This window comes from Edaphobacter modestus (genome assembly GCF_004217555.1).
Classification (GTDB): Bacteria; Acidobacteriota; Terriglobia; order Terriglobales; family Acidobacteriaceae; genus Edaphobacter; species Edaphobacter modestus.
The window spans coordinates 4837546-4895216 of sequence record NZ_SHKW01000001.1 but is presented as its reverse complement, the minus strand read 5'-3'; the positions used below and the strand labels follow the sequence as shown (position 1 = coordinate 4895216).

The 57671-nt window shown below is 58.5% G+C and carries 50 protein-coding genes (2 of these 50 only partly in view); 31 read left to right on the top strand and 19 right to left on the bottom strand.

What is annotated here, in order from left to right; genetic code table 11:
• From BDD14_RS20660 to BDD14_RS20575, 19 genes are all read left to right on the top strand, one after another.
• Window positions 1-141, top strand: partial view of an SDR family NAD(P)-dependent oxidoreductase gene (locus BDD14_RS20660; protein ID WP_130420804.1) — the 3' end only. Its footprint begins 636 nt before the window's first position; only the last 141 of its 777 coding nucleotides appear in the window; the start codon falls outside the window, past its left edge; the stop codon is at window positions 139-141.
• A 68-nt stretch (window positions 142-209) separates the two neighbouring features.
• Window positions 210-422, top strand: a complete 213-nt coding sequence (locus tag BDD14_RS20655) for a DNA gyrase inhibitor YacG (protein WP_130420802.1) — start codon at window positions 210-212, stop codon at window positions 420-422.
• Window positions 422-931 carry a phosphatidylglycerophosphatase A family protein gene (locus BDD14_RS20650; protein ID WP_130420800.1) on the top strand — a complete coding sequence of 170 codons (510 nt, stop codon included), beginning with the start codon at window positions 422-424 and terminating at the stop codon, window positions 929-931. The genes BDD14_RS20655 and BDD14_RS20650 overlap by 1 nt, the downstream gene beginning before the upstream one ends.
• 51 nt (window positions 932-982) lie before the next feature.
• Window positions 983-2023, top strand: coding sequence for an NHL repeat-containing protein (locus tag BDD14_RS20645; protein WP_130420798.1), 1041 nt, complete (start codon window positions 983-985; stop codon window positions 2021-2023).
• 237 nt (window positions 2024-2260) lie between these two features.
• Window positions 2261-3580, top strand: a complete 1320-nt coding sequence (locus BDD14_RS20640; protein WP_130420796.1) for a Gfo/Idh/MocA family protein — start codon at window positions 2261-2263, stop codon at window positions 3578-3580.
• 136 nt (window positions 3581-3716) lie between these two features.
• Complete coding sequence (locus tag BDD14_RS20635; RefSeq protein ID WP_130420794.1) at window positions 3717-4424, top strand: 2OG-Fe(II) oxygenase; 708 nt, start codon at window positions 3717-3719, stop codon at window positions 4422-4424.
• Window positions 4414-5076 (top strand): DNA oxidative demethylase AlkB, encoded by a 663-nt coding sequence (gene alkB / locus BDD14_RS20630; protein WP_130420792.1) that lies wholly within the window; start codon window positions 4414-4416, stop codon window positions 5074-5076. The genes BDD14_RS20635 and alkB overlap by 11 nt, the downstream gene beginning before the upstream one ends.
• A gap of 104 nt (window positions 5077-5180) precedes the next feature.
• Entirely contained in the window at window positions 5181-6440 is a 1260-nt protein-coding gene (locus BDD14_RS20625; protein ID WP_130420790.1) for a competence/damage-inducible protein A, read from the top strand.
• 75 nt (window positions 6441-6515) lie between these two features.
• Complete coding sequence (plsY, locus tag BDD14_RS20620) at window positions 6516-7145, top strand: glycerol-3-phosphate 1-O-acyltransferase PlsY (RefSeq protein WP_130420788.1); 630 nt, start codon at window positions 6516-6518, stop codon at window positions 7143-7145.
• Window positions 7142-8140: an NAD(P)H-dependent glycerol-3-phosphate dehydrogenase gene (locus BDD14_RS20615; RefSeq protein ID WP_130420786.1), complete on the top strand. Its 999-nt coding sequence runs from the start codon at window positions 7142-7144 to the stop codon at window positions 8138-8140. The genes plsY and BDD14_RS20615 overlap by 4 nt, the downstream gene beginning before the upstream one ends.
• Before the next feature lie 40 nt (window positions 8141-8180).
• On the top strand, window positions 8181-8447 hold the full coding sequence (locus BDD14_RS20610) for a hypothetical protein (RefSeq protein ID WP_165420180.1): 267 nt from the start codon (window positions 8181-8183) through the stop codon (window positions 8445-8447).
• Window positions 8448-8502: 55 nt separating this feature from the next.
• Entirely contained in the window at window positions 8503-8676 is a 174-nt protein-coding gene (locus BDD14_RS31975; RefSeq protein ID WP_165420179.1) for a hypothetical protein, read from the top strand.
• Between the two features lie 60 nt (window positions 8677-8736).
• Window positions 8737-9726, top strand: a complete 990-nt coding sequence (gene ftsY, locus BDD14_RS20605; protein ID WP_130420782.1) for a signal recognition particle-docking protein FtsY — start codon at window positions 8737-8739, stop codon at window positions 9724-9726.
• A gap of 45 nt (window positions 9727-9771) precedes the next feature.
• Window positions 9772-10920 carry a bifunctional diaminohydroxyphosphoribosylaminopyrimidine deaminase/5-amino-6-(5-phosphoribosylamino)uracil reductase RibD gene (gene ribD / locus BDD14_RS20600; RefSeq protein ID WP_130420780.1) on the top strand — a complete coding sequence of 383 codons (1149 nt, stop codon included), beginning with the start codon at window positions 9772-9774 and terminating at the stop codon, window positions 10918-10920.
• A gap of 47 nt (window positions 10921-10967) precedes the next feature.
• On the top strand, window positions 10968-11267 hold the full coding sequence (locus BDD14_RS20595; RefSeq protein WP_130420778.1) for a GNAT family N-acetyltransferase: 300 nt from the start codon (window positions 10968-10970) through the stop codon (window positions 11265-11267).
• Window positions 11268-11417: 150 nt separating this feature from the next.
• Complete coding sequence (locus tag BDD14_RS20590; protein WP_130420776.1) at window positions 11418-12848, top strand: hypothetical protein; 1431 nt, start codon at window positions 11418-11420, stop codon at window positions 12846-12848.
• A gap of 195 nt (window positions 12849-13043) precedes the next feature.
• Complete coding sequence (locus BDD14_RS20585) at window positions 13044-13706, top strand: riboflavin synthase (RefSeq protein ID WP_130420774.1); 663 nt, start codon at window positions 13044-13046, stop codon at window positions 13704-13706.
• A gap of 25 nt (window positions 13707-13731) precedes the next feature.
• Window positions 13732-14349: a DJ-1/PfpI family protein gene (locus BDD14_RS20580; protein WP_130420772.1), complete on the top strand. Its 618-nt coding sequence runs from the start codon at window positions 13732-13734 to the stop codon at window positions 14347-14349.
• Between the two features lie 234 nt (window positions 14350-14583).
• Window positions 14584-15333 carry an SDR family NAD(P)-dependent oxidoreductase gene (locus BDD14_RS20575; protein WP_130420770.1) on the top strand — a complete coding sequence of 250 codons (750 nt, stop codon included), beginning with the start codon at window positions 14584-14586 and terminating at the stop codon, window positions 15331-15333.
• A 203-nt stretch (window positions 15334-15536) separates the two neighbouring features.
• Here the strand turns inward: BDD14_RS20575 and rho are convergent, their stop codons facing one another.
• The 3 genes from rho to BDD14_RS20560 form a co-directional block, all read right to left on the bottom strand.
• Window positions 15537-16787, bottom strand: coding sequence for a transcription termination factor Rho (gene rho, locus BDD14_RS20570; protein ID WP_130420768.1), 1251 nt, complete (start codon window positions 16785-16787; stop codon window positions 15537-15539).
• Window positions 16788-16945: 158 nt separating this feature from the next.
• Entirely contained in the window at window positions 16946-17164 is a 219-nt protein-coding gene (locus BDD14_RS20565; RefSeq protein ID WP_130423427.1) for a DNA-directed RNA polymerase subunit omega, read from the bottom strand.
• 758 nt (window positions 17165-17922) lie between these two features.
• Window positions 17923-19518 (bottom strand): YifB family Mg chelatase-like AAA ATPase, encoded by a 1596-nt coding sequence (locus tag BDD14_RS20560; protein WP_130420766.1) that lies wholly within the window; start codon window positions 19516-19518, stop codon window positions 17923-17925.
• Between the two features lie 147 nt (window positions 19519-19665).
• Here BDD14_RS20560 and BDD14_RS20555 point away from each other — a divergent pair, with 147 nt between their 5' ends.
• Window positions 19666-21111 (top strand): L-serine ammonia-lyase, encoded by a 1446-nt coding sequence (locus BDD14_RS20555; RefSeq protein ID WP_130420764.1) that lies wholly within the window; start codon window positions 19666-19668, stop codon window positions 21109-21111.
• Between the two features lie 6 nt (window positions 21112-21117).
• Here BDD14_RS20555 and BDD14_RS20550 read toward each other — a convergent pair whose 3' ends face one another.
• The 3 genes from BDD14_RS20550 to BDD14_RS20540 form a co-directional block, all read right to left on the bottom strand.
• Window positions 21118-21882 (bottom strand): class I SAM-dependent methyltransferase, encoded by a 765-nt coding sequence (locus BDD14_RS20550; protein ID WP_130420762.1) that lies wholly within the window; start codon window positions 21880-21882, stop codon window positions 21118-21120.
• A 45-nt stretch (window positions 21883-21927) separates the two neighbouring features.
• On the bottom strand, window positions 21928-23118 hold the full coding sequence (locus BDD14_RS20545) for an acetyl-CoA C-acetyltransferase (RefSeq protein ID WP_130420760.1): 1191 nt from the start codon (window positions 23116-23118) through the stop codon (window positions 21928-21930).
• Window positions 23119-23512: 394 nt separating this feature from the next.
• Window positions 23513-24337, bottom strand: a complete 825-nt coding sequence (locus BDD14_RS20540) for a hypothetical protein (RefSeq protein WP_130420758.1) — start codon at window positions 24335-24337, stop codon at window positions 23513-23515.
• Between the two features lie 132 nt (window positions 24338-24469).
• On the opposite strand from BDD14_RS20540, the gene BDD14_RS20535 reads away from it, so the two are divergent.
• Both BDD14_RS20535 and BDD14_RS20530 read left to right on the top strand, forming a co-directional pair.
• Complete coding sequence (locus BDD14_RS20535; RefSeq protein WP_130420756.1) at window positions 24470-25537, top strand: NAD(P)/FAD-dependent oxidoreductase; 1068 nt, start codon at window positions 24470-24472, stop codon at window positions 25535-25537.
• A gap of 108 nt (window positions 25538-25645) precedes the next feature.
• Window positions 25646-26779, top strand: a complete 1134-nt coding sequence (locus BDD14_RS20530; protein WP_130420754.1) for a citrate synthase — start codon at window positions 25646-25648, stop codon at window positions 26777-26779.
• Between the two features lie 58 nt (window positions 26780-26837).
• Here BDD14_RS20530 and BDD14_RS20525 read toward each other — a convergent pair whose 3' ends face one another.
• A complete protein-coding gene (locus tag BDD14_RS20525; protein WP_130420752.1) occupies window positions 26838-27443 on the bottom strand; it encodes a DinB family protein in 606 nt (201 codons plus the stop codon).
• Between the two features lie 135 nt (window positions 27444-27578).
• Between BDD14_RS20525 and BDD14_RS20520 the strand changes: the two genes are divergently transcribed.
• Genes BDD14_RS20520 through BDD14_RS32490 form a run of 3 tightly spaced genes read left to right on the top strand, consistent with a single transcriptional unit; the run spans window position 27579 to window position 30344 of the window.
• Entirely contained in the window at window positions 27579-28763 is a 1185-nt protein-coding gene (locus BDD14_RS20520) for a cysteine desulfurase family protein (RefSeq protein WP_130420750.1), read from the top strand.
• A gap of 46 nt (window positions 28764-28809) precedes the next feature.
• On the top strand, window positions 28810-30030 hold the full coding sequence (locus BDD14_RS20515) for an alpha-amylase family protein (RefSeq protein ID WP_207231784.1): 1221 nt from the start codon (window positions 28810-28812) through the stop codon (window positions 30028-30030).
• A complete protein-coding gene (locus tag BDD14_RS32490) occupies window positions 29994-30344 on the top strand; it encodes an alpha-amylase C-terminal beta-sheet domain-containing protein (RefSeq protein ID WP_207231783.1) in 351 nt (116 codons plus the stop codon). Before BDD14_RS20515 ends, BDD14_RS32490 begins: the two co-directional genes overlap by 37 nt.
• Here the strand turns inward: BDD14_RS32490 and BDD14_RS20510 are convergent, their stop codons facing one another.
• Window positions 30345-32213: an APC family permease gene (locus tag BDD14_RS20510; RefSeq protein WP_130420748.1), complete on the bottom strand. Its 1869-nt coding sequence runs from the start codon at window positions 32211-32213 to the stop codon at window positions 30345-30347. It lies immediately after the preceding gene.
• 72 nt (window positions 32214-32285) lie between these two features.
• Between BDD14_RS20510 and BDD14_RS20505 the strand changes: the two genes are divergently transcribed.
• A complete protein-coding gene (locus tag BDD14_RS20505; RefSeq protein ID WP_130420746.1) occupies window positions 32286-32852 on the top strand; it encodes a glutathione peroxidase in 567 nt (188 codons plus the stop codon).
• 87 nt (window positions 32853-32939) lie between these two features.
• On the top strand, window positions 32940-34832 hold the full coding sequence (locus BDD14_RS20500; protein WP_130420744.1) for a M61 family metallopeptidase: 1893 nt from the start codon (window positions 32940-32942) through the stop codon (window positions 34830-34832).
• Window positions 34833-34871: 39 nt separating this feature from the next.
• Here the strand turns inward: BDD14_RS20500 and BDD14_RS20495 are convergent, their stop codons facing one another.
• The 6 genes from BDD14_RS20495 to treY form a co-directional block, all read right to left on the bottom strand.
• A complete protein-coding gene (locus tag BDD14_RS20495; protein ID WP_130420742.1) occupies window positions 34872-36884 on the bottom strand; it encodes an alpha-amylase family protein in 2013 nt (670 codons plus the stop codon).
• Window positions 36885-36993: 109 nt separating this feature from the next.
• Window positions 36994-38499, bottom strand: coding sequence for a glycosyltransferase family 39 protein (locus BDD14_RS20490; protein ID WP_130420740.1), 1506 nt, complete (start codon window positions 38497-38499; stop codon window positions 36994-36996).
• Window positions 38500-38621: 122 nt separating this feature from the next.
• Window positions 38622-41570 (bottom strand): TonB-dependent receptor, encoded by a 2949-nt coding sequence (locus BDD14_RS20485; RefSeq protein WP_130420738.1) that lies wholly within the window; start codon window positions 41568-41570, stop codon window positions 38622-38624.
• A 49-nt stretch (window positions 41571-41619) separates the two neighbouring features.
• Entirely contained in the window at window positions 41620-42777 is a 1158-nt protein-coding gene (locus BDD14_RS20480) for a DUF5666 domain-containing protein (protein ID WP_242618089.1), read from the bottom strand.
• A gap of 272 nt (window positions 42778-43049) precedes the next feature.
• Complete coding sequence (treZ, locus tag BDD14_RS20475; RefSeq protein WP_130420736.1) at window positions 43050-44792, bottom strand: malto-oligosyltrehalose trehalohydrolase; 1743 nt, start codon at window positions 44790-44792, stop codon at window positions 43050-43052.
• On the bottom strand, window positions 44785-47481 hold the full coding sequence (gene treY, locus BDD14_RS20470) for a malto-oligosyltrehalose synthase (RefSeq protein WP_130420734.1): 2697 nt from the start codon (window positions 47479-47481) through the stop codon (window positions 44785-44787). The genes treZ and treY overlap by 8 nt, the downstream gene beginning before the upstream one ends.
• A gap of 692 nt (window positions 47482-48173) precedes the next feature.
• Between treY and BDD14_RS20460 the strand changes: the two genes are divergently transcribed.
• Both BDD14_RS20460 and BDD14_RS20455 read left to right on the top strand, forming a co-directional pair.
• On the top strand, window positions 48174-49385 hold the full coding sequence (locus tag BDD14_RS20460) for a hypothetical protein (protein WP_130420732.1): 1212 nt from the start codon (window positions 48174-48176) through the stop codon (window positions 49383-49385).
• A gap of 41 nt (window positions 49386-49426) precedes the next feature.
• Window positions 49427-50158: a mechanosensitive ion channel family protein gene (locus BDD14_RS20455; protein WP_130420730.1), complete on the top strand. Its 732-nt coding sequence runs from the start codon at window positions 49427-49429 to the stop codon at window positions 50156-50158.
• Window positions 50159-50230: 72 nt separating this feature from the next.
• Here the strand turns inward: BDD14_RS20455 and fucP are convergent, their stop codons facing one another.
• Window positions 50231-51562 carry an L-fucose:H+ symporter permease gene (gene fucP / locus BDD14_RS20450; protein ID WP_242618088.1) on the bottom strand — a complete coding sequence of 444 codons (1332 nt, stop codon included), beginning with the start codon at window positions 51560-51562 and terminating at the stop codon, window positions 50231-50233.
• A 90-nt stretch (window positions 51563-51652) separates the two neighbouring features.
• Window positions 51653-52483 (bottom strand): amidohydrolase family protein, encoded by an 831-nt coding sequence (locus BDD14_RS20445; protein WP_130420728.1) that lies wholly within the window; start codon window positions 52481-52483, stop codon window positions 51653-51655.
• Window positions 52484-52657: 174 nt separating this feature from the next.
• Between BDD14_RS20445 and BDD14_RS20440 the strand changes: the two genes are divergently transcribed.
• Together BDD14_RS20440 and BDD14_RS20435 are read left to right on the top strand one after the other, a co-directional pair.
• Window positions 52658-54430, top strand: a complete 1773-nt coding sequence (locus BDD14_RS20440) for a S53 family peptidase (protein ID WP_130420726.1) — start codon at window positions 52658-52660, stop codon at window positions 54428-54430.
• 38 nt (window positions 54431-54468) lie between these two features.
• A complete protein-coding gene (locus BDD14_RS20435) occupies window positions 54469-55437 on the top strand; it encodes an alpha/beta fold hydrolase (RefSeq protein ID WP_130420724.1) in 969 nt (322 codons plus the stop codon).
• Between the two features lie 30 nt (window positions 55438-55467).
• Here BDD14_RS20435 and BDD14_RS20430 read toward each other — a convergent pair whose 3' ends face one another.
• The 3 genes in view from BDD14_RS20430 to BDD14_RS20420 are tightly spaced (at most 47 nt apart) and all read right to left on the bottom strand, a layout consistent with a single transcriptional unit that may run on beyond the window.
• The gene (locus BDD14_RS20430; protein WP_165420178.1) at window positions 55468-56025 is read right to left on the bottom strand and encodes a nucleotidyltransferase family protein; all 558 of its coding nucleotides are present in this window, start codon (window positions 56023-56025) and stop codon (window positions 55468-55470) included.
• Complete coding sequence (locus tag BDD14_RS20425; protein WP_130420720.1) at window positions 56022-57134, bottom strand: XdhC family protein; 1113 nt, start codon at window positions 57132-57134, stop codon at window positions 56022-56024. Before BDD14_RS20425 ends, BDD14_RS20430 begins: the two co-directional genes overlap by 4 nt.
• A gap of 47 nt (window positions 57135-57181) precedes the next feature.
• A protein-coding gene (locus tag BDD14_RS20420; RefSeq protein WP_130420718.1) for a phosphoadenylyl-sulfate reductase crosses the window boundary here: on the bottom strand, window positions 57182-57671 show its 3' portion. The gene runs 206 nt beyond the window's last position; only the last 490 of its 696 coding nucleotides appear in the window; the start codon falls outside the window, past its right edge — the gene reads right to left on this strand; it ends in the stop codon at window positions 57182-57184.

Genomic DNA, 57671 nt, shown 5'->3' with positions numbered 1-57671 from the left:
CGTTCAAGCTCGCTGCTGCAGCGCCTGATCGAGAGCGAGGAGATCGCCAGTCTCGTCGCCTACATCGCCAGTCCGCTCTCTGCGGCCACCAACGGAGCTGCACTACGCGCTGAGGGCGGCCTGCTGCGCTCCATCGTATAAACAGCTTCGCGGACGGCAAGCGCCGCAGATGCAAGTCGTCCGCAACCAGATTTACAATCGAAACTGCCATGGCAAAAGCGCTCTTCTGTCCGACCTGCCGCGACGTTGTCCTGATCGACAACGAGAACTTCCCTTTCTGCAGCGATCGCTGCCGCCTGCTCGACCTGGGCAAGTGGGCCTCAGGCGACTATAAAATTTCGAGTCCCATCCAGGATCCTGACCTGCTCGAAGAACTCTCCCGCTCTCAGCGGAATAAGCCTTCCGACGACGACGTGAACTAGTGGCGAACTCGAGCGAACAGATTCATCCTCCGGCAAAGAAAAAAACACTCTGGGCCTGGGCGCTCGGAACCTTCTTTGGCGCAGGCTTTCTACAGCCAGGTCCCGGGACGTATGGTTCCGTCGCAGCTCTGTTGCTCTGGTATGGCGCTGCCCATGTGTTTGCACCATCGCGGTTGGCGCTTGCGATCGGAACGACGATCGCCGCCATTGTCGTAACCCTGATCGGCATCCGCGCCTCTACCATCGTCGCGCGTGAGTCCGGACGGGAAGATCCCGGCCACGTTGTCATCGACGAGGTTGCGGGGCAGCTCGTTGCGCTGATCGCCATCTCGCCCGACTGGCGTCATGCGGTTATCTCTCTGCTGCTCTTTCGCCTCTTCGACATCCTGAAGCCGCCACCAGTTCGTCAGCTCGAAAGGTTGCCCGAAGGAACGGGAATCATGATGGATGACATCGCCGCCGGCCTGCTCGCTCTTCTCTGCGCTCAACTTATCCGATTGTTTGTCTGACGCTCTTTGTGTCCTTGTGCTGGCTCCGCTGTCGTTCTACCCTTAGAGCGGATGAGCCTCCTTCGCCCCACCTCGCCCGATGCACCCCATCTGAACCGACTTTTGCCTTCTGCAGCCATGCCCGGAGGCGAGATCGAGCTGCAGGGCATTCACCTCGATCCAGCGGGTAGCCGCCTTCCGCATGCCAGTATCGGGGATACTTTTGCTCCTGTTCTGCTGAGTCGCCCTGACCGCGCCACCGTGCTTGTGCCGGAAGGCAGCATCTCGGGAGACCTGGTGCTGCATCGCAATGGTGAAGTGTCCAATCCGCTGACGGTGCGGATCGCCGTGCCCATGGCCGAAAACCTTCATCCGGTAGCCAATCCTGTGGTCGATTCCACCGGGCAGGTCTTCACTACGCTCTCCGGCTCTCGAGGCCAGGCGACACCCGTTTCCATCTTCCGCATCCAGCGGGACTTCCAGATGGTTCCCTTCGTGCGCGACCTGATGAACCCCACAGGCCTCGCGTTTGGCCGTGACGGCTACCTCTACGCAAGCTCCCGTGCGGAGGGCACCGTCTACCGCGTCTCACCCGAGGGTGCGATCTCGACGTATGCCGAAGGCATGGGAGTTGCCACCGGGATCGCCTTCGACCGTGATGGCAACCTATACGTGGGCGACCGCTCCGGAACCATCTTCAAGATCAATCCCGCTCGAGAGATCTTCGTCTTCGCCACGCTCGAGCCTTCGGTCGCCGCCTACCACCTGGCTTTCAACGCCGCCGGCACGCTGCTGGTTACAGGCCCCACCACGTCTTCGAACCAGTCGATCCATGCCATCGATCGCGACGGCAACCTCTCCACCTTCTTCCAGGGACTCGGCAGGGCGCAGGGAATGGCCTTCGACGTCGACGACAACCTCTATGTCGCCGCCAGCCTTCGAGGGCAGCGCGGAATCGTCCGCATCACGCCGGCCCGGGAGGCGTCCTTTGCCATCTCAGGCAATAACCTCGTTGGGCTGACCTTCGTGGAAGATGGGTGCGCCGTGCTGGCCACCCGCGATGCCCTGTACCACGTGGCTCTTGACGTAGAAGGCCGCTCCCTCATCGACTGAACTCACGTCCTCGGAGGGAAGGGTACGAGCGGCCATGTTATTGCAACCACGAGAGTAGCGGAATCGGCTGATCGGCCCAGAAAGTAGGAAGATGGTCTGACTTCCCTACCTTTCGCTTTCCTCTGGCCCATCTTCTATCGGCTCGTGTACATTTGTTCCGCATCGCCTTTGAATCTGCGGGTACCAGTTTGCCCTATTGCTTCAAAGATCGAACTAAGTCCCAAGGAGGAGAGGAAAGTGATCACCCGACGCGAATTTCTCGATACACTCGCCGTTACGGCTGCGGGAGCGGCTGTCAGCAGCAACGCAAAAAGTTATGCCCAGATTGTGGGGGCCAACGACCGCGTCAACTTCGCGGTCATCGGACTAAACAGCCGTGCCTACGCTCACCTTTCCTCGCTGAAAGCCAACGAGAAGAACGCACGCATCACCCATATCTGTGATGTCGACACCACCATCCTCGATAAGTTTTGCGGCAAGGCCGAGGCATCGCTCGGCTACAAACCGGCATCCGGGAAGGATTTCCGCAAGGTTCTCGCATCGAAGGACGTCGATGCCATCACCATCGCGACCCCTGACCACTGGCACGCTCCGATGGCCATCGCCGGTCTCGAGGCCGGCAAGCATGTCTACGTCGAAAAGCCCTGCAGCCACAACCCCGGCGAGGGCGAGATGCTCATCGCCGCCCGCGACAAGTACAAGAAGCTGGTGCAGATGGGAACGCAGCAGCGTTCTTCTCCCCACACCATCGAAGTCGTCGCGAAGATCAGCCAGGGCCTGATCGGCCGTCCTTATTACGCCAAAGCCTGGTACAGCAATACACGCAAGTCCATCGGCGTCGGTAAGCCTGCGGCCGTGCCCGCCACGCTCGACTGGGATCTCTGGCAGGGTCCGGCGCCGCGCAAACCCTACAAAGATAACTACCACCCCTACAACTGGCACTGGTTCAAGCACTGGGGAACCGGCGAGACTCTCAACAACGGCACTCACGAGATCGACGTCTGCCGCTGGGCGCTCGGTGTCGACTTCCCCAAGCACGTCGCTGCCTCCGGCGGACGATATCAGTTCAAGGACGACTGGCAGTTTTACGACACGCTGGTGACCAGCTTCGAGTACGACGACAAGATCATCTCCTGGGAGGGCAAATGCTGCCAGGGCATGAAGTTCTATGACCGTGACCGTGGCTCCGCCATCATGGGAACCACCGGAACCGTCGTCGTCGATCGTGGCGGTTACGAAATCTACGACCTGAAGGGCACCAAGACTGGCGAGGTCAAGGCCGAGAAATCTTCGCAGTCTGCCGATCTCGTAGGCGCCGACTCGATGACCGATCTTCACTTCGCCAACTTCATCGCCGGCATCCAGAAGGGGCAGAAGCTCAATGCTCCCGTCGAGGTCGGAAACGTTGCCGTGACCATGCTGCAACTCTCCAACGTCGCCTGGACACTGAATCGCGGCCTGTCTCTCAACACGGCGAACGGTCGTATCCTCAACGACGGCGAAGCGATGAAGCACTGGGACCGCGAGTATGAAAAGGGCTGGGCTCCAAAAGTCTAAGGTGATTTGAGATCCCTCCTGCGGCAGTCTGCGTTCAGCAGGCTGCCGTCTTCTTTTTTGCCTCACTTCCTTTTTGCCTCACTTCGGCGATACAAAGCGGAGTGTGGCATCTCACGATTCAAGTGAATCTGGAGCGATGAATCTCACGGAAAAAATCGCCTCTCTCGACTGGACCTGTCTCGCAAAAGAACTCGGCGACAGAGGCTACGTCACCACCGGGCCGCTGCTCACTCCTGACGACTGCCACCAGCTCGCCGCCGGGTATGAAGACCACTCGCAGTTTCGCAGCCGCATTGTCATGGCCCGTCACGGCTTCGGACGAGGAGAATACCAGTACTACAGCTATCCCCTCCCCTCGCTCGTTCAAACGCTCCGCGATGCTTTCTATCGACCTCTCTCCTCCGTCGCCAATGAATGGAACCGCGCTCTCGGCAATCCGATGGTCTACCCCTCAGAACACCCCGAATTTCAACAGCTCTGCCACCAAGCCGGACAGACACGACCGACCCCTCTGCTGCTCAAATACCAGCAGGACGACTACAACTGCCTTCACCAGGACCTCTACGGCGAACTGGTCTTCCCCATTCAGGTCGCGTTCCTTCTCAGTAAGCCCGGCCAGGACTTCAGCGGCGGAGAATTCGTCCTCACGGAGCAGCGTCCGCGCATGCAATCCTGTGTCGCTGTCGTGCCGTTGCGTCAGGGCGAGGCCGTTCTCTTCGCGGTGAACCATCGCCCCCAGCACGGCAGCCGCGGCATCTATCGAGTTGCCATGCGCCACGGCGTCAGCGTCGTCCGCTCCGGCCACCGCTTTACTCTTGGAGTGATCTTTCACGATGCACAGTAGCGACAAACTCTGGTCCGAGCCCATAGACCCCACCAAGGAGCACCCTGCCGAAGGTGTCGCGCTTCTTCGCGCCTTCTGCCGCGAGCAGGCCGCGACACTTTATGAGGCGATCCGAAACGTGGAAGCTCATTCCCCTTTTCGCCAGATGGTCGTTCCCGGCGGCCACACCATGTCCGTGGCGATGACCAATACCGGAACCTTTGGCTGGACGACGGACAGAACCGGCTATCGCTATACAACCGACGATCCGGAGACCGGTTCCCCCTGGCCGATTATGGCGGCACCTCTGCTCTCCCTGGCCCGGAGCGCCGCCGCCGAGGGTGGGTTTGCCGACTTTCTTCCCAACAGTTGCCTTATCAATCGCTACTCCGTTGGCGCGCGGCTCTCGCTGCATCAGGACAAGAACGAACAGGACTACACCCATCCCATCGTCTCCGTATCGCTCGGTCTTCCCGCCACCTTCCTGCTAGGAACTCTACGTCGTACGGAGACGCCAAGGCGCATCCGCATCGAGCATGGCGACGTCCTGGTGTGGGGCGGCCCAGCTCGCCTCATCTTTCACGGGGTCGCCCCCATCGCGGCCGGGCATCATCCCCTCACGGGAGCCTTTCGTATCAATCTGACCTTTCGCCGCGTCGCCGTATCCGGCTGACCAACCCTTCGCGATCTAAAACTCTCTATCATGGAGAGCGAGGCCTCTTTCAGCCTTGTGTCCGCCGACAGGCTCGCGGACATGAGAGGACACGAAATTCAACCATGATCGCCGAAATTATCGCAGCGGGCTCCGAGATGCTTACACCGCACCGGCAGGACACCAACTCACTCTTCCTCACCGCACAACTCAACGATCTCGGCGTTGAAGTAGCCTTCAAGACCATCGTGGGCGACAACCTCGAGCACCTTACCGGTGCGGCTCGCACCGCGCTCTCCCGTGCCGATATCGTCATCTTCTCCGGCGGCCTCGGCCCTACCGAAGACGATCTCACGCGCGAAGCGGTTGCCTCTACCCTCGGCATCTCGCTCCGTCGCGATCCTACGATTCTGGCCTCTCTCTACAAGCGCTTCGCCGCACGCCAGATGGTAATGCCGCCCAACAATGCCAAGCAGGCGGATGTCCTTGAAGGCGCTGTGATCCTGACAAATTCCAATGGCAGCGCGCCGGGCCAGATGATCGATACGATTGTCGGGGACTACCGCAAGCTCGTCATCCTTTTGCCGGGCCCCCCTCGCGAGATCAAACCTCTGTTCGAAGAGGTTGTAAAGCCCCTGCTCGAGGCCACCCTTCCATCGCGGAGTCTTGCCCGCCGCATTCTCCGCATGGCGCTCATTCCCGAGTCCCACGTCGATGCGCGCACCTCGCCGATTTACAACGAGTACGCCGACGTCCAGACCACGATTCTCGCCGGGCATGGAGAGATTCAGCTGCACTTCACCTCGGCCAAGGCGACCTTGCTCGAGGCACAGGCCCGCGTCGACGAGCTTGCCGGACGCATCGAAGCCGAGATGGAGGATGCCATCTTCTCTTCGCAGGGCGAGAGCCTCGAAGAGGTCGTGCTGCTGATGCTCGAGATGCGCCATCTCACCCTGTCCGTAGCCGAAAGCTGTACCGGTGGCCTGCTTGCACAGCGTCTGACCGCGGTTCCCAACAGCTCGCGAGCCTTTGTTGGAGGCGCAGTTGTCTACACCCCTGAGCTCAAGATGGTCTTTGCCGACGTACCGCGCGAGATGGTCGAGATGCATGGGGCCGTCAGTCCCGAGGTCGCTCGGGCTCTCGCCGAGGGAATACGAGCACGCACAGGGAGCTCGCTGGGAATCTCCATCACCGGCCTTGCCGGCCCCGGCGGAGGCCCTCCTGGCCCCGATGCCGAAAAACCCGTCGGGCGCGTCTATATCGGCCTGGCAAACGGCCGCGATACGCATATCAAAGAATTGAATCTAACGGGAGACCGTGACTATATCCGTTGGTGGTCCTCCCAGCACGCTCTCGAATTTCTGCGGCTTAATCTTCATCGATGACCAGCTTTTTACAACGCGTAAGCCCTGTAACTACGCGTACATCGCGACAACTTGATAAACTCACACCGTACCACCATGACTCCCTGGCTTATCTCCATTCCGCTCGCTTACCTGCTCGGTTCCATTCCCTTCGGCTATCTTCTGGTCCGTATCTTCCGCCACGAAGATATACGGACAACAGGCAGCGGCAACATCGGCGCTACCAACGTTGCACGCTCCGGGGCAAAGGGACTCGGTGTTCTCACGCTCCTGCTTGATGCACTCAAGGGTTTCTTCGCCGTTCTCCTCGCGCAGCATATCGCCGAAGGGCATGGCTTTCCTCAGGCCTACGACATCGCCGTCGCCGCCGGTCTCGCGGCGGTACTTGGCCACTGCTTTCCCGTCTGGCTTCGCTTCCGCGGAGGAAAGGGCGTGGCCACCGCGCTCGGAGTCTTCTTCGCTCTTGTGCCCCTCACCACTGTCTTTTATCTCCTGGGAGTCTTCCTCATCATCGTCTTCCTCACCCGCTACGTATCGCTGGCATCCGTCATCGCGGCAGCCCTGTTTCCCGTCTTCGCCCTTCCGCATGCACCGGCTCACACCCCCATTCTTGTCGCCGGCTATATCCTCATCCCTCTCATCGTGATCCTTAAGCACTCCCAGAACATTCGCCGCCTTCTCTCGGGGAAAGAGCATCGTTTCGGTTCGCGAAAGGTGGCTGCTTGAGTCGGATTACCGTTCTTGGGGCCGGGGCCTGGGGTACTGCATTAGCCATCTCGCTTGCCCGCCGCGGAGGCCATCGTCTCTGTCTCTGGGCCCACTCGCCCAAACTCGCCGAGCAGCTCCGTGATGGCGGTGAGAATCTCACCTACCTTCCCGGATATATTCTCCCGGTCGACGTCCATGTCACCAACGATCTTCCTGATGCCGTCTTCGAAGCCGACATCATCGTCTGCGTCGTGCCCTCCCAGCATATGCGTGGCATCGTCTCGCATATCGCACCGCTGCTGACTCCCAGCCAGGTCGTCCTCTCCGCTTCCAAAGGCATCGAGGAAAGCTCCTTCCTGCGCATGTCGCAGGTCATCGGGTCCGTCACGTCGAATCCGTGCGCCGTCCTCTCCGGCCCCACCTTCGCTCAGGAGGTCGCCGCCGGCAGCCCCACAGCGATCGTGGCAACCGCGAACAATCTTCGTCTTGCCCAGGCCATCCAGCGCGACTTCGCCTCACCCTCGATGCGCGTCTACACCAACGACGACGTCACCGGCGTCGAGCTCGGCGGTGCGCTCAAGAACGTCATTGCACTAGCTGCAGGGGTCGTCAAGGGGCTCAATCTCGGTCATAACTCCGCCGCCGCTCTCATCACCCGTGGAATTGCAGAGATCACCCGGCTCGCTGTCGCCTGCGGCGGGCGACCCCAGACCGTCGCCGGACTCGCCGGTGTCGGCGACCTGATTCTTACCTGCACCGGCGAGCTCTCCCGCAATCGCTCCGTCGGCATCGAGCTCGGCCGTGGACGAGCTCTCGATGACATTCTCTCCGGCATGGGCGGCAAGGTCGCCGAAGGTGTTCGCTCCACCACCGCAGCCCTCGGTCTCGCCGCCCGCTACGAGGTCGAGATGCCCATTACCGAGCAGGTAGACGCAATCCTGCACCAGAACAAAAAACCCAGCGATGCCATCCGCGATCTGATGTCCCGTCCCGGGCGCAACGAGCTGCAATAACCCAACTTACTCTTCCGCCGCTCTCCGCATCTAACCTTGCATGGCCGATCCGATGGATCCACTCCGCAAGTCCCCGTCGACCTCTACCGAAGAGGAGAAGATTGAACCTACCCGCAACGATCCGACCCCGGAGGAACGAAAAGGCGATTCTCGCTTTCTTCCCGTCGTGATTATTGCGGCCATCGTTCTTATCGTCATTTTGATCGCAGCGGTGGTATTGATCCGGGGTAAGGGTCACAAGATGATCCCGCAGGACCAGGACCGCCCCACGTCGAGCCTCTCGATGCAACTTCCAGCAGCAGGCTAGACGCCGCGATGTACCTCCGGTACTATCGGGCCTCCAGTGGTTTCACTGCGCCGCTATGCCTGAACCTGATCACGGCCACCACCATTCCGAGGGGCACATTCCGCCCCCTGCCCCGCCCCGGCAACGGCGTGTGCTCGGTTTCAGGCCGCTTCACGTCGTCCTCGGGGCTCTCATCCTCGTCCTGATTCTGGTCCTCTATCTGCTTCTGACTGCGCGAGCCGGATACTAATCTCCGGTCCACGCCACGGCTTCAGCCCACCTCCCCCGTGAAGCGATAAACTGGATGCACATGGTCTTCTCTTCGCTCTTCGGCAAACGTCCGACCGAACCTGAATCTCCGGAGCCCGCGGCGCCCGAGCAGCCGAAGCTCAGCCTCTTCGACCGCATGAAGCAGGCGGTCACCCGCACGCGCGAATCTCTCTCGGACTCCATTAGCTCTGTTGTGGCTCTCACCCGCGAGGTGGATCAGGCCTCGCTCGACGAGCTCGAGCCACGCCTGCTGGCCGCCGACATCGGCTCTGCCACAACGGCCATCATCATGGAGAACCTCCGTCAGCGCGCCCTCCGCACCGGCATCGAGAGCGGAGCCCAGCTCAGGCAGATCCTCAAGGTCGAGCTCAAGCAGATCCTCGACGGCGTCTCTCGCCCCATGCAGCATCCCGCCGCTCCTCCTGAAGTCATCCTCATGGTCGGAGTCAACGGAACCGGAAAGACGACCACTACCGGCAAGCTCGCCAATCTCTATCGCACGCAGGGCCGCAGCGTTCTTCTCTGTGCGGCCGACACCTTCCGCGCAGCCGCCATCGAGCAGCTCGAGGTCTGGGCCCAGCGCTCCGATGTGCCTGTCATCAAGACCAAGCAAGGTGGAGATCCCTCGGCAGCCCTCTACGACGCTCTGACTGCCGCCAAGGCGCGAGGCACAGACGTCCTCATCGCCGACACTGCTGGCCGCCTCCACACCAAGACCGACCTGATGAAGGAGCTCGACAAGATGCGCCGCACCGCCGAGAAGCTGGTCCCCGGCGCTCCCCACCAAACCTTCCTCGTTATGGACGCGACCACGGGCCAGAACGGCCTGCAGCAGGCGCGCCTCTTCACCGAAGCCGCCCGCGTCAGCGGAATCGTCCTCACCAAGCTCGACGGCACGGCCAAGGGAGGCATCGTCCTCGCCATCGCCACCGAGCTGAAGCTGCCGGTCCTCTACGCCGGAATCGGCGAAAAGATCGACGACCTGATTCCCTTCGACAGCACCGCCTTCATCGACTCCCTCGTCGGCTAGCCCTCTTGGCCCAGCCATCACGAGCCCGCATTTATCCTCTAGACGATGGCATCCACCGAACAGCTACAACGGGACCGGGAGCACATGCGCCGCGCTCTCGAGCTTGCCTCCGAGACAACCTCCCTCACCAGCCCCAACCCCCAGGTTGGCTGCGTCATCGTTCAAGACGACGTCGTTCTGGGCGAAGGCGCGCATCTCTATGACCGCTACGACCACGCCGAGATCGTGGCCCTCAAGCAGGCCGCAGCCCGCGGCCACTCCGTAAAGGGAGCCACTGCCTACGTCACGCTCGAACCCTGCAGCCATCACGGCCGTACCGGACCCTGCGCCGACGCTCTCGTCGCCGCAGGCATCGCGCGCGCCGTCGTTGCCACCACCGATCCCAATCCGCTTGTCAGCGGCCGGGGTCTCGAAAAACTGCGCGCCGCAGGCATCGAGGTCACCGTCGGAGTCCTGCAACAGGAGGCCCGCGAGCTCAACGAAGGCTTCGCGCACTTCATCCGTGCCCGCACTCCCTTCGTTACCCTGAAGGCGGGGCTCTCCGCGGACGGCAAGCTCGCGCCGCAGGCCTCGCACCGCATCCCCAACCAGCCCTATTGGCTCACCGGCTTTGCCGCAAGGAATCAGGTCCAGGTTCTTCGCCACCAATCAGACGCCGTTCTCACCGGCATCGGCACCGTCCTCGCAGACGACCCGCAGCTCACCGACCGCAGCGGTCTCTCCCGTCGGCGTCCTTTGCTTCGCATCGTGCTCGATACCCATCTCCGCATCTCGCGCTCCTCACAGCTTGTGCGCACCGCCGATCACGATCTGCTCCTTCTCACCGGCGTCTCCGCGCCCGACTCCCGAATTTCCGAACTCGTCCGGGCCGGCGCCCAGGTAGAGACCGTACCGCATCACGCCGGCCTTCTCTCGCTTCCCGCCGTCCTGTCTGCTCTCGCAGAACGAAACATCCTCAGCGTTCTGCTCGAAGGCGGCTCCCACATCAACGGAGCCTTCCTCCAGCAGAAACTCGTCGATAAAGTCGTCCTCTTCTCCTCCAGCATCACGCTGGGCGATCAGGCCGTCCCCTTTGCGACCGGCATCATTTCTCCCTCCGAACTCGAACCCTCCCTTCACCGCATCACTCGCACCGCTTTCGGTGCGGACACCAGCGTCACCGGCTACCTCCGCGATCCCTGGCCGACGGAATAATCTGCGCTCCGCTGCTATCGTTACAGGGAGAAAGGCGAGGAGACGCCATGGCCGATCGCACCCGGGTTACCAGAAGCAGATTCGAGTTCGAGGAAGACGGCAAAATCGCCTATCTCGAGTTCGAGACCGACGACCACGGCTGGCTCACCCTTCTTCACACTGAGGTTCCCCCCGAGCTTCGCGGACGAGGCATCGCCGGCACGCTGGTCCAAACTGCCTTGCAGTATGGCCGCGACAATCGCCTGCGTCTCGATGTCCTCTGCCCACTCGCCGCCGACTACCTTGCCCGCCATCCCGAGCTCAGGCAGACTCCAGACTTCACGCCCTCCGCTGAACCGCCCAAATAGCGTCCGCTCGCACGACCCTTCGATTCGTTGGCCCCATCGCCCCTCCGGCTGCGAAAGTACGATGACAACACCGACCAGAGGTAGAAGGAGCAAGTTGCTGCATTTGTTGTAAGAAAATAAACCTGTAACCAACAGGATCAAATAACCATTATGAAAAAGAAACAACTAGAAATTGCAGCCAGGGCAGCAGATTCATTCCCAATCACCGAAACTATGGAGTCGAACTCTCTCTTCACCCGGCGTGAAATGCTGGGAATAACCGGTTTGGCCGGTTTGGCCGGCTTGACGGCTTTGACGGCTTTGACGGCTTTGACGGCTTTGACGGCTTTGACGGCTTTGACGGCTTTGACCGGTATCGTACCCGATGCTGTTGCGCAGACTGCGCAAAAACGGCCTCGTATCGCCTGTCTCGTCAGCTTTTGGGGTCTCCCGACTTCACATGCGGACTGGATCGTCAACAAGCTATTGGACGGTTATTGGTGGAAGGGCGCCCACACTCCTTCGCGGGTGGACGTGGTGTCCGTTTACATCCATCAGTTCGACACGAGCTTACTGGGTCAGAAAGTATGCAAAGCGAAAAACATTCCGATCTATAAAACAGTAGGTGAAGCCGTCACGCTTGGCGGCAAGGAACTTGCGGTGGATGGTGTTGTCATAGTCGCAGAACATGGGAATTATCCAACCGATCTCAAGGGGCACTGGCTCTTGCCGCGCTGGTGGATTTATCAGCAGGTCATCCGGGTTTTCGAGCAGAGCAAACGCTCGGTGCCCGTGTTTAACGACAAGCACCTCTCCTACAATTGGGACGACGCCAAGTGGATGTTTGACAAATCCCGTGAACTGAACTTTCCCCTGACCGGGGGTTCCTCCATACCGACTTACTTCCGCAAGCCCGAGATAGAACTCGCTACCGATACGCCGATCAAGAACTCGATCGTGGTTGGAAGCTCCCCAGATGAGGGAGCGATTTCCCATTGTGTCGACGTGCTTCAGGCATTTGTAGATCGCCGCAAGGGCGGTGAGACAGGCGTCAAGTCGGTGCAGTCCATTCGCGGGCCTGAAACATGGAAGTGGGTCGAAGGTAATCCCTGGGCCGGTAACCTGCTCGAAGCAGTGCGGAAAAATTTTGACCTGAAGCCGGGACACTTCCAGGAGGGCCGGCGACCGAACGTTTGTATCGTGGAGTACAACGATGGGACCAAAGCGGCGGTCATTTCGGGCGAGGGTGTGGGGTGGACCTATGCCGGCGAAATCGCAGGGCAGAAAGACCCGACGATCGTCTCGATGCTTGGCTGGCCCGGCCCCATCTCGCAATACCACGCTGCGAACGCCCACGAGCACTGGATCACCGAGATGATGCTGACCGGAAAGGAACCGTTCAATGCGGAGCGGCTGCTTCTGTCAACCGGGATTGTGAACCACTACATGGAATCAAACTGGGAGAACGGCCGTTACTCTGCCGTCGGACGCCGCATCGAGACGCCGTTCATGAACATGAAATATCACTCGACACACGGACCGCTCTTTGAAACGGGGCAGCGGCCGCCGAATACCCCCTACATACGGGGTTTTGAATCATAGGCTCTCCGCGAGCTGTGGAGCGCCGAGCCCACTTCGGCGCCCCACAGAGCTGACCAAACCTGCGGTATCCATCGCCTTTTTCGCTTCGCCCCCGAAAAGTCGCTTTTCGGAAACTTCAGTCCTTCTCCAAACTGACCCACTACCGAAAGTCTTCCCCAGTCGCCTCTTCTCCGCGCTTCGCGTTACCCTGTAGATATGTTCACCGGCCTCATCGAAACCACGGGAACCGTCCTCTGCGTAACCCCCAGCGCCGGCGTCACCCGCATCACCATCGGCGCACCCGTAGCCCTCGTCAACCGACTCTCGACAGGTGACTCAGTCGCCGTCGGCGGAGTCTGCCTCACCGCGCTCGACATCGAGCCCAACGCCTTCCCTCCGCGCTTCTCCGCCGATCTCGCCGCCGAGACCATCGCGCGAACCACCCTCTCGCGCCTCAAGCCCGATGCCGTCGTCAACCTCGAGCTCCCCACTCCCGCCGGCTCTCCCCTCGGCGGCCACGTCGTCCAGGGCCATATCGATTCCACGGCAACCCTTCTCGCGCTCGAGCCGATCACCCCCGACACCGAGATCACCGACTATCGTCTCCGCTTCACCATCCCCGACGACCTCATCCGCTACGTCGTCGAAAAGGGATCCATCACCGTAGAGGGAATCTCTCTCACCGTCGCCGCCATTCATGGCAATCAGGTCGAGATCGCCATCATCCCTCACACCTACGCCGCCACCAGTCTTCGCTCGCTCTCGCCCGGAGACGCCCTCAACATCGAGGTTGACGTCCTCGGAAAATATGCCGAGCGTCAGGGCGAAAAGTCCGGCTTCGTCCTCACCGAACAGTACCTCATCGCCAACGGCTACTAGCCCCAAACCTCCCCAAGGAATCAGCATGAGCCCCGTCACCGAACCCTTGCATCGCCCTCCCTTCCAACCAGCAAAGCTCCTCATGCTCGTCGGCGACTTCGTCGAGGACTACGAAGTCATGGTGCCCTTCCAGGCACTCCAGATGGTCGGCCACACCGTACACGCCGTCTGCCCCGGCAAGAGATCCGGCGATCGCGTCCGCACCGCCATTCACGACTTCGAAGGCGATCAGACCTACTCCGAAAAGCCCGGACACAACTTCGTCCTCAACGCCGCCTTCGACGACATCAAGCCCGAAGACTACGATGGTCTCGTCGTCCCCGGAGGCCGCGCCCCGGAGTATCTCCGCCTCAACCAGCGCGTGCTCGAGATCATTCGCTACTTCGACAGCTCCGGGAAACCCATCGCCGCGCTCTGCCATGGCCCCCAGCTCCTTGCCGCCGCTCGCGTCATCGCCGGCAAGCGCCTCAACGCCTACCCGGCCTGCGCCCCCGAAGTCGAGTTGGCAGGCGGAACCTTCGTTCCCCTCGAAGTCACCGAGGCCATCACCGACGGCAACCTCGTCACCGGCCCCGCCTGGCCCGCGCATCCGGCCTGGCTCGCCCAGTACCTTCAGGTTCTCGAAGCCTCTCTCACCAAATAATCGCCAGCACCTTGTCAGGGGCCAGTCTCGGCCGGCCCCCGACCACAAACCCCGCCAGGCGATCCCCCATGATTCCTCGATAAATCCACCTCTCTCCTCACTTAGCGTTAGAGAGGCACAACCCCGATCTTTCCCACACTCCTAAAGAATCTTTTCCCCACGATTCGCCATCAATTAGATGATTATCGAATCATCGTAATCAGAAGGACACCGAGAGAGAAGAGGGTCAGAGAGATGAGCAAGCTTACAGGCAAAGTAGCAATCGTTACAGGAGCCTCCAAGGGCATTGGAGCTGATATCGCCAAAGGTTTGGCTAAGGAAGGAGCATCCGTCGTCGTCAACTATGCCTCCAGCAAGGAAGGCGCGGACAAGGTTGTCGCCGAGATCACCAAGGCTGGCGGCAAGGCCGTAGCCGTTCAGGGCGACGTCGCCAAGGAAGCTGACGTGAACCGCATCTTCGCCGAGACCAAAAAGTCCTTCGGCAAGCTCGACGTACTCGTCAACAACGCAGGTGTCTATCAGTTCGCCCCCATTGAGGAGGTCAGCACCGAACTCTTCAGCCGCCTCTTCAACACCAACGTTCTTGGAACCTTGCTCGCCAGCCGCGAGGCCGTGAAACTCTTCGGCGAAGACGGCGGAAGCATCATCAACATCGGCTCGGCCGCCACCGAGATCAACGTCCCCACCAGTTCCGTCTACACCGCCACCAAAGGCGCCGTAGATTCCATTACCGCCGTCCTCTCCAAGGAGCTCGGCCCAAAGAAGGTGCGCGTCAACTCCATCAATCCCGGCATGGTTGAGACCGAAGGCGTGCATACCGCTGGCTTCATTGGCACTGACTTCCAGAAAAACTTCGAGGCCCAGACTCCGCTCGGCCGCATCGGCCAGGTTGGCGACATCACTCCGCTCGCGGTCTTTCTCGCCTCCAGCGACTCAGGCTGGCTCACCGGTGAGACCCTGGTTGCGTCGGGCGGCCTTCGCTAAACACGACAGCTTCACTCCACGCCGATCGCCGTCTTCCTCGCCTCAGCCGATTCGGCCCGCTCACCTGCGGGATCCTCTTCGCCTCCGGCGGTCTCCGGCAGCCAATATTTGTTCGCACAAACAACAAGGGCAGTCCCAAAAGGACTGCCCTTTCCATCACCGGACCAGCACCACCCGGACCCGGTGACAACTTGCGAGCTCTTTTAGATCGAGCTCATATTGTGCAGGAACTCCTGGTTGTTCCTGGTCTTGGCCAGCTTATCGGTCAGAAGCTCCATCGCCTCCACCGGAGAAAGCGGGTTCAGAACCTTTCGCAGGATCCAGATCCTCTGCAGGTCTTCCTTCGGAATCAGCAACTCTTCCTTACGTGTGCCCGAGCGTTGAATGTCGATCGCCGGGAAGACGCGCTTGTCGACCAGCTTGCGGTCCAGGATCACTTCCATGTTGCCCGTGCCCTTGAACTCTTCGAAGATCACTTCGTCCATCCTCGAACCGGTATCCACCAGGGCCGTCGCAATAATCGTCAAAGACCCGCCCTCTTCGATGTTCCTGGCCGCGCCGAAGAACCGCTTCGGACGCTGGAGCGCATTGGAGTCCACACCGCCTGAGAGTACCTTGCCGCTCGGAGGAACGATCGTGTTGTAGGCGCGCGCCAGTCGCGTGATCGAATCCAGCAGGATCACCACATCGCGCTTATGCTCCACCAGCCGCTTGGCCTTCTCGATCACCATCTCGGCCACCTGTACGTGGCGCGCCGCCGGCTCGTCGAAGGTCGAAGAGATCACTTCGCCCTTCACCGACCGCTGCATGTCCGTAACCTCTTCCGGGCGCTCGTCGATCAGCAGAACGATCAGCACCACCTCGGGATGGTTGGAGGTAATCGAGTTCGCGATGGACTGCAGCAGCATCGTCTTGCCGGTACGCGGAGGAGCTACGATCAGGCCGCGCTGGCCCTTACCGACAGGGGTCAGCAGGTCCATCACCCGGCCAGAGATGTTGTCTCGCACCGTCTCCATCTTTACGCGCTCTTCGGCGTAAAGCGGGGTGAGGTTGTCGAACAAAATCTTGTTGCGGGTCTCTTCAGGAGACTCGAAGTTGATCGCCTCGATCTTCACCAGCGCGAAGTATTTCTCGCCCTCGTGCGGCGGACGTACGTTTCCGCTGATCGTGTCGCCTGTCTTCAGATCGAACTTGCGAATCTGGGAAGGCGATACATAAATGTCATCAGGACCGGGCAGATAGTTGTAATCGGGAGAACGAAGGAAGCCGTAGCCGTCCGGAAGAATCTCGAGGACACCTTCGGCAAAGATGTGGCCCTCCTTCTCACTCTGTGCCTGCAGAATCTTGAAGATCAGATCCTGCTTGCGGAGTCCGCTCGTGCCGGCGATATCGAGACCGCGGGCCAGCTTACCCAGCTCGGCGATGTTGTGTTCTTTCAACTCTGAAATTGTCATGGTTTTACCTTGCGATGAATGGAAATGTCGGGAACTTGGGCGGGATGTGCCTGAAAGAGGATCCTGCGGAGGGCCTGGAAGAAATCTGAAGTTTTATGGGATGGATTGGGTGGTGCGGAAAGGGGTTGGAATGGTTAAAGTGGGCCGAAGGCCGCGCGTTATGCCGCGCGGCGCTCCTGCAGGTCTATCTTCTGTACTGGGGCTTCGGCGTCGCCTGTAGGAACAGAATCCTTGAAGCGGTCCAGAACCTCGTTTGTCGTGTCCTGCAAACGGGTGTTCGGTTTGTGCAGCTTACGGGTCGCCTTCGACGCCAGCTGACAAAGCTCATAGCGGTTCTTCACGTGAGTGAGGGCTCCAAAAACAAGATCCGAGCGCATCATCTTCTCCTTTATTTCAATTCCTCTTGCGGCAAAAAGCATCTTGCGCTCACTCCCCGCAATAAAATTTTTAGTTGAAGCAGGTCCGTTAACGACTGCCACAATTCTTTAGACGCCAAACCCCGGCAAAGGGATTCCAATTTCTATGTAAATCTCTCAAACAAAACCCGATCCACCCAAAAAAACAACAAGCAGACGAGGCAATCTTACGCTTCGCCCCTCAGAGCGAAACGTCGTTAAAAACCCTGTTTCTCCTGGTATCGTCAGCGGCTCAAAAGCGCCTGGGCATGCAACAGAAGGAAGCAGAGGGGGAACACAAGGTATGCCTGGTGCCCAATCAGCCGGACCGCCGTGCGTATCTGGCGGGAACAGCCCCGACCATTAGAAAAATAAATCCTTCTAAGCCTGCGGTCAATACTTATTTTGGGAAATGACCTCCGAAAAATTCCATTAAACGGAGTACCGGTCGTCTCGAAATTCCTCTCCCCCCAAAATCCCTGTCAAGCCCTCAAAAGGAATATCGTCCACAAATAATTGATAACAAAACGAATAACCCTGCAGCCATTTTGCCGATTAGATAGCTTCGATTCCCTACAATAAAGAGATAGAAAAAGGAAGAAGGTAAAGCAGAAGAAGTTTACCCGCAACCTGCGTGGAATCAATATTTCCCCACCTAAAGCACTTACTATCAATATTTTACGAAAGCGGTACCAAAGTAAACCAATTTGAATCAATAAGTTGTGGAAACAAGGGGGAGGTCAGGCCCAATAACTTCGATCCAGGGTCCGATACTGGATCGCCTCAGCGATATGCCTCGTGCCGACGCTCTCCGCTGAATCCAGATCCGCAATCGTCCGCGCAACCTTGAGGATCCGGTCATGAGCCCGCGCACTAAGCCCCTGCTGCTGCATCGCGCGCTCCAGAAGCCGCTCGGCATCGGATTCGAGAACACAGAAGGCGCGAATCTGCTGCGTATTCATCTGCGCGTTGGCAAAGACCTTCCGGCCAGCTCCCTTGCTTGAGCCTTTCGTTCGCTCCGCCGCCTCGCCGAACCGCTCGTGCTGTCGCCTCCGCGCAGCCAGAACCCGCTCCCGAATCTCCGCCGAGCCCTCCGCAGCCGCTCCACCCCGCAGCTCCTTGTACTCGACCGCAGGAACCTCTATATGGATATCGATTCGATCCAGAAGAGGTCCGCTCACCTTCGAGACATATCGCTGGATCATCGGCGGTGTACACATGCACTCACGCCGCTTGTCATTGAAATAACCGCAGGGACAGGGATTCATCGCCGCCGCCAGCATGAACCGCGCCGGAAAGCTCAGGCTCATCGCCGCCCGCGAGATCGTCACTGTTCCATCCTCCAGCGGCTGCCTGAGAACTTCGAGAACATTGCGCGGAAACTCCGGCAGTTCGTCGAGGAACAACAGCCCGTTGTGCGCAAGCGATACTTCGCCCGGTCGCGGAACCATTCCGCCGCCGATCAATCCGGCGTCGGAGATGGTGTGGTGCGGCGAGCGGAACGGTCTCTGCGCCACCAGTCCCTGCTCTCCGTCGAGCACGCCTGCGACGGAGTGAATCTTCGTCGTCTCCAGCGCCTCCTCGAACTTCAGCGGAGTGAGGATCGAAGGAAGCCGCTTGGCCAGCATCGTCTTTCCCGACCCTGGCGGCCCGATCATGAGAATGTTGTGTCCACCAGCCGCTGCAACTTCGAGCGCACGTTTGGCCACGTGCTGCCCGCGAACATCCTTGAAGTCGAACGGGAAGTGCTGTGTCTCGTTCAACAGATCGTCCGCCTTTACCGCAAGCGGAGTAGCAGTGATTGTTCCTGTTGCCGCCGAGTTCAACAGCTCACGAACCTCGATCAGACTCTTCACCGGGTAGACGTTCACGCCCTCGACGACCGCGGCCTCCCGCGCATTGCTCGCCGGAACAATGACATTTCTGATGCCGTTCGCAAGCGCCGCAACCGCGATCGGCAGCGTCCCGGGAACCGCACGCAGCGAGCCATCGAGTCCAAGCTCGCCGACAAGCAGAAAGTCATCCAGATCCTTGATCGCCAGCGCGCCGTAAGCTCCCAGGATTCCGATCGCGATCGGAAGATCGAACCCGGATCCCTCTTTCTTCAGGTCGGCGGGAGCGAGGTTGATCGTAATCTTGGTCGGAGGAATCTCGAAGCCGGAGTTCTTGATCGCTGAACGCACGCGGTCCCGACTCTCACGCACTGCGGCGTCGGGAAGTCCCACAGTGCTGAACTGCTCCTTGTCGAGCTTGATCTGCGAGAAGTCCACCTCGACATCAATCAGGTGAGCGTCGATTCCATAAACGGCAGCACTGCGAGCCTTAAAAAGCGTCATCGAGCCTGATATGTCCTTGAGGCAGTTAGGTGTGGGCCGAGTATAGCACCGCGATGCGGACGCTTCCTCTCCCACCGAAGCGTCAGAAGCTGCACAGCGAGAAGTACCGCGCAACAAGTGCCCTTTTGTTGCGCCTACAATAGTCCCGTGAATACAAGCCTCTTCGAGCTCTTCAAGATTGGTATCGGCCCCTCGAGTTCGCACACCGTCGGTCCCATGCGAGCGGCTCTGCGCTTCGCGCAATCACTCGACAAGACGGGAAGGCTCTCGGAGATCTCCCGGATCACGGTCGACCTCTACGGTTCACTCGCGCTCACGGGACTGGGTCATGGAACAGACCGCGCGATTCTTCTCGGCCTCGCCGGCGAAGCTCCCGACACCGTGGACCCAGCGGTCATCGATGCGGAGCTGGCTGCAATCCGGTCGACCGGAACGCTCTATCTTCTCGATCGTGAACCAATTCCCTTCACCGAGACCGAGCACCTGCACTTCTGCCGCAATCAGATGTATCCCGATCCGCGCAGACCGACACACCCGAACGGCATGCGCTTCTCCGCATTCCTCACGGACGGTTCGATCCTGGCGGAAGAGGTCTTCTACTCCATCGGCGGAGGCTTCATCCTCTCCGCAGACGAGTTCGAGACGCAGCAGAGCACAAAAGGAGCGTCGACTCGTCCGGTCCCCTATCCCTTCTCGAGCGGCGCCGAGTTGCTCTCGACTGCCGCGGCGCACCACCTCACGATCGCGGATCTTCTGCTTGCCAATGAGACATCCCTGATCTCGGATGCAGCGATCCGCCGGCCCCCCCTTTCCGAAGAGGTATTGCATGCAAGCGCGGAAGATCAGGTCAAAGCGGGCATTCTCGCGATCTGGAAGACGATGCAGGACAGCACCGAACGCGGCCTTGCGACGGAAGGCATTCTTCCCGGAGGGCTCAACGTTCGGCGACGCGCTCCCCGGCTCGCATGCCGGTTGGAGACCGGAAGTTCAAGCGATCCTCTGGCGCCGATGGATTGGGTAACGGTCTATGCGATGGCCGTCAACGAGGAGAACGCTGCTGGAGGAAGAGTGGTCACCGCGCCAACCAATGGAGCGGCAGGAGTGATTCCGGCTATCGCACACTATTACACGCGTTTCATCGACGGAGCCAATGAAGACGGAATTCTTCGCTACTTTCTGACTGCCGCTGCCATCGGCATCCTCTACAAGGAAAATGCCAGCATCTCGGGAGCTGAAGTCGGATGCCAGGGAGAAGTTGGCGTCGCCTGTTCCATGGCTGCTGGAGGTCTGGTTGCCGCGCTGAGCGGGACGAACGAACAGATCGAACATGCCGCCGAGATAGCGATGGAGCACAACCTCGGTATGACCTGCGATCCCATTGGAGGTCTCGTCCAGATCCCCTGCATCGAACGCAATGGCATGGGAGCGGTCAAAGCGATCAACGCCGCCCGTATGTCAATCCACGAGACCGGCGGCCACAAACTTTCGCTCGATCAGGTGATCGCGACGATGTACCAGACCGGCATGGACATGCAGTCGCGCTATAAGGAGACTTCACTGGCGGGCCTGGCGCTGAACATCATCGAATGCTGAGCGAGACTAAAAACGGTTGAAGCGACCTACGTTGATCCAGTAGCGCGTCTCGAGCAGAACTTCGCCATCGGCGGCAAATCGTTCAAAGTAATCGCGCAGAGCCTTTTCGAAGAGGGGAAAACTCGGGTGGTCCTTCGAGGGGCTGTGCGAGAGCGACAGAGTCATTCCGCGCAGATCCTCCCAACTCAGCGACATTGTTCCCAGAATCTCCTCGTGATGAAAATCGCGCGGCAGATCGGATTTCAAATTCCTGTACACCTGATAGCCGGCATGAGTGTCCGCTTGGTCTGGAGAGAACTCGCGCAGAAGCTGCTCGAATACCTGGTTTTCTTCGCGCCCCTTCTCGGTTCGGCCAAAGGCAACGACGGCAATCCACCCATCTGGTTTCAGGATGCGTCGAAACTCTGCGAGCGCCTTTTGCCGATCGAACCAATGCATCGCGCGACCAGCAGAGACCATGTCAACGGAACCGGATTCGAGGTTCGTGTCTTCCGCTGTACCGTCAACGATCTGGAGCAATCGATCGTCTTCGTGCAGCGCACGACACATCTGTCTCATCTCGGAGTTAGGTTCGACGGCGCAAGTGCGGTTGCCGTTTGCCAGAAAGATGTCACTGAGCATGCCTGTGCCGGCTCCGATGTCGGCAATCAGCCAGTCAGAGGTAAGGCCGCAGAATTCGCGGAGGATCGGCAGAACAATCTCGGGGGAATACCTTTCGCGATAGCGCGCATATTCAACAACTTTGCCATCGAATCGGCGAACACTCTTCATTTTTGCATTCTCTGCTCTTGAATCGATACGAACAACTGCCGGTCCTTACGAGATTCTTTCCACTGCCATCGCCACAGAGTTGCCTCCCCCCAGACACAACGCCGCAACTCCTTTTTTTCCATCGCGCCGAATCAGTTCATGAAGCAGCGTGACCAGCACGCGCGCACCGCTTGCTCCAATCGGATGACCGAGTGCGACGGCTCCGCCGTTGACGTTTACCTTGTCGAGAGGAAGACCGAGCTCATGGGTCACTGCGAGAGCCTGCACGCTGAAGGCCTCGTTCAGTTCGTAGAGATCGACATCGCGACGGTCCCAGCCGGCTTTCTCGAGCACCCGCCGCACGCCGATCACGGGAGCCATCATCACCCATCTCGGCTCCACTCCGCTCACTGCCTGCGCCCGGATCGTCGCCATTGGTTTCAAACCAAGTGCAGCCGCCTTGGTGGAGGACATGATCACCAGCGCCGCACCGGCATCATTCACGCCAGGCGCATTGCCAGCCGTAACCGTCCCATCCTTCTTGAAAGCCGGCTTCAATGCGGCCAGTACATCCAGCGAAGCATCTTCGCGAACGCTTTCATCTCGACGAATCACGACCGGGTCGGCGCCCTTCTTCTTCGGGGCCAGGGTAACGGGCACAACCTCTGCATCAAAGCGTCCTTCACGCCATGCCGCAGCGGCACGCCGGTGTGATTCCAGAGCGAAGGCATCCTGCTGCTCCCGGGTGATGCCATATTTTTCCGCGACCAGCTCGCCGGTCATCCCCATGTGTTGATCGTCGCAAGCGCACCACAAGCCATCGCGAATCATGGAGTCGACCGCTGCACTGTCGCCCATCCGAAATCCCCGGCGCGCTGCTGGAAGCAGATAGGGCGCGTTGGACATCGACTCCATGCCTCCTGCCACGACAACCGCGGCGTCTCCCGCCATGATGTTCTGTGCACCGAGTGCGACCGCGCGCAATCCACTGCCACAGACCATGTTGATGGTCAGCGCGGAGACCGTATCGTTGAGGCCGCCACGGAGTGCAGCCTGCCGCGCCGGGTTCTGTCCCAATCCCGCAGGCAGAACGCATCCCATGACACACTCGTCCACACTGGCCGGCTCAATTCCTGCTCTGCGCATGACCTCGCGAACCGCAATCGCGCCAAGCTCCACTGCTGAGATCTCGGCGAAAGCTCCCTGAAACTTTCCAACCGGAGTCCGCGCCGCGGCAACAATTACGACGTCATCCATATCCTCACCTCGAACAGAAAAGTTCGACGCGCCAGTATAAGACTCCAGGTCGAATGATCGCATCTTGAGGTTGTCGATGCCCCTTTGGCTCGCGAATGTGCTGTGTGAAGCTTGAGCGACGGGAAGCAATCGCGGAAAAAAAGTTTAAGAATGCATCGATTTTTCTTGACAGTTAATTTTCGTAAATCTATACCTTCGTTAGCTGCAATGAAGTGTGTTGCAGAGTGCATGTCTAATCACTAGGGAGAATAGGCAAATGGCAACGAAAAAAGCAGCCAAAAAAGCACCGGTCAAAAAGGCAACCAAGAAGGCCGCAAAGAAGAAGTAAAACAACAACAGGCAAAGCAAACGGGGGACGCCGATAGCGTCCCCCGTTTCGTGTCTGCACTGTAGTTTATGGTGTGGCTGTCTTTGCGGTCTTCGGCGTTGAAAGGTATCCAGAGACCTTGTTCTTCTCAATCGAGTTGACGACCAGTTCGTAAAGTACCGGGTCTTTGCCGGTGTAAAACTGAACCGGCTCGTCGAGACTCTTATCCTTCTTCTCGATGTTGCGATCATCGGCGCTTACGTTAAGGGTGTAGCGAGAGTGTTTCTGGTCGGCCTTCTTCAACTGCAGCTTGATGGTCGAAAGCAGCGTCGGCTGCTGTCCCTTCTGCAGGGTGAACTCGTAGTAGTTCCGGTCGCCTCTGTGCTTGAGGATCTCAAGCTCATCGTGATTCTTCGCGATGAGACCGCTCATGACGCCTGCATCTCCCACCACACGAGTAAGCTGCGTCTTGGTGGCTTCAAGGTCTGTTTTTGTCGCCGCGACATCGGTCTTGACCCCGCCTACATCCGACTTCACACTGGAGACCTCACTCGAAACGGCGCCGATCTGCTTTTGTGTGGCAGCCTGGACCTCCTCCAGTTTTGCCTGAGCTATTTTCTGCTGAGCGAGAATACTCTGCGCTCTCAATTCAATCTGCTTTTGCGTCATGCCCACACTCTGGCCCAGCGTTTCGCTGGTTGCGCGCAGGCGCGCGTTCGTTGCCTCTAGCTTCTGACTCAGCTCGGCATTTTTCTGATCGGCTACAGCAAGCTTCCGCCCTGCAGCTCCCAAGTCCTTCTGCAGGGAGTAGCACCAGAACAACCCGCCCAATGCCGCCAACAATGAGATCGCTACAACTGCCAGCAGCGCTCCAGAGACCGACCGCTCCTCTACGTACTCTGTTTCCGCCATCGCACTCTCCTTTACAACCGCTTTCGTTGAACCACTTCTCTACTTCGCGCCCGCACGCCCGAAGACGGGCGACGCAACGGTACAAACAGACTATATATCCTCTCCGCTCTTAGGAGGTCATAGACTGGTCTTATGCTCTCTCCCGACATCTGCATCGCCGGAGCAGGCATCATCGGCCTCTCTCTTGCGCTGGAGCTTCGCAGCCGCGGAGCCAACGTTACTGTTTTCGAGCAGGGTGATCCTCTTGCCGAGGCATCTACCGCCGCCGCCGGAATGCTGGCTGTCAGCGATCCGGACAATCCACCGGAACTGCGCCCCCTCTCCAGGTTGAGCAGTGAACTGTATCCAGAATTTCTCGATCGTCTTTTTGATCTCTCCGGGATAGCCGTTGCGCTCCAGACGAGCACGACCATCCAGGAGGTCCATACCTATCCGGTTGAGGGAGCACGAGACCTGACGCTGCTAGGTGCGGAGACCCTCTCGTTGCTGCTTCCACAACTCAATGGCGCTCGACGCCGATTTGTCCTGCTGGAGGAACATAGCCTTAACCCCCGGGAGCTGGCTCCGGCTGTTCTCGCTGCTGTTCGCGCTGCAAAGATCGACCTTCGCAGCCACACACCGGTCCGTCTTATCCGTTCGGACCCCTCGAATGTCGAAGTTCATACCGCATCGGAGGTTCTGCGTCCCTCGTTCGTCGTGGATTGCACCGGGGCGTGGGGACTTACCCAGCTGCCTCCCGGTCATGTGCGATCGCTTCCCAGGAAGGGGCAGATGATGGCTCTTCAACTTCCAGGTACCCTGCCGCTGCATCTCGTGCTTCGAACTCCAGACATCTATATAGTTCCGCGTACAACTGGCATCCATGCCGGACGCGCCATCGTCGGTGCCACCGTTGAGGACGCCGGGTTCGACAAAACGGTCTATCCAGGTGAGATTGCGAGGCTTCGCAGACAAGCCGAGGAGCTTTTGCCGGATCTTGCCAGCGCGACAGAGGTTGAGACTTGGGCAGGACTCCGCCCCGGAACTAGCGATGGCCTTCCGTTGCTGGGCCAGGTTGCGAACAGGCACTTTATCGCGTCGGGGCACTATCGCAACGGCATCCTTCTTGCTCCAGCCACGGCGCGAGTCATGGCTCAAATGCTTTCCAGGGAGAAGCCTGCAGTGGACCTCCAGGTCTTTTCTCCTCTGCGTAAGGGATAGATTGGGATCGCACAGCCATTACGATATTCGCCCGAACTCCGTGACAATCGTTTCTCCGCTGCGCTATAACCAGATGTAATTTAAGTTTCGTGGGGGAGAAGTTCCATTATGTCGACTGTCGCTGCACCGAAGGGCCTGGAAGGCATCGTAGCCACCAACTCATCCATCTGCTGGATCGACGGCGACGCCGGCGTGCTCTCATACCGCGGCATCGACATCCATGAACTCGCTCAGCATTCGAGCTTTGAAGAGACGACCTACCTGCTGTGGTTCGGAAGACTCCCGAACGCCGGGGAGCTCACGGAGTTTTCAAAGAAGCTCGCCGAAGCCCGCAAGCTCGATCCCAAGATCATCGATCTGCTTCGCAGCGTTCCAGCCACCGCTACCCCGATGCAGGTGCTGCGCACCGCCGTCTCGCTGCTGAGCATCTACGATGTCGACGAAGCCGACAACTCTCATGACGCGAATGTGCGCAAGTCGTACCGGCTTACCTCGCAGATCGCAATGATCGTCGCCGTGTTCGACCGTATCCGCAAGGGTAAGAACATCGTGGAAGCAGACCCATCGCTTTCGCACGCAGCCAACTTTCTCTGGATGCTGAATGGAGAAAAGCCTTCGGATACCGCGACGCGGACGTTCGATATTGCGCTGATTCTGCACGCCGATCACGAACTGAACGCCAGCACCTTTGCGGCGCGGGTGATCGCGGCGACGCTTGCCGATATCCACTCGGCCATTACCGGCGCCGTCGGCGCACTCAAGGGCCCGCTGCACGGTGGCGCGAACGAAGCGACCATGCGCCTGCTCTATGCCATCGATGAGGAAGGGGCCGACCCCGCCGAGTACGTCCGCCAGATGTTCGCGGAAAAGAAAAAGATCTCCGGCTTCGGTCACCGGGTATACCACACGGAGGATCCAAGAGCCACCCACCTTCGCCGCATGTCTGAGGAGCTAAGCAAGACAGCCGGCAATATGAAGTGGTTCGAGATGTCGCGCAAGATTGAACAGTTCGTCAAGGAGGAGAAGAAGCTCAATGCCAATGTCGACTTCTACTCCGCGTCGACGTATACCCTGCTCGGTATCGATATCGATCTCTTTACGCCGATCTTTGCCGTCAGCCGTGTCGCAGGATGGGCCGCTCACGTGATTGAACAGCACGACGACAACCGCCTGATCCGGCCGCGGGCTGAGTATGTAGGTCCGGCTTACCCCTCCGCCTACACTCCCATAGGCAGCCGCTAAGATATCTAAGACTGAAAGAAGCGCGCCCACAATGGGGCGCGCTTTCGTTTTGGCGAGATTATTTCTTCTCGCTTGCCGGCGGGATGATTCCATTCATCCGCAGATACTCCGCCAGTTGCCCATAGTGATCGAACCCATGGGCGATAACGCCCGCGGTAAGGCTTGCCCGGGTCTGGGGTCCGCGGACACTCTCAAAGGCGTTCGCGGCGGTGAGGGTACCGATCGCCTGATGGACGAAGGCAAACGATTTTTCGAGGGCGGCAACGATCTGATCTTTCTCTTTGAGCGCTCCAATCGCCTTCACGTCCGCCTCCGGCTTAAGGCCACTCAGTAAGCCGCCGTAGAAATAGTTCGCCTGAGCGACGTGCGCCACCATCTGTCCGAAGGTGCGAACCCCTTTGTTGTCCGGCGACAGATAGTCGGTTTTCTGCGAGGACGCGAAGATCGCCGCGCTAGGAGCAAAGTTGTATTTGTCCGCAGGCATCGCCTTTGCCAACCCCATGAACTGCTCTTCTAAGGCGCTCAGTGCCGTATCGAACGACTTTGCCGGCTCGATCATCGTTCCGGGCGCGACCTTCGGAGTCGCCGCACCAGTCTGTTGCGCCATTACCGTTGTGGCGCAACAAGCCGCCAACATCCACACCATCATCATTCGCTTAAACATCTTGTCTGTCTTCCTTTCGTCTGACACGCAGTCTGAAGCCGTAGATTCCGGGCTAAGCCTATCAGAACCGTCTGGATACCTATACGACATTCGTCCCAAAATGCCTCCTAATTCCATGGCGAGTAAAATAGCGATATGCAGCGTATTTACATGGACGCGAACGCAACTACACCTCTTCTTCCGGAAGTGTTCGAGGCGATGCGTCCCTTCTACCTTGAGCATTACGGCAACGCCAGCTCCATTCATCAGCAGGGCCAGCATGCCCGCTCTGCAGTCGATCGCGCGCGCGAGGCCATCGCCGGCCTGTTGCACTGCCGCCCTGCGGAGGTGGTCTTCACCTCGGGCGGAACGGAAAGCGACAATCTCGCTCTCTTCGGGGTTCTCTCACCGGGCGACCACCTTATCACCACCACAATCGAGCACCACGCTGTGCTGCATGCTGCCCAGTCCCTTGAAAAGCGCGGCGTCGAGGTTACCCTCCTCCCGGTTACGCCCCAGGGAATCGTGGAGCCGGCTACGCTGCTCGCAGCTCTGAAACCGAATACCCGTCTGGTCAGCGTGATGTACGCCAACAATGAGACCGGCGTCATTCAGCCCATCGATGCCCTTGCAGGAATCGCTCACGCGGGCGGAGCCCTGTTCCATACAGACGCCGTTCAGGCGGGGGGCAAGCTTCCATTGGATGTAAGCTCCCATGGCTTCCTCAAGGACGTCGACCTGCTCACCCTCTCGGGCCACAAAATCTACGCTCCTAAGGGGATCGGTGTGCTCTACGTACGCCGCAGCGTTCAACTTTCGCCGATGTTCCATGGAGGATCGCACGAACGTCAGCGGCGCGCAGGCACGGAAAATGTTCCGGGGATCGTTGGGCTGGGCAAGGCTGCCGAGCTTTCCGCTGAGTGGATCAGGAATGACGGTCCGGCGAAGCTCGCGGCTTTACGAGATCGCCTGGAGCGGGGAATTCTTTCGCAGATTGAAGAGACAGGGATCAACGGGGCCGGGGCCCCACGCGTCTGCAATACCACCAATGTCTACTTCGACCACGTTGAGGCGGAGGCCCTGCTAATCGCGCTTGACCTGAAGGGTCTCTCGGTAAGTGGCGGCAGCGCCTGCCAGTCCGGCGCAAGTGAGCCTTCCCATGTCCTGACGGCTATGGGACTCTCTGCGGCGCGTGCGCGAGCCAGCATTCGCTTCTCTCTCTCGAAGCTCACCACGGAGGAGGAGGTCGATGAGGCTCTCAGGCTGATACCAGCGGCAGTCGCTCATCTACGGGAACTTTCGCCAGCTCACAGCAAGAAGGCAGTTGCGGTAACGGTTTAGACAACAAAGCTCTTCGGCCCGGGCAGACCTGATCGTCAACTCACTTGTGGAGCAACTCCATGCGGACGACACCGGCTTCAGGGAAACACTGTACTTACTTTTTTCTCTTCTGGTGTTCTGGCAGCTCTGCGTATCCACCTGGGCGCAGTCCGGCTTCGACGATGACCGGGTTATGCTGCAGGGTTTCTACTATGAGTCCTATCGCTTCGGACACCCGGACAAATTTCCCGGTCACGGAACGCAGCTCTGGTATGAGATTGTGAAGGCGGACGCTCCCGCCATCGCCGCCGCCAACTTCGATCTCGTCTGGATGCCTCCACCCTCCTACGCAGGAGATTTCAGCCTCGGCTATAACCCCAAAAGATATTTTCGTTTGGATAACAGCTTCGGAAGCCGCAAACAACAGCAGGCGGCCCTTGCGGCACTGCTCAACAGTGGGGTCGAGCCCATCGCGGATATCGTCATCAATCATCGCGACGGCATCAACAGCTGGGCGGACTTCAAAGATCCATCCTGGGGGACATGGTCCATCTGCACGGATGACGAGGCCTTCATCAACCCATCGTCCGGCGTCGCGAACACTCCCGCGGAGCAGCGAGGCAAATGCGAAGAGGTTGTCTCGTACAGACCGGGGAGCACCTACGCTTACTCTTCCTTCCGCGATCTCGCGCACACAGACGTTCGCGTTCGGCGAGATATTGTGCGGTATCTCCTCGCGTTACAGTCGCTTGGCTATCGTGGCTGGCGCTACGATATGGTCCACGGCTACGGCGCACAATGGATTTCTCTGTACAACGGCATCACCAAGCCAACATTTTCTGTGGGCGAGTACGACTGGACTCAGCAGGCCGAAGAGCGTGGATGGATATGGGCAACTGCCACGGACAACACCGCAGCCGGTGCGGCGCACCTTAAGACATCGAGCGACGTCTTCGACTTCGAAACCCAGTTTGGCCTGAAGTCGATCGTCGGCAGCGCCTATACCCAGCTCTACGGGTTTGGCAATGGCATAGGGCTCGCAGGAGACACGACCGATGGCATGCCTTGGAAACAGCGCGCCGTGACCTTCGTCGAGAATCACGACACCGGCTTCCGCACCAACGATGACGGAACACCGCAATCAGATCACCGCTCCGATTCCTTCGCCAACAACTGGCAGGTGGAGCAGGCTTATGCCATTGTGCTGACACATCCGGGAATTCCCTGTGTCTACTGGAAACATTACTTTGAATGGGCTCCGATCTTCAGAACAAGATCAAGGCGCTGATCAATGCACGCAAGGTCGCAGGGGTAACTTCAGGCAGCATCGTAGATATGCAGGAGAATGCCCGACAAGCAGGCCTTTATGCCGCTCGCATCCGTGGAAGCCACGGAGCTCTGTATGTTCGGGTAGGCGGGGACGACAACCAGTGGAACCCCAGCAGCTCCGGCTACGCAGATTATCGAGTGTATGCGCAGGGTTCCGGTTGGTCGGTCTGGGTTGGATTACCGGGAAACCCTTCCGTCGTTACAGCGGCGCACCATGCAGCATTTCCCATTCCCCGGTACAAACAGGCCAGCCGTCAGAGAGCTCCATTCTGATCACAGATACCAGGGGATGTTCACTACGACGATCCGCTGATTCCCCTTCAAGAGCAGGAGAAGCTTCAACAGTTGCACACGCTGATTGTGGAGAGCGTTCTCCCACCAGTGACGCACGACCAGCTCGGGCAGAAGCACAGCAACCTTCCTTCCCGGGTTGTTGTGTTCAAGCTCCAGGATGTAATCCATCAGGGGATTGATGATAAAGCGATAGTTCGATGGAATCGTGACCAGCTCAGGTATACGCAGGCCTTCTTTCTGGATAGGAGCAATAATCTTATCGCCCCACTCCTCTTCCAGACCCATGGGCTCATCGTCGGAATGAACATGGACGACCTTGAGATCCTGCGACATCACCATTCCGAAACGTAGCGCCTTTTCCGCGATGCGGTCCCAGCGCGCCATGGGAATAACGACGATCGGCTCCTGCAGATTGGTCAGGTTCAGCGGCGTCATGTCCTTCATCTCACGCTTCACGCGGGTGTAGTGACGCTTGACCACCATCATGATTACGATCAAAAAAGGAACCAGAAGAGCCGTTACCCACGCGCCGGCCATGAACTTCGCGATCAGGACGACCACAAGGGTGATGCCAGTCGCCACAGCACCGAAGGCGTTAACGAACATGTGCCACAGCCGGCCTGGGTGCTTTTCCATCCTGAGCCAGTGCACCACCATGCCGGCCTGCGAGAGAGTGAAGGCCAGGAACGCTCCAATGGCGTAGAGCGGAATCAGCTTATCGGTGACGCCCCCGAACAGGATGAGGATGATCGCGGTGAAGCCGGTCAGTGCATAGATGCCGTGCGAGTACAACAGCCGTCTGCCACGAAGGATAAACACATGCGGCAGATAGTCATGCATCGAAATAGCGCGAGCCAGGCGCGGGAAATCCGCAAAGGCCGTATTCGCGCTCAAAGACAACGCCAGCAGCACGCTCCCCATGGTGAGGTAGTAAAACCATCCGCGCCCGAAGATTGCCGTCGTAAGGATACTGAGGACGTTTTGATAGTTATGGGCTTCGGGCTCCATGGCGGTAATTCCATATGCCTTCGAAAGCCACGTAATTCCGAACAGAAGAACGATCAGGGTTACGACGATGATCGACAGCGTCCGCTGCGCCTTTTTGGCTCGAGGCTCTTCGAACGCCATCACGCCATTCGATACGGCTTCGACGCCGGTCATCGCCGCGCATCCGCTGGCGAAGGTCTTCATCAACAGCCACAGTGTCAAATACTTTACTGTCGTTGCGGCAGGAGGTGGCGGTATGACGACGGGCACCGGATGACCGCCGCTGAGGTAGAAATGAACCGTGCCCACGACGATTACAGCGAGCAAAGACCCCACAAACAGGAAGGTCGGAATAATAAACGCCGCGCCCGTGTCCTTTACCCCTCGTAGATTCACGATTGTCAGCACGACGAGAATCACCAGACAGATGGACAGCCTGTGATTGTGCAGTTCGGGAACCGCCGACGTGAGCGCGGTAACGCCCGCCGAGATACCCACAGCTGCAGTGAGGATGTAGTCGATCATCAGCGCAGCAGCAGCAAGCAGTCCTGCCCCAGCGCCCAGGTTCTCCGTTGCGACGGTGTAGGATCCACCACCGCCTGGATAAGCCTCAATCGTCTGGCGATAACTGAAGAAGACAATCACCAGCAAGATCAGGATCGCCGAAATCACCGGAACGATGTGGTCGAGCCCCGCGATTCCCATCGGAATCAGGAGTGTCATGGCGGCTTCAGGCCCGTAAGCTGCGCTCGTTAGAGCGTCAAGCCCGAAGATAGGTATTCCCGCCGCTATTCCAATATGCTCTGCTCGTTCGTCACTGGACGCCAGAGGCCGTCCAAAAAGTACATCGGTAAAAGACATAGCCGTAATCGATACTAACTTGCTTCGTCAACCAGCAATCAACTTTTATCCGGGAATACACTGTAAATTATCATGGCAAACCTCTACGACATCCCCGTCCAGCGCATCACCGGTGAGCCCGCATCGCTCGCCGACTACCGTGACAAGGTCCTGCTCATCGTCAATGTAGCGTCACAATGTGGTCTGACTCCTCAATACGAAGCGCTTGAGAAGCTTTACTCGGAGTTCCGGGATGTCGGCCTGGTCGTCTGCGGCTTTCCAGCGAACGACTTCGGAGCCCAGGAGCCGGGTAGCGATGACGAGATCGCTTCTTTCTGCAAGACGAATTACTCCGTAGAGTTCCCTCTGTTCGCAAAGATCGCAGTCACGGGAGACGGTATTCATCCGCTTTACAGGGCTCTGATCGAAACCGAGCCTCAGGCGATTGGAGAGACACGCTCCGGCTTCCGCGAACGGCTCAACGGCTTTCTCCGCGACAAACACAATGGAGCAAGTACTAATCCCGAACCAGGGATACTCTGGAACTTCGAGAAGTTCCTTGTTGACCGTAAGGGCAACGTTGTGGCCCGTTTCTCGCCCGAGATTACCCCTGACGATTCAAGGATCGTCTCTGCCATTCAGTCCACACTTGCGGTCTAGGATTTTCTATTGCGTCTCCCAGCCGGCATCACTCGTCTCTTGTCTATCCACCCAACTTATCGCGTCTCGAAGGATACAAGCCCCCTTATGTCCATTCGTTCTGCCGTTCTTCCGCTGGCCTTGCTCATAACCGCATCTGCCGTTGCCCAGGAAACTCCGATTCGGATCACCGCCGATCTGTCCGATGCTCCGCGCAAGATCTATCACGCGGAGCTCGACATCCCGGTCAGATCCGGTACGGTTTCGCTCACGACGCCGGAATGGATCCCAGGAAACCATCGCCCTACCGGACCGGTGAGCGACATCACAGGGGTGGTCTTCACCGCCAACGGCAAGCCCCTTGTCTGGCGACGTGACGATCGGGATATGTATCAGTTCCACGTCACTGTGCCGGCAGGCGTAACAACGCTGCACGCTCATCTGGACTGCATCGTCACGTCCCGCGTGAGCCAGAAGCTGGCGGTATTGGAATGGGAGAAGCTTCTTCTTTATCCCGCCAACAAGCCGGTGAAGGAGATCGCGATCCAGCCCTCCGTTACGGTTCCCAAAGGCTGGGGTATCGGCACCGCTCTCACCCCCACGGACGGATACGATCCGCAACATCCTGCCGGCGGCACCACCCACTACGCCGCAACCACTGTTGAGCAACTGGAAGACTCCCCCGTCATCGCCGGAGAGTACTTTCACGAATTCGCGCTCGCTCCCGAAGTCACACCGAAGCACTATATCGATGTTGTGTCGGACCTGCCTGGAGATTCAAATCTCCGCCCTGCCCTGCTCACGGAGTTGAATAATCTCGTCCGCGAGACTGGGGCTGCGTACGACTCGCGTCACTACAACGTCTACCACCTCCTGCTGACGCTCTCTGACGTAGCTGGCGGAGAAGGGCTCGAACACGGTCAATCCTCCGATAACGGCGTCGGAGAGAAGGGCTTTTCAGACGACGCGCACCAGCTTGCGGAGGCCGATCTTCTGGCGCATGAGTTTACGCACTCCTGGAACGGAAAATATCGTCGCCCTTACAACCTTTACCAGGACGATTTCGCGAAGATGCAGCAGGGCTCGTTGCTGTGGGTCTACGAAGGAATGACGCAGTATTTGGGCAACGTGCTGGCCGCGCGTTCTGGCCTGAAGTCCCAAGCGGAGTATCGAGACCTGCTGGCGATGTCGGCAGCAAATCTGGATTACAAGCCTGGCCGCCAGTGGCGCTCCACCGAGGACACCGCCATCGCCGCCAGCATCCTTCGCGGAGGCAATCCGGCCTGGTCCAACTGGCGGCGCGGTCAGGACTACTACCAGGAGGGCGAACTCTTCTGGCTGGATGCGGATACGCTCATTCGCAAACAGACGAATAACAAGAAGTCACTCACCGATTTCCTGCACATTTTCCTGGCAAAAGGCGGCAACACCGGTCCACTCGTCGTTCCCTATAACCGCGACGAGCTTGTTGCCGACCTTAATCAGGTCGTCAAATATGACTGGACTACGTTCATTCATGAGCGCATCGACAACATCAATCCCCACGCGGATCTCGATGGTATCGAGCGCGGCGGATACAAACTTGTCTTCACGGACAAGCCCAGCGTCTCCGAACGGACGATGGCCAGCGCAGGAGGAAGACGCGCCGGCGGAATCAACGTCTGGTACTCCCTCGGGCTGCGCGTTACGGGTGAAGGCGTCATCACGGATGTCCGCTGGGGAGGACCTGCGGATAAGGCAAATCTCGCTCCTGGGCAAAAGGTTCTCGCCGTCAACGGAACGATCTTCTCCAGCGATGCCTTGAAGACGGCTATCCAAGAGGCTAAAGGAAAGACCGAGTCAATTCACCTCATTCTGCAGGCTGATACCTTCGTCTCCACCGCGGATATCGATTACCACGAGGGTGAGCGATATCCGGTGCTGCAACGAATCGATGGAACACCTGCATACCTCGACGACATCACCACTCCCCTCACAAAGCCGGAAACAATCTCGAAGTAAGCAACACCCAGACTAGCGATAGCGCCTCTTTGCGAGGCGCTATTGTTTTTGACCTGATGGTTGAAGCTCCAGGGTCAAGACCTCGAATGGATTAAGTTGAAAGCGGTGCGGCGTGCCTGCTTTCAACTCGACCGAGACTCTCTCCGTATCTTCCCTCCAGGGACTGTGCGCTGAGAAGTTTTGTGCGGCACTCTCAGGAAGCTCCAGAACTGTGGCTACATCAAGCGAGATCTCCTGCGGCTTATCGGAGGGATTGCGCAGCACCAGAATGCTCTTCTCCTTCGACCACGACGCCCAACCGTACACATCCAGCCATGCCGGATCTCCGCCTACCCAGTGCGTATCCTTCAACACGCTCGCATTGTTGCGCGACCACCGAGCGGCCTCGGCCAGTGTGTCCCAGTTCTTCTCCGAAAGAAGATCCGGCGTCAGATACATCTCCTGCAGCTGCGTCCCGGTGCCGAAGTAGGAGCGCACCTCGTTCGAAAAGTCGTCGCCCGGATCATCCTTCAATCGCTCGTCATAACGGGCATAGATAATTCCATGCAGCATAAGCGAGCTCAGAGGAAACAGCGGCCCTTTGGCGACGATTCGCTCATAGGTCTGCGCATCGCGATAGGTAATCCACCGTTCACGTTTCGTTCCTACACCGGCCAGGGCATCATCCTCTCCGCCACGCCAGATGGAATCGGCATAGCGCAGCCAGAATGGTGACGCAGTTGTTCCTGTTGTGAGATTGATGTAGATATCCGGTTTCGCTTCCCGGAGATCATCGATCAGATGGATCATCGCATCGAAGTCGCTGTCAAAGCTGCTTCCAGCAACGACATGGTTGACATTGCCGGTTCCATCAAATTTGAACTGGTTCACGCCCTGTTCGCGAATCATCTTCAGACAGACATCGCGAAACCGCTCATAGTACTTCGGTCCCGAGAGGGCGAAACCTCCGCTAACAATCTCGAAGCCCTGCACCTGGCCGAACTTCACGCGCTCCTGCTTCGGTTTCGAATAGCCTCCCCATGGAGACAACCACACGCCCGGCGTGAACCCGTACTTCTGTGCCGCTTCGCGAATCGGCACAAAACCATTGGGAAAGCCTTTGTTGAAACTCCACAGCGAGGCATGATCGTCCCAGCCATCGTCGAAGAGAAATGAGTCCATCGTGACGCCGCGCTTCTCGTGCAGCTCTTCACCGAACGTCCGGACTCGATCGAGCGCCATCGCCTGATCGTATGGCGTAAAAAATCCCATGTCGTACCAGGAGTTGTAGTGAAGGAACGTTCTATAGGGATGTGCACGTTCCCGTTCGAGATATTCCAGAAAGCCTCGCCGCAGCTGACCGCTCGGGACGACTCCCACGACCGATGAATAGGTAATGGACTGGCCTTTTACGAGCGGCAGCGTACGTTCCAGATCTGCCGTCGCTTCACCGTGCACGACGCGGCTGATGGAGAGTGGGTGTTCGAATCCGAGAAAGAAATCTCCCGAAGCGATCGGTGAGCCGGCGACCGTTCCTACCACTCTTGTGTTGCGAAGCACGTCATCCGCTGGCCTGATATCGATCAGGCGCACGCTGCGCATTGCCAGGTCGTGCGTCGGAGCCTCAAGCGTATAGACCTGACGTATGTACCTCGAACCATCGCGCAACTCCAGGCTCCACCGGACGCGCAGGCCGCTTTGCTCATCCTCGAGCACGGCATGGATCGCTTTGCCCGTAAATCGTTCTGACTCCCGGGAGGCCGCTGTATTGGCCTTCATCTCCGTAGTCACGGGACGCTGAACCACGTGCATCTGATCTCCGCGTACGATCGTGCCATCCGCGAACAAAATGCTGAAAGGACCGTCCAGAGGCAACGTGCGATTCGCCAGCATGTCCTTCAGTTCAAGATGAAGTCCCGGTCCGTTTGCATTGCACCGAGCCGCGATGACACGATTGCCAAGAATCAAGCTTCCGGCCGCGCCTTCAACAACGGCCTTGCCTCCGTCCGGTATCTGTGCCGACATCATTCGTACAGAAAACAGCAACAGCCAAGCCGAGATGCCCTTCCGCATCTTTTCCTCCGCATGTCATAAGCTTGGCCAGAATTAGAACACATCGCGCGCTGTACAACGAAGCAGCCACTGCTCCCTCGTGTGTGTAGGATCGGCTCGTTGAAATCGATCAATCTTTCAGGACATAGATCCTATATCCGTCCGGCGATTGCTTGCGGCTCCACCAGTGATTCGGTCGACCGGGAGTCCATTCCGTTTTCAGGAGATACTCCGTCGAGAGATACTCTGCGAACTCGGGCCATCTTGCCAGCTTCCGGTAATCACCGGGACCATCGATGTGAAGCCAGCTGCTTACTACGATGACTCGAGGCGGATTTCTCGCGAAGGCACGACGGAACTGCTCGCGTGTAGTGCGAACAACCGGGGTTGTCTCCGGACCGAAGAGCAGGAAATCCGAGAGCACTCCGGTCGATTGGACCAGGCGCATCCTGTACAAAGTCGAACCGCAACCGGAGATGGAATCAATGCATTGAATATGACCCGAAAGCTCGGGCCCACCAAGTCGGTCCAAACTCTCTTCGAGCGACGTAATAAAGTCCGCGTGCGTTTCGTATTGATGGATAAGAAAGATCGAGGTCGGAGCGATGATCACGGAACCCACGATCAGCCCTGAGAAAGCGATGACACGAGCCGCCGAACGCAATCGCAAAGCGCTCGTAAAGTCGATCGCCATCAGGGGCAGCAGAAAGACCAGTAACGGATAGCGGTAATAAGGATAGCCGCGTGCCTGAACGATGTAAGAGATAAGCCCGAATCCGATGCCGCACAGAAGTGCCAGACGCTCCCAACTGAGGTGGGGTCTCACAACCGCCAGCAGGAGCCACAGCAGGACAACCGGCAACAAGGGAGAAATACTGTGAAGCAATAGAAAGCCGAATGGCCGATGTCCCAGGCTGGCGTAATAAGGAACGATTCCGGATAGACCCTCGAGAAAAGCTTCAGCCGCATGCCATTTCAGGAGAAAGAGAAGCGCGACTGCCGGGCCGATCGTAAGACCTGCCGAAGCCGACCACGCCGGCCCATAGGCTGCCTTTCCTCGCCTTCGCAGGGTGATGAGCGCCAAGAGCAGCAGGACCACTCCAAACGGCAGAATGGTTGGTTTGATCGTTGCGGCCACACCAGAAAAAAATCCGAAGAGAGCAAAGGGCCATGAACGATTCCTGCGCACTCCGTGGAAGAGAAATGCAATTGAAATCAGTAAGCAGATCGCCATCGTGAGATCCCGTTGCCCCGCCTGGCCAAGTCCATCCCGGCCATGGACCAGGATCAACAATCCGGCCGCGAAGCATCCGGCGAACCAGTCGTAGGGAAGGGTGATAGCGAAGATGGCTGCAGCAGCGGCCGCCATCAGCGTGAAGTCGAAGAGCCGCCAGGCGAGATCCCCTCCACCGAACGTGTGCATCACGACCCACTCGATGATGTAGACGCCAGGCATATTCATATCGCCCAGGTCGCGGTAAGGGGCCATCCCATGGTCCATCAGAAAGCATATGTAGTGGATGAGAGATGCATCGCCTACGAGTGGCCAATGGCGGCTCCAGATAACGAACAGCAGGACGCACAACAGCAGGATCCAGGCTAGAACCGCCCTCAGAACGCGATGGAGCGACTGCATGACCGTAGGGAGCCTCGCACGGGACTATAGTAGCGCGCTTATACCCTGAAGACCGAATTATTGGAAGTGGCTTAAATAGAAAGAGCGCGGCCGAGTCATGGGCCGCGCCGCATTTTCTGGTCTTAGAAGTTGAAGGAGGCCTGCAACATGATGCGACGGACCGCCGTTTGAGAGCTGAAGGGTCCCGTGGCCAGGGTTGTGAATTGGCCGAACCGTGGCGAACTCAAGCTGCTCGTGGGAGTTCCGTAAGGCACCATATTGAAGAGATTGAGAGCCTGGGCTCCAAGAGTAAAGGAGTAGCGTCGTCCGGAGTTAGCCCCACCCATTCCCATGGGACCACCGCCAGAACCGCCACGGCTCCCGCCGCCACTGCCACCTCCACGATTGCCTCGCCGATTCTGCCCGGAGTCTCCGGAGGTCGCAGCCGCACCGGTTCTCTCTCCAAAGCCGAAGACCTTCGCGATACGAAGATTGATCGTGGCGTTCACCGGCCCCGTGCAATAGTCGATCGGAACCGGAGCCAGACTTCCAGTTTGCGTCGCGCTGAAATCCGCAGAGTTTGCGCAATTGCCACGATCGCCATTCACAAAATATGGACGAGCGTTATAGATCGAAGATCCAAATGGATCGAGACCGCTGGTGATGTTATAGGGTGTGCCTGCCTGGGCAATCACAAACGGGCTGGCCGTGATGCCATAACGGAGTTGCATGCTTCCGCCGACCACCGCAAACTGGCGCCGTGCAAAAGTTGCGCGTCCATAGTCTACGCGCGTGTCGGTGTTGCTGGTCGGAAAGAAGGTGGCGCCGGAGGTGTTCGCATCCGCAAAGCTCAAGGCATAAAAGCCGAAGAGATTCACCATACGCACACGCGCATTTCCGTTAACCATCAACTGGTTCTGGCGGTAAACGCCCCCTGATTGAAACTGATAGTTATATGGGGTGCCGGGGGTGGCGGCATCAAAGAAGTTGCGACTCAAATACTCGTGCACTCCACGGGCATTGAGGTAGTTCACCGAGATCGTCCCGGCGCGGCCTAGCTGCTGGTCGATCCCCAGCGCTGCCTGCAGTGTGTATGAGCTGCGAATGCTGTTTCCCATCGTGTAGATCGTCGCCCGGCTCGGCGTTGAGGATCCACAATCCTGCGACGTGAGAGGGCCGCACGAGCTTCCCGGGTTGATGAAAGTCGACCTTACCTGGGCTGAGCCATCCAACTGCAGCGTGTTTACATAGTTATCCAGAGAGAACCGGTCGTAAAAGATTCCGTATCCTCCGCGTACCACCGTAGTGGGAGACTTTCCCTTGCCACGCGGGATGCCCCAGGCAAAGGACACACGTGGAGCCACATCATGCGCACTATTGATGACATTTTGCGCCTCGTAACGGAGACCGAAGCTGATCGTTAGATTCTGCTTCGGCTTCCAGTCGTCCTCCGCATACAGGCCAACATCGGTCAGACGTGCGTGCACCGTGGGCTTGTTGATCTGCGTAATAGCATACTGCCCCGGTGTGCCGCACTGATAGGAAGAGATGCCGGCGTTCGCCTGGTCGCACGGTGTAGTAACGTTTGGCGCGCAGTTGCTCGGTTTCGTGATACTTGGGTTCGAATCCGTGCAGGGATCCAGCAAATAAGAGTACGTAAAGGTACCGTTTGAATTTTGAGTCGAGGTTAAGGATTCTCCCGTCGTACGCAACCTTCCACCCAGTCGCAGAAAGTGCTTCTCAAGTGCGATCGAGGTGTAGTTCTGGACCTCAATATGGTTTGACGTGCTACGCTGCGTTCCCAGGCTCGATCCACCTGCAGTGAAAATACCCTGTACCGACAGTGCAGGATCTGTGCTCAGCGGGTCCTGCGTGGAATACTCTCTCTGATACTCAAATCGTGTCTCGTTGATAACGTGCGAGCTTACGATCTGCGTATCGCTTATCTGCACCGTGTGCTCAGTCGCCTCGCTGTTGTATCCCGCGGTCGGCAGATTCGTGTTTCCGATTCCATTGTTCTGTATGCCATTGACGTAGTACTGATATCGGACCGTCAGAGTGTTTTTATCGCCGAGGGCGAAGTCGACGCGTGGGGAGATATCGCTGCGCGTCTGCGGGTGAGGAACCGCACGGGCTGCCTCCGGATAAGACGAATAGTAGGTACAAGTCCGATCTCCGGGAAGACACGGTGTAGTCGCATCCGCGGAACTGGCGTAATAGCCGCCGGGGTTGACGATCGAGTTGTCCTGGATATTGCGATGCGATCCCCCCACGGTGAACGAGGAGAAGCGATTGATCGGACCGCTGATGCTGCCGATCATGAAGACCGTGTGATAGTCCGGCTGGTTATTGCTCTGACCGAGAAAGGGATTCGACGTGTTGAATGACTTATCTCCGCCCTGAATGCTGTAATTTCCGTGATACTTGTCGGTCCCTGGCTTTGTGAAGACCTCGACCCTTCCATATCCCAGCTTGTCGTACTGCGCCGAGAAAGGATTCTGATTGATGCGAATCTCACGGATGGACGATTTCGGCGGGAGCTGCCCGCCTGTAAACCCATCCACGTAAATCTGGCCCCCGCTGGGGCCTGCCGCTGGCCCGGCAAGCGCCGAAAGCTCCGAGGACAACTCGTCCGGATCGTCCGATAATGCATCCAGATCTTTGCCTTTGATTACCGTCGAGCTGGCATTGCTGTCTGCGTCTACGCTGACCTGCTGGCTTTGCGCAGTAACCTGAACTTCCTGCGATTCGACCTGGAGGGCCATCTTAACATCGAGCACCAGCGATTGCCCTGCCGTAACGCGAACTCCCTGCCGTACAAACGTTGCGAATCCGGTTGTTGTCGCAGTTACCGAGTAAACTCCGGGTGCAACGCCGGTAATCGTATACGCGCCGTCATTGCCCGACTGAACAACGCCTGCCTTTCCCTTCACAGGAGTAAGGGTCACCGTGGTTCCGGGAATCACGGCTCCGTCCGGATCGGTGACAACGCCATGCACCGAGGCTCCCGCAGGCTGCTGCGCTCGACCTTCCAGAGACGCCAAGGCAATCAAAAAAAACAAAAAGAACTTCAGTGTCCTGCTCGATTCCATTCCATCTCCTCAACCGATATGCATGAGAATTGCACTGGACCACGGGGCTTTACTGTGGACCACCTGAGCCTTCCGAAGCCGCTCCGCCGCCGCCCATATTCCAGGGCGAAAGAGTCATCGCTTGTGCTCCGCTCGGCGTCGCCGCCAGAATCGGTTCTACCCCGGACAGCATCGTCACAGCGGTCACTTTATCGCTGCCCGGAGTCGGTTCCGACGCAACAATCATGACGGCATCCCCTACCTTCAGATCAGCCAGGCTGCCCATCGGAAGCCTTGACAGCAACTGAGAGAGATCACCCCCTGCTGAATGGCCGGGACCGCCAGCCCCAGCTTCTCGACCGGGAGTTGCACCGGACGCCTCCCCTGAAGAGGATGAGCCGCCGCCCGCTGCCGGCCTCGCGCCTGCCGCACCGCCACGAGCCCGAGCCGCGAACCGGGCCGCCATCTCCGGTGGCAGCTTCCGGAGGTCGGAGTTCGACGTAACGCTCACCGTCATGGTCTTCTTTGTAGTCAGGTCTTTCAGGGTCAGGGTTCCACCCGATGCATTGATGCTCGCTATCGTTCCTGCCAGGTTTTTGAATGAACCGCTGACGATCTCCTCGGCCTGAATGCTTGAACCATCCTCAGACTTGTTCCCGCGCACACGAAGCTGATCGCCCGGCTGAATCTGGCCCAACGTGCCTGGCATTGCATCCTCGAACTTCACCGAGTCGGCCCCATAGCGCCTGAACTTCGTCGCGGGAGTCGTATCAACCTCAATCTTTTTCGTTCCTGCCGAGATTGTCAGCGTCGATCCGTTCACCGCGCTCACCAGGCCACCGGATCCGCGTCGTTGCCAATCTGCTTTTTCCCCCTCATTCTTTTGCGCGATATCGGTGGACTTCATCAGGATCACCCGCACCGCCGCCAGCGAACCATCGTCCTCGGCCTTGCCCGTTACAAGTATGCGGTCACCAACTGCGATATCGCTCAGTGCAATCGGCTGAGCCGACTTAAGGTCGGTGCTCCCAGGGGCAAGCTGCACGATGCGCGCGCCCTCGGCAACCATGACGCTCACCTGCGCGCCCCCATCCGCTGCCAAGGTAAGAGTATTGCCAGAGATCGCTTTTACGGTTCCGATCTGCCGGGTTGCGGGGGCAGAAGCCTGAGCCCCGGCAAATGCCCAGGGAGTTGCCAGTCCAGCTGGCAACATCAGGGCTGCCGCCATTGAAACCGTACAAACGCCTGTTTTTATGCGCATTGTATCTGCCCATCCCATGGAAATATGCCAACTATCCGGCCGCCAGCCAACCTCGTCGCCGGGGGCTGCCCAATTTACTTAAGGGTCTGTACGTGAAGACGCTTACGATTTCCAAAAGTTTCCGAAGCGAGGCCAGAAACAGGGCAGTATCGCCTAAGCTAACGCCCGCCCATGCCCTGCTGGTCATCCTGGCTAGATTGAGGCCGTCCCCGAAGATCCTCTGCCGAGGGATCTACTTCTTATTCAGAGGAGAGAACGGCGAAGCGGGAGGGGGGCAATAGAACCTTCTGATCCTGCATCCGAACATCATTCTGCGAGCTAAGTACCAGGCGATAACCTTCCGGAACTCCAAGGTCGACTTCTGTATCTCCCAGATTACACACCACTCTTATCTGACCCCGATCCATAGTCAGCCACCGCTTCGCCTCGTCGAATCTCACATCTGTCTGCCCGGGCTCGCCATCGCAAAGCGACCTTGAATCTCGCCGGAAAGCAATGAGCCGCCTGCACCATTCCAGCATCTCGCCGTGAGAGCCTTCCACCACCTCATCCCACCGCAGCTTCGAGCGTTCAAAGGTATCTTTGCTCTCCGGATCCGGCACCTCTTCCGGCAACCAGCCAAAAGCAGCAAACTCCCGCTTCCTTCCCTCCGAAACCGACCGCGCCATCTGTTCGTCTTCGTGATGGGCGAAGTACTGGAAGGGTGTTGACGCAGCAAACTCCTCCCCCTGAAACAGCAGCGGGATGAATGGCGCCGTCAGCACCAGGCCGAGTGCCACCTTTGCCCGTTCCAGCCCAATGAAATGTTCCAGCCGGTCGCCGGTAGCGCGATTTCCCACCTGGTCGTGGTTCTGAATGAATCCGACGAAGTGGTGCATGGACAATCCTTCTACGCGACGCCCGTGAACACGCCTTCGATATCTGGAGTAAATCCCGTTATAGACAAAGACCTGGGTGAGGGCCTTCGCCAGGCGCTCCATGGATCCGAAGTCGCTGTAATATCCCTTCCCCTCTCCTCCGGGGTCCAATACCGTAAACAATGCGTGATGGAAATCGTCGTTCCACTGCGCATTCATCCCATAGCCATTCGCCTCGCGCGTCCTTACCACGCGCGGATCGTTCAGATCGCTCTCTGCTATCAGCACCAGCCGCCGGCCCAGTCGCGTTGAAAGCTCTTCCACCTCAATCGCCAGTTGTTCCAGGAAGTGGATGGCCGAACGGTCTACAAACTCATGCACCGCATCGAGTCGCAGCCCGTCAATGTGATACTCCTCCATCCACATCAGGGCGTTGTCACAGAAGAATCGTCGGACCTCGTCGCTCAGTTCGAACTCAAGGTTCACGGCATCGCCCCATGGCGTGCGGTGATTGTTCGTGAGGTAAGGACCGAACTTTCCCGTATAGTTACCCACTGGACCGAAGTGGTTGTACACAACATCCAGCAACACTGCGAGTCCATGAGCATGACAGGCGTCAACCAATCGTTTCAGTCCATCGGGCCCGCCATAGACTTCGCGAACGGCGAAGAGGGCCACGCCGTCATAACCCCACCCAAAATCGCCGGGAAACTCCGCGACGGGCATGATTTCAACGTGTGTGACGCCAAGCTCAGCCAGATGCGCAAGTCTTCCGATCGCGCCGTCGAACGTGCCTTCCGGCGTAAATGTACCTACGTGCATCTCGTAAAGAATGCCGCTTGCAAGAGGCGGGGCCTGCCACCGTTCGTCGCTCCATACAAATTTTCCGCGATCGTACAAGCGAGAGGCTGCGTGAACTCCATTCGGCGACCACATGGCCCTTGGATCCGGGTAGGGTGTTGGATCCTCGTCCAGTAGAAACGCGTAATCCGTTCCTGGCACGGCCTCTTCAACGGTGGCACTCCACCATCCGCGATCATCCACTGCAGTCATCGCATGATTGCTATCTCCGATGCGCACCGCAACTTTCTCTGCACGAGGTGCCCAGACTCGAAACTCATGCATGGCCGCCCTCCTGCACCAGCAACGCTACCGGGAACTCGCGAAGCAGAGTCTTCACAGAGATTCTTCCACCCTCCATCGAATTTCCTGTCAGCCGATTGATCCATACTCCCTTTGGAAGCGACACGGTCGTATCGCGCCATGCTCCGGCCAGTTTGATCGTCCACCGTGGCGCTACAGTAGCCACAGATTCTCCACGCAGATACGCCACAACATGATCAACTCTTCCCCCTTCGACCGTCAGCGGCGTGTAAGCGGCCTCAGGACCAAACCACTCCGGATGTTCTCTCCTGAGCAGGAGCGCTTTATGTATGACCCACATCTTTGGCATGCCCTCTTCAACTCGCTGCATGACTCGTGCTGCAACATCCTGACCTGCCAGACCGCGCATTTCAGCAAGCAATTGTCTACGCCGTTCGTAATCGACAGTCCTCCTGTTATCAGGGTCCACGAGGCTCAGATCCCACACCTCTGTTCCCTGGTACAGGTCAGGAACACCCGGTGCTGTGTGTTTGATCAGCGTCTGCGCCAATGAATTTACCCATCCTGCGTCCTTCACTCGACTGACAAACTGCTCCAGATCTTTGAGGAAAGGGGGATGCTCCAATGTCTTCGCGATGAACTCCATCAGCGCGTCTTCGAACTCCTTGTTATTGGCGACCCATGATGTCTGAAGCTTCGCCTCGCGCGACGATTTCAACATATAAGCCTGCGCCCGTTCCCTGGTAAGAGGCCACGCGCCGATCAGTGTTTGATAGTAGAGATACTCCGTATTTGCATCAGGCATGGCTCCAGACGCCGATCGCTTCCGGAAACCGGCATTCATGCGCGACCAGCGGTGAATCGCTGCTCCGAACCGTGATGCCATCTCGGTCAACACTGCCAGTCGCGCCCTCACATCGCCGCTGCGCTTGGTATCGTGGGTGGTCAACGCTGTCATGGTCAGAGGATGTGTTCCCTGCATCTTTTCGCAATAGGCATGAAAATCCGCGACACTAAGACCATTGCTGTCAGGATTGCTTCCAACCTCATTCATGCCGGATAGCCGGTTATAGCAATACAGCGCCGTATCTTCTACGCCCTTCGCCATGACAGGGCTGGTGAATTGCTGAAAGCGCAACACGAATTCGCTCTCCTGCCTCCCCGTCACTGCCATCGTCAGCACATCGCGAAGGAAATCGAAGAGCCCTCCATCGATGTCCTGACGCCTCGCCTTGGCGCACTCTGTTGCCTCGGCAATGTGCATCCGATCTTCATCTGTAATCTCGTTCCGAACTGGAACGACATAGGTGCGATAGATGTTCAGGCATGCCGCGACCTCGCGGATCGCTCTTCGCACTTCTGCCTGTGTATAGTCGCGTTGATCCCGATTGGACTCGCATATCTCGACAAACATCGAGGTCAGCCGATTTACATCGCTGCCCAGCGCCTCCTGGGAGACATTGATCTTCTTATCATGCGCGAGAGCTGGATAGTCCGTGAGGATCGCAGCCAGCTCCTTGCCCAGGAACTCCTGGTACACACTGGTCAACTCCGTAAGGCCCTGTGGCCACAGAAGCACCCCACCGACCGCATTCATGAAGTCGTAGCCGGTAGTCCCTTCTATTGGCCAGTTCTCGCGCAGAAACTCACCCGGCTCTAAAATCTTCTCCACAACAATCCAGGCTTCCGGAGCGCGCTTCCGCAACCGCTCCATATACTCAAGGGGATCCCGCAGGCCATCAGGATGGTCCACTCGTACTCCATCCAGAATTTTACGTTCGATCCAGTCGAGCACCAGCGCGTGCGTCTCCTCGAAGACATGCTCGCGTTCCACGCGCAACCCTACCAACGAGTTCACATCGAAAAATCTTCGATACCCAAGTTGCTGTCCCGAGGTCTTCCAATATGCCAGTCGATAGTTCTGCTGGTTCAGGAAATCATCCAGCATATCTTCGTTAGAGTTCAATCCCTCGATGGTCCGGTCGATCCCATCGCAGACGCCCTGTTCCTCTTTGCACAGTCTTTCCAACAGCGTATAGAGAACAACCTTGTCATTATGCAGCGCCAGAACTTTACGTCGATCTTCATAGGGCGGCGAAGGCAGCCGTCCAAAAGATGCAGCCAGAAAGCTTAAGGTCCTTGATCGGGACAGCTCAGCAGCTCTTACCAGAATTATCTGCAGCGATTGAGGAGCAGTAGGCAGTATCTGTCCTTCAGCTTCCACATGAAACTTTCCATCTGCGCGCGCTACACGAATTCCGCCCCGATGCAACACTCTGCCATATTGGTCGGAGAGCATCGGCACCAGAATCTTGTCCCGCAGTCTCTCCTCCACCGGTTGCCAGTCAATGTCGAAGAACGACGCGTAACGACTCGACGCGCCATTCTCCAGCACATCCCACCAATTACGGTTTTCCTTACCAAGCGACATGTGGTTGGGCACAATATCCAGTACCTGGCCCATTCCGACCTCTGCTAATTTCTTGCAAAGTCGCTCGTGACCCTCCTTGCCCCCCAACTCTTCGTTGATCGCCTGGTGCGACACAACATCGTATCCATGCATACTTCCAGGCGCCGCCTGAAGGTAAGGAGAGCAATACATATGGGAGGCTCCAAGCTCCCACAGATACTCTGCGACTGCCGCGGCATCGTCGAAAGTGAATTCTTTGTGGAGTTGAACCCGATAAGTAGAAATAGGTACACGCAGCATGGACAACCCAGTCGACTCAGCTAAAAAATGAAAGTGAAGGTAGGAATGCGATCTTGGCTTCTTTCGTCTTTGTCCTTAGAACCGCAATCCGGGCTCCAAGGTTGTACCTCCTCGTATAACGTTCAAAATCTGCAGCCTGCAACCAGGAAGAGATCCTTCGCATCTCTCTTTTCGGAGAGTCTATTTTCAATTGGTGAAGAAAGCCGGCAGTGCTTCAGACCCCCTTTGGTATAAAGATGCGATTCTTTACAAGCTCCACGTCCGAACCTTACAGGATTCCAATAGGGATGGAATCCGGGACTTCCCGGCTTGATCTCCCGCCTGGACTATCTCCAGAAACTTGGAGTGACCTGAATCTGGCTTTTGCCCTTCTTCCCCTCACCATTGCGCGACGATGGCTGCGACATCGCCAACTACACCGATGTCAATCCCAGCTCAGCTCAGCGATCAATCGTCCCTGCTGCCCTGGACCCGGAATATGATTGCGCTGCGCTCGACCGCGGGATCACAGAAAAACCGTACCCTCTCACCCTCGCCCCGTATACTTTCTTTTGGTTAGAGCTGCAGCCGTCATCAGCTCCTGCTTCTTGATCTTCAAAGTCCTGCCGGGGTTTACCTTCGCCGCTGGCCAGCATCTCACCTCTAAACCGCCTCAAAGGTAGTAGACGACACAAGGACAGCCCGAACGCACGATGGCCTCTACGCCGACCAACACCGCTGCCGCAGTTCCAGACACTGGCCCGCCGGTGAGCTCAAATCTGCTCATCCATCTCAGCACAGTCTCGCCCGATGCTCTGGAACCTGCGTTGTCCAATTTGTCCGCCGCGTTGCCCGGTCAGCCCATCCTGGTTGCGGTACCCGAGAGCGTTAATTCGGGCACGGTCGATTCCTTCGCCAACCTGCGGGTTCTTCCCTATACCCCGGCTGCTCCTTCTCCCGTGAACTGGGTGCTCACCTCTGACGATTACCTCAACACTTACAAGCTCGCGCTGGAACATAACGTCTCGGCCTGTCTTTTACTTGGAGCCGACGCCCACACCCTCACGCCGGAGTCCATCCGCAATCTGGCCGAAACCACCCTCTCCTCACCGGCGGACCTCGTAGTGTCGCACTACCATACCGGTCCACGAGAGGGACTCGCTAATTCGGCAATCCTCTATCCCCTTACCCGTGCGCTCTTCTGCACAAAGCCGCGCTTTCCTCTTGCCATCGATCTCGGCCTGTCGCTACGTATGGCGGAGCGTCTTGCCGCGACAGCTCAGCGATTTACGGCGGCGAACCAGAACGACGCGCTGCTCTGGCCCGTCTCCGAGGCGGCTCTCGCGGGATTCACCGTCTCCGAAGCCAATATTCCTGTACGCACCGCTCCACAGCCAGCGGCCGCCGACCTCAATGCTCTGCTCAACCAGATCCTGGGGTCCTTCTTCGCCGATATTGATGCCAAAGCCGCATTCTGGCAGCGCATGCGATCCGTGATCCCTCCGCGCGACGTCTCCGCTGCACCTCTTCCCTCGGAACAACTCGATGTCACTGCCATGCTCGAGGCCTTTCATCTCGCCTATTCCAACCTGCATGAGATCTGGGCCCTCGTGCTTCCTCCCCAGACTCTTCTCGGACTCAAGCGTCTCTCGGTAATGCCTCAGGACGCCTTCCGCATCGCCGATAGTCTCTGGGCCCGCATCGTCTATGATTTCGTCCTGGCTTATCGATTGCGGACGATCAATCGAGGCCACCTGCTCGGTGCTCTCACCCCGCTTTATCTCGCATGGGTCGCATCGCACCTTATCCTCGTTCAGAGCGGCGTGCCGCCGGAGAGGCATATCGAAGACGTCGCCCAGGCTTTTGAAACCGATAAACCCTATCTCGTATCGCGTTGGCGCTGGCCCGATCGCTTTAATCCTTAACCAGCCATTCGACGCCTACAACACTGTAAGGAGATCCGCTCATGTGGCAACAAGTCGAACTCGCCCTGGGACAATCCGCACACCGGGCGCTGGTTACCCTGGCAAACTTCCTGCCTGGGCTCCTCGCCCTTCTGCTGGCGGTACTTATCCTCACTGCGGTCGGTGCCGGGCTGGCGGCTCTTCTCAAACGCCTGCTCACCGCGGTCCGCTTTGACGAGCGCCTCTCTCGCAGCTCACTCGTCCCGCTCGACTGGGCCCCCTCGCATGGCCCCACTCTTCTTCTCGCCCGTGCCGTCTTCTGGGCGAATGTCATCCTTGGCTTCCTCATCGGCATCTCGGCCTTCGATGCCGCTTACGCCGGAAACTCGCAGATATCCTTCTTCCTGCTCCCTTACCTCACCCATTCTGTGGGAGCCATTATCCTCTTCATCGCCGGAACGCTGCTTGCCCGCTTCCTCGCACGCACCGTCCTCATCGAAGCCGTCAACGCACGTCTTCAGTACGCTCGCTTTCTCTCGGTCGGAGTGAAATGGCTCGTTCTTGTCCTTACCGGAGCCACGGTACTCGATCATCTTGAAATTGGCGGCACGGTCGTCGATCTCGCCTTCGGCATCCTCTTTGGTGGAATTGTCTTTACCCTTTCCCTCGCCATTGGCCTCGGCTCCCGCGATATCGTAAGCCGTTCCCTTGAGAAAAATGTAGATACCGAGATGATGCCCCCGGACCCCGCTTATAAAACTCAGCCCACCAGCGAAACCCTCCGCCACTTCTAGCGCTCGCGGAAAAACCGGTTCAGTCTTCCGCGAGCGCTGATCCGAACTGGGCAGCGTGGATCAGGTAATTCCTCAGTACGCGGGCCCCGATAACAGGGTCCGCTGCGTCGACTGGTAGAAGCCAAAGATCGCCACGCCTATAAACCCTACCAGCGGGACTAGGTATCCCAGCGCCAGGCTGCCGGTCTCCCGTGCAATCAATCCGGAGATCGGCGGAAAGATCGCACCGCCCACAATCGCCATCACCAGCAGCGATCCTCCGAGCTTGGTATTCGATCCCAGCCCCTTCAAGCCCAACGCAAAGATGGTGGGAAACATGATCGATATGAAGAATCCGCTCGCCACAACCGCCCAAGCTCCGGTCATCCCCGGCCTCAAAACCGAGACCAGCATCAACACCGCATTGCAGATGCCATACACTCCCAGCATCAGACTCGGCCTTACATAGCGCATCAGAGGCGTGGAGACGAACCTCCCGATCAACATCGCCACCAGCACTCCCGTCAGGAAGTGCGCCGCCGTTCGTTCGCTCACCACCGTGTATTGCTTCATGTAAGGAATCAGGCTGCTCCACGACGAGATCTGCGCACCGACATTGCAGAAGTTCGCCGCCACCGCAATCCAGATCGTTGGAGTTCGCAGGAGATCACGAAAGCTTCCATGATCCTCACCCTCTCCCTCGTGTTCCGACTCGATCACGGGAAACTTCGTCCTCGAAAGGATGAGTGCGCAGAGCAGCACGACCAGTCCGAATGCAAGATACGTCGGAACCACGCGCATGATCTCGCCATGCAGGTAAGCCTGGTAGGTCCCGGCCGTTTTCATCTGCTCAATCTCAGCCGCATTGGGTTCCACGCCCGAGAAGATGAAGTACGTCCCGATCAAGACCCCTGTGACCGTTCCCGGGGGGTTGAAGGACTGCGAAAAGTTCAGGCGCTGCTCCGAAGTCACCGGATCGCCGAACTGCGCGATGAATGGATTCGCTGCCGTCTCCAGGATCGAAGCTCCACAGCCTACCGTAAAAAGAGCGATCAGAAACATCGCGTACTCACCACGGAGAGCTGCTGGAAGAAACAGCAGCATTCCCAAGCCGAAGATCACCAGCCCTGTCACCATTCCAGCCTTGTAGCCCCACCTGCGCATTAAAAGACCGGCAGGGATTGCCATGCAGAAATAGCCAAAGAAGTTTGCCGTCTGCACCAGTTGTGCGCTGAACTGCGATAGTTCCAACGACTTCTTGAACTGCTGCACCAGGATGTCGGTGAGGTTGTTCGACATTCCCCACAGAAAGAACAAGACCGTCACCAGCACAAACGGCAGCATATGTCCGACAGGAAATACCGGATGCTTTCCTCCTGTAGGTTCTGAATTGCTTCGTGTCGTCGCTGGTGCTGAAATCTGCATTCGGTCTCCGGTCTCAATCTGGAATAACTGCCGCGCGACAAATCCTACATGTTCGCGCCAACCTTAGGCTCTACTGATCCTGTGGCCTGCCTATAACCCATACACCCGTGCAGCGTTGCCTGCAAACACGGCATCAAGCTCCTGGGTGCTGAACCCTGCAAAGTACTCCTCGAGCACTCCAAACCACTGCGCATATCCGCACGCCACCAGGCACACCGGCCAATCCGAACCCACCATCAGACGCTGCGGCCCGAACGCTTCCACCACTACATCCAGATAGGGCCGCAGCCCCTCAAGCGTCCATCCGTTCCAATCCGCCTCCGTCACCATGCCCGACAGCTTGCACGAGACATTCTCCCGTCGCGCCAGGTCACGCATTCGCCCGGCCCATGGCTCCAGCACCCTCCCCCGAATCCGCGGCTTCGCGATGTGGTCCAACACGAAAGCCTGATCGGGGTGGCGATCGACAAACTCTATCGTCTGGGGAAGTTGATGCTCATAGATCAACACCTCGTATACCAGTCCACTCCCCCGCAACATGCCGATACCCCGGTTGAAGTCCTGGCGCAGAAGATAGTTTTCATCCGGTTCCGCCTGCACCACATGCCGCAATCCCTTCAGCTTCGGCCTGCCCTTGAACTCCTCGAGCGTCGTCGAAAACTCCCCACTGGCGATGGGGGCCCAGCCCACCACCCCGCGAATCGCCTCGTTCTGATCGGCCAGTTCCAGCAACCAACGCGTCTCCTCGAGCGTCTGTCTCGCCTGCACCGCGATCGTTCCTTCCACTCCGGCTACGCGCATCTCCACCGTCAGATCCTCCGGAAGAAAGTCCCGTCGTAAAGACAACATCGTCTCATCGATCCATCCGTATTCTTCTCGTGAGTACCGCCAGAGATGGTGATGCGCATCAATTATCGTCACCCAGCCTGCTCCCTTTGATTCCTCACATTAAAACTATATTTCTACCACTGAAAACGTCTAATCTCGCAGATCGTAATTTCGCTTCCAAGGACAATCCGTCCGAAATACCATAATGCGCGTTGAGGGCCCGTACACTGGTCTTCGTTGAGCATCACACGAACTGGAGGAAACTTCATGGCTCCCCGCAAGTCTCTCCCCCGCTTCTCCGCCCAGCTTCGCACTCTGCTTCCCGGAAGCGAGAAACCCGCCGCCGCTCCCGCCGCCGCAGAAACGCCCGCGCCTCCAGGCGCTCGAGTCACCGTCTCTGTCATCGTCCGGCGCAAGGCACCGTTGAAGACTGCGCACTCCACGGGCAAACAGAGGCTCACCCGCGCCCAGTTCCGTGCCAGTCATGGACCCGATCCTGCCGCGGTGCGCCTCGTACGTGGCTTCGCCAAAGAATACGGACTCACCGTGCAGCCCGGAACTCCGGCGCCGGGACGCAGAACCATGAAACTTACCGGCACCGTCGCCAGCCTGCAGCGGGCCTTCGGAGTCTCCCTGATGCACAAGGATCTCGGAGGCACCTCCTGCCGGGTTCGCGAAGGCGGAATCCATCTCCCCGAGGAACTCATCGGCTCCGTCGTCGCTGTCCTCGGCCTCGACAATCGCCCCCAGGCCCAACCCCACTTCCGCATCGCCGGCGAAACCGGATCCACGGCCGCACGCACTGCGCAGGGTAGCGGGTTCGCGCGACCCCACGCCAGCGCAAATGTCTCCTATACGCCCGTCCAGATCGGCCAGCTCTACGGATTTCCCTCCACTGCGACCGCCAAAGACCAGACGATCGCGCTCATCGAGCTGGGCGGCGGCTTCCGTCAGGCCGACATCACCGCCTACTTCAAATCGCTGGGCCAGAAGGCCCCCAAGGTCGTAGCCGTCTCCGTCTCCGGAGGCAAGAACTCCCCCGGCAGTGCCAACGGCGCCGACGGCGAAGTCATGCTCGACATCGAAGTCGCCGCGGCCGTCGCGCCCGGTTCTCGCATCGTCGTCTATTTCGCCCCAAACACGGATCAGGGCTTTGTCGACGCCATCGCCAGCGCCGTTCACGACACCACCTATAAGCCCAGCGTCATCTCCATCTCCTGGGGAGCCGCTGAAGCCAACTGGACCGCACAGGCGATGAATGCTCTCGACGCCGCCTGCCAGTCCGCAGCGGCCTTGGGAATCACCATTACGGTCGCATCGGGCGACAACGGCTCCTCCGATGGGGTCAGCGATAACAAGAACCACGTTGACTTCCCTGCCTCCAGTCCACACGTGCTCGCCTGCGGTGGAACCAATCTCGAAAGCTCCAATGGATCTATTACCAGCGAAACTGTCTGGAACGACCAGAATGGCGGAGCCACCGGCGGTGGTGTCAGCAACGTCTTCGCGATTCCATCCTGGCAAACCAATGCTGACGTTCCTAAACCTACCGCGTCACCAGGGGGACGCGGCGTTCCGGATGTCGCCGGCAATGCCGATCCCGCGACCGGTTACGCCATTCGCGTCGATGGCCAGACCATGGTCATAGGCGGAACCAGTGCCGTCGCCCCGCTGTGGGCCGGTCTCCTCGCCCTGGCCAACCAGCAGAACGGTAAATCTGCCGGATTCATCAACCCCATCATCTACGCTGCCAAAGCCAAGCCTGCCTTCCGCGATATCACCCAGGGCAACAACGGTGCCTTCAAGGCCAACTCAGGCTGGGACGCCTGCACCGGACTCGGCTCGCCCATCGCGCCTCAACTCATCGCCGTCGTGAACCCCTCAGCGAGCTCCACCAGGAAGCCAACAAAGGGCAAGACAAAGAAGACCACCGCAAAGAGATCTTCAAAATCCACACACGCGATAGTCGGTAAGAAGCTCCCAGGGAAGCTCAAGCCCCCCACCCTGACGCTCAAACCGCGGCAAGAATACCTCCAGTGAACGCCCATAGGATTCAGCGAAGGAAACTTTCTCTTTCCATGAAGATTGGCCGTCGTCCCGTTTTCGGCACCGGAAAGCTGTTCTGTGCGCTTGCATGCCTGACCTTGATTGCGGCAACGGTGAGAGCGCAAGGTCAAGCTCTTCCCTCATCGACACCCCCGCCGACCGGCCAGCTCATCGACGTGGGCGGTTACCGAGTTCACGTCAACTGCATCGGCCAGGGCAACCCTGCTGTGATGATTGCAGGTGCGGCCTTCTCCTTCGACTGGTCCCTCGTTCAAACCGAGGTCGCAAAGTTCGCTCGTGTCTGCACCTTCGACCCATCCGGAACAACCTGGAGCGACCCCTATCCTCTCGCCGGTAAAGCACTCAGCTGCGACAACAGGGTCGAAGAGCTCCACAATCTAATCACTCGGACGCTCCTCGACCGCCCCTATGTCCTGGTCGGATTCTCCACTGGAGCGCTCTGGACGCGCCTTTACGCCGCCGAATACCCGAACAACATCCAGGGCATGGTCATCGTCGATCATGCCTTCCTCGGCAGCTCAGATGGGCCTCATCCAAAAACCTCGCTCCCACAATCTGGCCACACCCCGCCCGTTCTGATCTCCAAGGCTCCCATCGTAACCGGCTTTGAGGACGATCCCAACTTCAGCCGGCTCTCAAAGCAGGATCAGGAACTTCATCGATGGGCGATGTCACAACATCCTCTGCGTCCGGGCGAGCCGATGGTGGTGGATTGCACCAAACGCATCGATCGCCTCACCGGCCAACAAACCCATCCACTGGGAGAGATGCCCCTGATCATCATCAGCACGCCCAACGCTGGCTTGGGTTACGAAGATCTACAAAATAAGCTGCTGTCACTATCTCGCAATAGCAAGCAGCTCGTCGCGCAGGACAGTTTCCACGCAGTCCTGATCGACCGACCGGACATCATCATCCGTGCAATCCGCGATGTAGTCGAGCAGGCGCATCAGTCAGATACGAAGTCCAGGACACCCTGAATCTCACGCGCAGCGCGGACTCAAAGCTGCTTATCCATACAACTCTCGTGCACGAGCAAGATCCTCGAGCGTATCTACATCCAGCTCGCCGTCTACAAGCTCCACCACACGAGCATCCTTCAGCAGCTCCCGCGCCCCCGCATCCCCATGCAGCTCGAGCAACTGGCCGAACATCTCCCGAGGAAAGTAAGCCGGAACGCCACGTCTTCCTGAATAAGAAGAAGCGGTGGTCTCACCTGTTCTCGTCAGCTTCCGCAGATGCTCCGGCGATACCGCGGGCATATCGCAGGTCATAACCACAACCCCGTCTCTATCCGTGCCTAACGCGCTAACACCCACGCGCAGCGAACTCCCCATCCCCTCCTCCCATCGCTCGTTATTAACGATCACCGCACTCTGGAAGGAGCAGGTCTTCCTCACGAGATCAGCCGAAGCGCCCAGAACGACCATCACAGGCTCGCATCCTGCCTCAAGGCACACTCGAACTGCGCGCTCGACCAGCGTCTCTTCCCCTAAACGGACAAGTTGTTTCGGTCTCCCAAGCCGGCGCGAAGATCCCGCCGCCAGCACAACAGCCCCTATGCTCACGATGCAATGTCCACAGCACACTGTCGCTGCAGGTACCGCGAGACTCTGCCTTCGCTTACGTATCGTGATACGTCTTCTGCGGTCAGCCGCCGCGAAGATCCCATCTTGCCCATGCACATCGCGTGCGCCTCCGCCATCACCGCCAGCGCAATTGCCTCCGGACCGTCGCCTCCGAGATCCAGACCAATCGGGGCCCAGATCCTCTGGCAGCATTCCTCCACCGAGAGTCCCGCAATCTCCGCGGCTTCACTCACCAGCAGCGAACTCCTGTGCCGAGCCCCCAGCAGTCCCAGATATCTCGGCGCCACCGGCAGCAGCTCGGCTAACAACGCGCGATCCTGCTCGTAGCTATGCGTCATAATCACGACCGCATCTTCGGCGCGAATTCCCAGATCGCGCAGCCCGCCTCCACCCAGCACAACAACTCTGTCAGCTCCCGAAAATCGCTCCGAACGGGCCAGTTGCGCCCGTCCATCCGCTACCGTTACATTCCACCCCATCATCGTGGCCATCGTAACCAGCGGACGCGCATCATCCCCCGCCCCCAAGACAAACAGCCTCTGCGGAGCAAGCAGCTTCTCTACGAATCTGCCCTCGTAGGCCTCTCCCGGAACCAAATCACGCGCACATCCGAGCTTCTTCTCCGACAAGTCCCTGCTCGCGAAGATCACTTCGCCATCGGTACCGAGCACCACGCGACGAAGCAACCTCCCCTCACCCGGAAGCCACGTCACCACCGTCGCCTGCTCTCCGGAAAAAGAGCGCTCCATCGCCGCCAGCAGAGCCTCGCACTCCGGCGTCTCTACCGGCTCCAGCAGCAGATCCACCACACCGCCGCATCCCAGTCCAAAAGGAATTTCGTCCGTGTCGTCGAAGATCGTCGAATAGCGCTCCAATACCGCGCCCTCGCGTACCTTCCAGCTCGCCTTACGAGTAACCTCTCCCTCAAGGCACCCACCGCTGATCGTTCCCGCGTACTCTCCCGACTCGCCCAGTAGCAATCTCGCCCCGGGCTGCCGATAGCTCGAGCCTTCCACCCGAACCAGTGTTGCCAGTACCCGGGTTCCGCCGCGCCGCCAAAGTCCAACGATCTGCTGCCGCTCCGTCATACAACAAGCCTAATCCTAAGAGACTGCAATCTGCCAGCGGCGGTGCCTCAGCTCTTCTCCGAAAAGGTATGAATGCCGCACTCGAGCTTCTTCCCACCCCAGCGGCCACTGCGTGCATCCGCACCCGCCTCGGGAATTGCCGTGCAGGGCTCGCAGCCAATGCTCGTATACCCACGCGAGTACAGATCAAGCTGTGGGATTCCCTCCCGCTCCGCATACGCCGTCACCCGGGCCCAGTCCCAGTCGGCGAGGACGCTCACTTTTTTCAGGTGCTTGCCCGTCGGCGTCTTGTGATCCTCCACCTTCTTCAGACCCGCGCGCGTCGGCGACTGCTCTCTTCGCAATCCCGTAAACCACCAATCGTAAGGCTCCAGCGACCGCATCAGAGGCTCCACCTTACGAGCCTGGCAGCAGGCCGTCGGCTGTACGATGTGCAGCTTCCCAAACTGCCCCTCAAACTCCTTCACGGTCGTGGCCGGCATAGCGTTCACCAGCTTCAGCCCCCACTCCGCCGCCATGCGATCGCGATATGCGATT

What these genes read in the sequence shown, in the direction of transcription:
- BDD14_RS20655 (WP_130420802.1), top strand. Translation starts at nt 210, where the DNA reads ATGGCAAAAGCGCTCTTCTGTCCGACCTGCCGCGACGTTGTCCTGATC.
- BDD14_RS20645 (WP_130420798.1), top strand. Translation starts at nt 983, where the DNA reads ATGAGCCTCCTTCGCCCCACCTCGCCCGATGCACCCCATCTGAACCGA.
- BDD14_RS20635 (WP_130420794.1), top strand. Translation starts at nt 3,717, where the DNA reads ATGAATCTCACGGAAAAAATCGCCTCTCTCGACTGGACCTGTCTCGCA.
- alkB (WP_130420792.1), top strand. Translation starts at nt 4,414, where the DNA reads ATGCACAGTAGCGACAAACTCTGGTCCGAGCCCATAGACCCCACCAAG.
- BDD14_RS20625 (WP_130420790.1), top strand. Translation starts at nt 5,181, where the DNA reads ATGATCGCCGAAATTATCGCAGCGGGCTCCGAGATGCTTACACCGCAC.
- plsY (WP_130420788.1), top strand. Translation starts at nt 6,516, where the DNA reads ATGACTCCCTGGCTTATCTCCATTCCGCTCGCTTACCTGCTCGGTTCC.
- BDD14_RS20610 (WP_165420180.1), top strand. Translation starts at nt 8,181, where the DNA reads ATGGCCGATCCGATGGATCCACTCCGCAAGTCCCCGTCGACCTCTACC.
- BDD14_RS31975 (WP_165420179.1), top strand. Translation starts at nt 8,503, where the DNA reads ATGCCTGAACCTGATCACGGCCACCACCATTCCGAGGGGCACATTCCG.
- ftsY (WP_130420782.1), top strand. Translation starts at nt 8,737, where the DNA reads ATGGTCTTCTCTTCGCTCTTCGGCAAACGTCCGACCGAACCTGAATCT.
- ribD (WP_130420780.1), top strand. Translation starts at nt 9,772, where the DNA reads ATGGCATCCACCGAACAGCTACAACGGGACCGGGAGCACATGCGCCGC.
- BDD14_RS20595 (WP_130420778.1), top strand. Translation starts at nt 10,968, where the DNA reads ATGGCCGATCGCACCCGGGTTACCAGAAGCAGATTCGAGTTCGAGGAA.
- BDD14_RS20590 (WP_130420776.1), top strand. Translation starts at nt 11,418, where the DNA reads ATGAAAAAGAAACAACTAGAAATTGCAGCCAGGGCAGCAGATTCATTC.
- BDD14_RS20585 (WP_130420774.1), top strand. Translation starts at nt 13,044, where the DNA reads ATGTTCACCGGCCTCATCGAAACCACGGGAACCGTCCTCTGCGTAACC.
- BDD14_RS20580 (WP_130420772.1), top strand. Translation starts at nt 13,732, where the DNA reads ATGAGCCCCGTCACCGAACCCTTGCATCGCCCTCCCTTCCAACCAGCA.
- BDD14_RS20575 (WP_130420770.1), top strand. Translation starts at nt 14,584, where the DNA reads ATGAGCAAGCTTACAGGCAAAGTAGCAATCGTTACAGGAGCCTCCAAG.
- rho (WP_130420768.1), bottom strand. Translation starts at nt 16,787, where the DNA reads ATGACAATTTCAGAGTTGAAAGAACACAACATCGCCGAGCTGGGTAAG.
- BDD14_RS20565 (WP_130423427.1), bottom strand. Translation starts at nt 17,164, where the DNA reads ATGCGCTCGGATCTTGTTTTTGGAGCCCTCACTCACGTGAAGAACCGC.
- BDD14_RS20560 (WP_130420766.1), bottom strand. Translation starts at nt 19,518, where the DNA reads ATGACGCTTTTTAAGGCTCGCAGTGCTGCCGTTTATGGAATCGACGCT.
- BDD14_RS20550 (WP_130420762.1), bottom strand. Translation starts at nt 21,882, where the DNA reads ATGAAGAGTGTTCGCCGATTCGATGGCAAAGTTGTTGAATATGCGCGC.
- BDD14_RS20545 (WP_130420760.1), bottom strand. Translation starts at nt 23,118, where the DNA reads ATGGATGACGTCGTAATTGTTGCCGCGGCGCGGACTCCGGTTGGAAAG.
- BDD14_RS20540 (WP_130420758.1), bottom strand. Translation starts at nt 24,337, where the DNA reads ATGGCGGAAACAGAGTACGTAGAGGAGCGGTCGGTCTCTGGAGCGCTG.
- BDD14_RS20535 (WP_130420756.1), top strand. Translation starts at nt 24,470, where the DNA reads ATGCTCTCTCCCGACATCTGCATCGCCGGAGCAGGCATCATCGGCCTC.
- BDD14_RS20530 (WP_130420754.1), top strand. Translation starts at nt 25,646, where the DNA reads ATGTCGACTGTCGCTGCACCGAAGGGCCTGGAAGGCATCGTAGCCACC.
- BDD14_RS20525 (WP_130420752.1), bottom strand. Translation starts at nt 27,443, where the DNA reads ATGTTTAAGCGAATGATGATGGTGTGGATGTTGGCGGCTTGTTGCGCC.
- BDD14_RS20520 (WP_130420750.1), top strand. Translation starts at nt 27,579, where the DNA reads ATGCAGCGTATTTACATGGACGCGAACGCAACTACACCTCTTCTTCCG.
- BDD14_RS32490 (WP_207231783.1), top strand. Translation starts at nt 29,994, where the DNA reads ATGGGCTCCGATCTTCAGAACAAGATCAAGGCGCTGATCAATGCACGC.
- BDD14_RS20510 (WP_130420748.1), bottom strand. Translation starts at nt 32,213, where the DNA reads ATGTCTTTTACCGATGTACTTTTTGGACGGCCTCTGGCGTCCAGTGAC.
- BDD14_RS20505 (WP_130420746.1), top strand. Translation starts at nt 32,286, where the DNA reads ATGGCAAACCTCTACGACATCCCCGTCCAGCGCATCACCGGTGAGCCC.
- BDD14_RS20500 (WP_130420744.1), top strand. Translation starts at nt 32,940, where the DNA reads ATGTCCATTCGTTCTGCCGTTCTTCCGCTGGCCTTGCTCATAACCGCA.
- BDD14_RS20495 (WP_130420742.1), bottom strand. Translation starts at nt 36,884, where the DNA reads ATGCGGAAGGGCATCTCGGCTTGGCTGTTGCTGTTTTCTGTACGAATG.
- BDD14_RS20490 (WP_130420740.1), bottom strand. Translation starts at nt 38,499, where the DNA reads ATGCAGTCGCTCCATCGCGTTCTGAGGGCGGTTCTAGCCTGGATCCTG.
- BDD14_RS20485 (WP_130420738.1), bottom strand. Translation starts at nt 41,570, where the DNA reads ATGGAATCGAGCAGGACACTGAAGTTCTTTTTGTTTTTTTTGATTGCC.
- BDD14_RS20480 (WP_242618089.1), bottom strand. Translation starts at nt 42,777, where the DNA reads ATGGCGGCAGCCCTGATGTTGCCAGCTGGACTGGCAACTCCCTGGGCA.
- treZ (WP_130420736.1), bottom strand. Translation starts at nt 44,792, where the DNA reads ATGCATGAGTTTCGAGTCTGGGCACCTCGTGCAGAGAAAGTTGCGGTG.
- treY (WP_130420734.1), bottom strand. Translation starts at nt 47,481, where the DNA reads ATGCTGCGTGTACCTATTTCTACTTATCGGGTTCAACTCCACAAAGAA.
- BDD14_RS20460 (WP_130420732.1), top strand. Translation starts at nt 48,174, where the DNA reads ATGGCCTCTACGCCGACCAACACCGCTGCCGCAGTTCCAGACACTGGC.
- BDD14_RS20455 (WP_130420730.1), top strand. Translation starts at nt 49,427, where the DNA reads ATGTGGCAACAAGTCGAACTCGCCCTGGGACAATCCGCACACCGGGCG.
- fucP (WP_242618088.1), bottom strand. Translation starts at nt 51,562, where the DNA reads ATGCAGATTTCAGCACCAGCGACGACACGAAGCAATTCAGAACCTACA.
- BDD14_RS20440 (WP_130420726.1), top strand. Translation starts at nt 52,658, where the DNA reads ATGGCTCCCCGCAAGTCTCTCCCCCGCTTCTCCGCCCAGCTTCGCACT.
- BDD14_RS20435 (WP_130420724.1), top strand. Translation starts at nt 54,469, where the DNA reads ATGAAGATTGGCCGTCGTCCCGTTTTCGGCACCGGAAAGCTGTTCTGT.
- BDD14_RS20425 (WP_130420720.1), bottom strand. Translation starts at nt 57,134, where the DNA reads ATGACGGAGCGGCAGCAGATCGTTGGACTTTGGCGGCGCGGCGGAACC.